Source organism: Paraburkholderia lycopersici (genome assembly GCF_900096975.1).
GTDB classification, from domain to species: Bacteria; Pseudomonadota; Gammaproteobacteria; order Burkholderiales; family Burkholderiaceae; genus Paraburkholderia; species Paraburkholderia lycopersici.
Genome location: NZ_FMYQ01000004.1, coordinates 226,495 through 281,588 on the forward strand (window position 1 = coordinate 226,495; position 55,094 = coordinate 281,588).

Annotated in this window: 55 protein-coding genes and 1 pseudogene (1 of these 56 running past the window's edge); 24 read left to right on the forward strand and 32 right to left on the reverse strand. The window is 66.5% G+C overall.

Annotated features, from left to right (window positions below):
• Positions 1-640 carry the 5' portion of a helix-turn-helix domain-containing protein gene (locus tag BLU17_RS07085; protein WP_091996004.1) on the reverse strand. Its footprint begins 191 nt before the window's first position, so only the first 640 of its 831 coding nucleotides appear in the window; the start codon lies at positions 638-640; its stop codon lies beyond the left edge, outside the window.
• A gap of 198 nt (positions 641-838) precedes the next feature.
• Between BLU17_RS07085 and BLU17_RS33035 the strand changes: the two genes are divergently transcribed.
• The 3 genes from BLU17_RS33035 to BLU17_RS07095 all read left to right on the forward strand — a co-directional run bounded on the left by BLU17_RS33035 (position 839) and on the right by BLU17_RS07095 (position 2,033).
• Positions 839-1,000, forward strand: coding sequence for a hypothetical protein (locus BLU17_RS33035; protein ID WP_176928946.1), 162 nt, complete (start codon positions 839-841; stop codon positions 998-1,000).
• Between the two features lie 254 nt (positions 1,001-1,254).
• On the forward strand, positions 1,255-1,692 hold the full coding sequence (locus BLU17_RS07090) for a DoxX family protein (protein ID WP_091996005.1): 438 nt from the start codon (positions 1,255-1,257) through the stop codon (positions 1,690-1,692).
• Positions 1,693-1,763: 71 nt separating this feature from the next.
• Positions 1,764-2,033, forward strand: a complete 270-nt coding sequence (locus tag BLU17_RS07095) for a hypothetical protein (RefSeq protein ID WP_091996078.1) — start codon at positions 1,764-1,766, stop codon at positions 2,031-2,033.
• A gap of 26 nt (positions 2,034-2,059) precedes the next feature.
• Here the strand turns inward: BLU17_RS07095 and BLU17_RS07100 are convergent, their stop codons facing one another.
• Positions 2,060-3,529, reverse strand: coding sequence for an MFS transporter (locus BLU17_RS07100; RefSeq protein ID WP_091996006.1), 1,470 nt, complete (start codon positions 3,527-3,529; stop codon positions 2,060-2,062).
• A 109-nt stretch (positions 3,530-3,638) separates the two neighbouring features.
• Positions 3,639-4,940 carry an MFS transporter gene (locus BLU17_RS07105; RefSeq protein ID WP_091996007.1) on the reverse strand — a complete coding sequence of 434 codons (1,302 nt, stop codon included), beginning with the start codon at positions 4,938-4,940 and terminating at the stop codon, positions 3,639-3,641.
• A gap of 372 nt (positions 4,941-5,312) precedes the next feature.
• Here BLU17_RS07105 and BLU17_RS07110 point away from each other — a divergent pair, with 372 nt between their 5' ends.
• Positions 5,313-6,026 carry a response regulator transcription factor gene (locus BLU17_RS07110; protein ID WP_091996008.1) on the forward strand — a complete coding sequence of 238 codons (714 nt, stop codon included), beginning with the start codon at positions 5,313-5,315 and terminating at the stop codon, positions 6,024-6,026.
• Between the two features lie 137 nt (positions 6,027-6,163).
• On the opposite strand, the gene BLU17_RS07115 is transcribed toward BLU17_RS07110, so the two are convergent.
• Together BLU17_RS07115 and BLU17_RS07120 are read right to left on the reverse strand one after the other, a co-directional pair.
• Entirely contained in the window at positions 6,164-6,433 is a 270-nt protein-coding gene (locus BLU17_RS07115; RefSeq protein ID WP_091996079.1) for a hypothetical protein, read from the reverse strand.
• 231 nt (positions 6,434-6,664) lie between these two features.
• Positions 6,665-6,997, reverse strand: a complete 333-nt coding sequence (locus BLU17_RS07120) for a hypothetical protein (RefSeq protein ID WP_091996009.1) — start codon at positions 6,995-6,997, stop codon at positions 6,665-6,667.
• Positions 6,998-7,211: 214 nt separating this feature from the next.
• Here BLU17_RS07120 and BLU17_RS07125 point away from each other — a divergent pair, with 214 nt between their 5' ends.
• Positions 7,212-10,382 carry a transglycosylase domain-containing protein gene (locus BLU17_RS07125; protein WP_091996010.1) on the forward strand — a complete coding sequence of 1,057 codons (3,171 nt, stop codon included), beginning with the start codon at positions 7,212-7,214 and terminating at the stop codon, positions 10,380-10,382.
• A gap of 75 nt (positions 10,383-10,457) precedes the next feature.
• On the opposite strand, the gene BLU17_RS07130 is transcribed toward BLU17_RS07125, so the two are convergent.
• The 3 genes from BLU17_RS07130 to BLU17_RS07145 all read right to left on the reverse strand — a co-directional run bounded on the left by BLU17_RS07130 (position 10,458) and on the right by BLU17_RS07145 (position 12,815).
• Positions 10,458-11,006, reverse strand: coding sequence for a YMGG-like glycine zipper-containing protein (locus BLU17_RS07130; protein WP_091996011.1), 549 nt, complete (start codon positions 11,004-11,006; stop codon positions 10,458-10,460).
• 24 nt (positions 11,007-11,030) lie between these two features.
• Positions 11,031-11,432 (reverse strand): hypothetical protein, encoded by a 402-nt coding sequence (locus BLU17_RS07135; protein ID WP_091996012.1) that lies wholly within the window; start codon positions 11,430-11,432, stop codon positions 11,031-11,033.
• 648 nt (positions 11,433-12,080) lie between these two features.
• Entirely contained in the window at positions 12,081-12,815 is a 735-nt protein-coding gene (locus BLU17_RS07145; protein WP_245746749.1) for a TetR/AcrR family transcriptional regulator, read from the reverse strand.
• 186 nt (positions 12,816-13,001) lie between these two features.
• Between BLU17_RS07145 and BLU17_RS07150 the strand changes: the two genes are divergently transcribed.
• The 6 genes from BLU17_RS07150 to katG all read left to right on the forward strand — a co-directional run bounded on the left by BLU17_RS07150 (position 13,002) and on the right by katG (position 22,518).
• A complete protein-coding gene (locus tag BLU17_RS07150; RefSeq protein WP_091996014.1) occupies positions 13,002-14,183 on the forward strand; it encodes an isovaleryl-CoA dehydrogenase in 1,182 nt (393 codons plus the stop codon).
• Positions 14,184-14,209: 26 nt separating this feature from the next.
• Positions 14,210-15,817 carry a carboxyl transferase domain-containing protein gene (locus BLU17_RS07155; protein WP_091996015.1) on the forward strand — a complete coding sequence of 536 codons (1,608 nt, stop codon included), beginning with the start codon at positions 14,210-14,212 and terminating at the stop codon, positions 15,815-15,817.
• A 12-nt stretch (positions 15,818-15,829) separates the two neighbouring features.
• A complete protein-coding gene (locus tag BLU17_RS07160) occupies positions 15,830-16,618 on the forward strand; it encodes an enoyl-CoA hydratase/isomerase family protein (RefSeq protein ID WP_091996016.1) in 789 nt (262 codons plus the stop codon).
• 30 nt (positions 16,619-16,648) lie between these two features.
• A complete protein-coding gene (locus BLU17_RS07165) occupies positions 16,649-18,670 on the forward strand; it encodes an acetyl/propionyl/methylcrotonyl-CoA carboxylase subunit alpha (protein ID WP_091996017.1) in 2,022 nt (673 codons plus the stop codon).
• 281 nt (positions 18,671-18,951) lie between these two features.
• The gene (gene galU / locus BLU17_RS07170) at positions 18,952-19,896 is read left to right on the forward strand and encodes a UTP--glucose-1-phosphate uridylyltransferase GalU (protein ID WP_091996018.1); all 945 of its coding nucleotides are present in this window, start codon (positions 18,952-18,954) and stop codon (positions 19,894-19,896) included.
• 363 nt (positions 19,897-20,259) lie between these two features.
• On the forward strand, positions 20,260-22,518 hold the full coding sequence (gene katG, locus BLU17_RS07175) for a catalase/peroxidase HPI (protein ID WP_091996019.1): 2,259 nt from the start codon (positions 20,260-20,262) through the stop codon (positions 22,516-22,518).
• Between the two features lie 204 nt (positions 22,519-22,722).
• Here the strand turns inward: katG and BLU17_RS07180 are convergent, their stop codons facing one another.
• The 10 genes from BLU17_RS07180 to BLU17_RS07225 form a co-directional block, all read right to left on the reverse strand.
• The gene (locus BLU17_RS07180) at positions 22,723-23,484 is read right to left on the reverse strand and encodes a CDP-diacylglycerol diphosphatase (protein ID WP_245746750.1); all 762 of its coding nucleotides are present in this window, start codon (positions 23,482-23,484) and stop codon (positions 22,723-22,725) included.
• Positions 23,485-23,623: 139 nt separating this feature from the next.
• Positions 23,624-23,929, reverse strand: a complete 306-nt coding sequence (locus BLU17_RS07185) for a DUF6587 family protein (RefSeq protein ID WP_091996021.1) — start codon at positions 23,927-23,929, stop codon at positions 23,624-23,626.
• Positions 23,926-25,779, reverse strand: coding sequence for a ferrous iron transporter B (feoB, locus tag BLU17_RS07190; protein ID WP_091996022.1), 1,854 nt, complete (start codon positions 25,777-25,779; stop codon positions 23,926-23,928). The genes BLU17_RS07185 and feoB overlap by 4 nt, the downstream gene beginning before the upstream one ends.
• A complete protein-coding gene (locus tag BLU17_RS07195) occupies positions 25,776-26,033 on the reverse strand; it encodes a FeoA family protein (RefSeq protein WP_091996023.1) in 258 nt (85 codons plus the stop codon). Before BLU17_RS07195 ends, feoB begins: the two co-directional genes overlap by 4 nt.
• 175 nt (positions 26,034-26,208) lie before the next feature.
• Positions 26,209-27,663, reverse strand: coding sequence for an indoleacetamide hydrolase (gene iaaH / locus BLU17_RS07200; protein ID WP_091996024.1), 1,455 nt, complete (start codon positions 27,661-27,663; stop codon positions 26,209-26,211).
• A gap of 56 nt (positions 27,664-27,719) precedes the next feature.
• Positions 27,720-28,640 (reverse strand): aminomethyltransferase, encoded by a 921-nt coding sequence (locus BLU17_RS07205; protein ID WP_091996025.1) that lies wholly within the window; start codon positions 28,638-28,640, stop codon positions 27,720-27,722.
• A gap of 64 nt (positions 28,641-28,704) precedes the next feature.
• A complete protein-coding gene (locus BLU17_RS07210; RefSeq protein WP_091996026.1) occupies positions 28,705-28,920 on the reverse strand; it encodes a transcriptional regulator in 216 nt (71 codons plus the stop codon).
• 353 nt (positions 28,921-29,273) lie between these two features.
• Entirely contained in the window at positions 29,274-29,945 is a 672-nt protein-coding gene (locus BLU17_RS07215; RefSeq protein ID WP_091996027.1) for an NADPH-dependent FMN reductase, read from the reverse strand.
• 343 nt (positions 29,946-30,288) lie between these two features.
• The gene (locus BLU17_RS07220; protein WP_245746751.1) at positions 30,289-30,684 is read right to left on the reverse strand and encodes a hypothetical protein; all 396 of its coding nucleotides are present in this window, start codon (positions 30,682-30,684) and stop codon (positions 30,289-30,291) included.
• A gap of 163 nt (positions 30,685-30,847) precedes the next feature.
• Positions 30,848-32,125: a cyanate transporter gene (locus BLU17_RS07225; RefSeq protein WP_425434072.1), complete on the reverse strand. Its 1,278-nt coding sequence runs from the start codon at positions 32,123-32,125 to the stop codon at positions 30,848-30,850.
• Between the two features lie 172 nt (positions 32,126-32,297).
• Here BLU17_RS07225 and BLU17_RS07230 point away from each other — a divergent pair, with 172 nt between their 5' ends.
• Entirely contained in the window at positions 32,298-33,023 is a 726-nt protein-coding gene (locus BLU17_RS07230; RefSeq protein ID WP_091996029.1) for a GntR family transcriptional regulator, read from the forward strand.
• Positions 33,024-33,050: 27 nt separating this feature from the next.
• Here BLU17_RS07230 and BLU17_RS07235 read toward each other — a convergent pair whose 3' ends face one another.
• The gene (locus tag BLU17_RS07235) at positions 33,051-33,263 is read right to left on the reverse strand and encodes a hypothetical protein (protein WP_091996030.1); all 213 of its coding nucleotides are present in this window, start codon (positions 33,261-33,263) and stop codon (positions 33,051-33,053) included.
• 374 nt (positions 33,264-33,637) lie between these two features.
• On the opposite strand from BLU17_RS07235, the gene BLU17_RS07245 reads away from it, so the two are divergent.
• The 4 genes from BLU17_RS07245 to BLU17_RS33040 all read left to right on the forward strand — a co-directional run bounded on the left by BLU17_RS07245 (position 33,638) and on the right by BLU17_RS33040 (position 34,915).
• On the forward strand, positions 33,638-33,925 hold the full coding sequence (locus BLU17_RS07245; protein WP_091996032.1) for a hypothetical protein: 288 nt from the start codon (positions 33,638-33,640) through the stop codon (positions 33,923-33,925).
• 90 nt (positions 33,926-34,015) lie between these two features.
• Positions 34,016-34,210, forward strand: coding sequence for a DUF1653 domain-containing protein (locus BLU17_RS07250; protein ID WP_091996033.1), 195 nt, complete (start codon positions 34,016-34,018; stop codon positions 34,208-34,210).
• A gap of 45 nt (positions 34,211-34,255) precedes the next feature.
• The gene (locus BLU17_RS07255) at positions 34,256-34,450 is read left to right on the forward strand and encodes a YqaE/Pmp3 family membrane protein (protein ID WP_091996034.1); all 195 of its coding nucleotides are present in this window, start codon (positions 34,256-34,258) and stop codon (positions 34,448-34,450) included.
• Between the two features lie 108 nt (positions 34,451-34,558).
• Positions 34,559-34,915 carry a hypothetical protein gene (locus BLU17_RS33040; RefSeq protein ID WP_176928948.1) on the forward strand — a complete coding sequence of 119 codons (357 nt, stop codon included), beginning with the start codon at positions 34,559-34,561 and terminating at the stop codon, positions 34,913-34,915.
• A gap of 164 nt (positions 34,916-35,079) precedes the next feature.
• Here BLU17_RS33040 and BLU17_RS07265 read toward each other — a convergent pair whose 3' ends face one another.
• Positions 35,080-35,346, reverse strand: a complete 267-nt coding sequence (locus BLU17_RS07265) for a DUF4148 domain-containing protein (RefSeq protein WP_091996036.1) — start codon at positions 35,344-35,346, stop codon at positions 35,080-35,082.
• A 378-nt stretch (positions 35,347-35,724) separates the two neighbouring features.
• Between BLU17_RS07265 and BLU17_RS07270 the strand changes: the two genes are divergently transcribed.
• The gene (locus BLU17_RS07270) at positions 35,725-36,015 is read left to right on the forward strand and encodes a DUF4148 domain-containing protein (RefSeq protein ID WP_091996037.1); all 291 of its coding nucleotides are present in this window, start codon (positions 35,725-35,727) and stop codon (positions 36,013-36,015) included.
• Positions 36,016-36,114: 99 nt separating this feature from the next.
• Here BLU17_RS07270 and BLU17_RS07275 read toward each other — a convergent pair whose 3' ends face one another.
• The 3 genes from BLU17_RS07275 to BLU17_RS07285 form a co-directional block, all read right to left on the reverse strand.
• Entirely contained in the window at positions 36,115-36,423 is a 309-nt protein-coding gene (locus BLU17_RS07275; RefSeq protein ID WP_091996038.1) for a 2Fe-2S iron-sulfur cluster-binding protein, read from the reverse strand.
• A complete protein-coding gene (locus BLU17_RS07280; protein WP_091996039.1) occupies positions 36,420-37,550 on the reverse strand; it encodes a VIT1/CCC1 transporter family protein in 1,131 nt (376 codons plus the stop codon). Before BLU17_RS07280 ends, BLU17_RS07275 begins: the two co-directional genes overlap by 4 nt.
• A gap of 82 nt (positions 37,551-37,632) precedes the next feature.
• The gene (locus tag BLU17_RS07285) at positions 37,633-39,549 is read right to left on the reverse strand and encodes a sigma-54-dependent Fis family transcriptional regulator (RefSeq protein WP_091996040.1); all 1,917 of its coding nucleotides are present in this window, start codon (positions 39,547-39,549) and stop codon (positions 37,633-37,635) included.
• A 284-nt stretch (positions 39,550-39,833) separates the two neighbouring features.
• On the opposite strand from BLU17_RS07285, the gene BLU17_RS07290 reads away from it, so the two are divergent.
• Positions 39,834-40,055 (forward strand): DUF2964 family protein, encoded by a 222-nt coding sequence (locus BLU17_RS07290; RefSeq protein ID WP_091996041.1) that lies wholly within the window; start codon positions 39,834-39,836, stop codon positions 40,053-40,055.
• Positions 40,056-40,414: 359 nt separating this feature from the next.
• Entirely contained in the window at positions 40,415-40,708 is a 294-nt protein-coding gene (locus tag BLU17_RS07295) for a DUF1488 family protein (protein WP_091996042.1), read from the forward strand.
• Positions 40,709-40,821: 113 nt separating this feature from the next.
• Here the strand turns inward: BLU17_RS07295 and BLU17_RS07300 are convergent, their stop codons facing one another.
• From BLU17_RS07300 to BLU17_RS07315, 4 genes are all read right to left on the reverse strand, one after another.
• Positions 40,822-41,355: a cytochrome b gene (locus BLU17_RS07300; protein ID WP_091996043.1), complete on the reverse strand. Its 534-nt coding sequence runs from the start codon at positions 41,353-41,355 to the stop codon at positions 40,822-40,824.
• Between the two features lie 185 nt (positions 41,356-41,540).
• Positions 41,541-42,842 (reverse strand): NCS2 family permease, encoded by a 1,302-nt coding sequence (locus tag BLU17_RS07305; RefSeq protein WP_091996044.1) that lies wholly within the window; start codon positions 42,840-42,842, stop codon positions 41,541-41,543.
• Positions 42,843-43,162: 320 nt separating this feature from the next.
• Positions 43,163-43,429, reverse strand: coding sequence for a DUF4148 domain-containing protein (locus tag BLU17_RS07310; protein WP_091996082.1), 267 nt, complete (start codon positions 43,427-43,429; stop codon positions 43,163-43,165).
• Positions 43,430-43,504: 75 nt separating this feature from the next.
• Positions 43,505-44,551 carry an AraC family transcriptional regulator gene (locus BLU17_RS07315; protein ID WP_091996045.1) on the reverse strand — a complete coding sequence of 349 codons (1,047 nt, stop codon included), beginning with the start codon at positions 44,549-44,551 and terminating at the stop codon, positions 43,505-43,507.
• Positions 44,552-44,763: 212 nt separating this feature from the next.
• Between BLU17_RS07315 and BLU17_RS07320 the strand changes: the two genes are divergently transcribed.
• The 4 genes from BLU17_RS07320 to BLU17_RS07335 all read left to right on the forward strand — a co-directional run bounded on the left by BLU17_RS07320 (position 44,764) and on the right by BLU17_RS07335 (position 49,642).
• Positions 44,764-45,897 (forward strand): acyl-CoA dehydrogenase family protein, encoded by a 1,134-nt coding sequence (locus BLU17_RS07320; protein WP_091996046.1) that lies wholly within the window; start codon positions 44,764-44,766, stop codon positions 45,895-45,897.
• 63 nt (positions 45,898-45,960) lie between these two features.
• On the forward strand, positions 45,961-47,685 hold the full coding sequence (locus BLU17_RS07325) for an AMP-binding protein (RefSeq protein WP_091996047.1): 1,725 nt from the start codon (positions 45,961-45,963) through the stop codon (positions 47,683-47,685).
• A gap of 19 nt (positions 47,686-47,704) precedes the next feature.
• Positions 47,705-48,490, forward strand: coding sequence for an enoyl-CoA hydratase (locus tag BLU17_RS07330; RefSeq protein WP_091996048.1), 786 nt, complete (start codon positions 47,705-47,707; stop codon positions 48,488-48,490).
• A 3-nt stretch (positions 48,491-48,493) separates the two neighbouring features.
• Entirely contained in the window at positions 48,494-49,642 is a 1,149-nt protein-coding gene (locus BLU17_RS07335) for an enoyl-CoA hydratase/isomerase family protein (RefSeq protein WP_091996049.1), read from the forward strand.
• Between the two features lie 153 nt (positions 49,643-49,795).
• Here BLU17_RS07335 and ppnP read toward each other — a convergent pair whose 3' ends face one another.
• The 3 genes from ppnP to BLU17_RS07350 form a co-directional block, all read right to left on the reverse strand.
• Positions 49,796-50,116, reverse strand: coding sequence for a pyrimidine/purine nucleoside phosphorylase (gene ppnP / locus BLU17_RS07340; RefSeq protein WP_091996050.1), 321 nt, complete (start codon positions 50,114-50,116; stop codon positions 49,796-49,798).
• Between the two features lie 232 nt (positions 50,117-50,348).
• A complete protein-coding gene (locus BLU17_RS07345; RefSeq protein ID WP_091996051.1) occupies positions 50,349-51,149 on the reverse strand; it encodes a family 1 encapsulin nanocompartment shell protein in 801 nt (266 codons plus the stop codon).
• On the reverse strand, positions 51,142-52,227 hold the full coding sequence (locus BLU17_RS07350) for a Dyp-type peroxidase (protein WP_091996052.1): 1,086 nt from the start codon (positions 52,225-52,227) through the stop codon (positions 51,142-51,144). Before BLU17_RS07350 ends, BLU17_RS07345 begins: the two co-directional genes overlap by 8 nt.
• Before the next feature lie 137 nt (positions 52,228-52,364).
• Here BLU17_RS07350 and BLU17_RS07355 point away from each other — a divergent pair, with 137 nt between their 5' ends.
• Positions 52,365-52,637, forward strand: a complete 273-nt coding sequence (locus BLU17_RS07355) for a hypothetical protein (RefSeq protein ID WP_091996053.1) — start codon at positions 52,365-52,367, stop codon at positions 52,635-52,637.
• A 4-nt stretch (positions 52,638-52,641) separates the two neighbouring features.
• On the opposite strand, the gene BLU17_RS07360 is transcribed toward BLU17_RS07355, so the two are convergent.
• Positions 52,642-54,699, reverse strand: a complete 2,058-nt coding sequence (locus tag BLU17_RS07360; protein WP_091996054.1) for a VTT domain-containing protein — start codon at positions 54,697-54,699, stop codon at positions 52,642-52,644.
• Positions 54,700-54,947: 248 nt separating this feature from the next.
• Positions 54,948-55,094, reverse strand: a pseudogene (locus tag BLU17_RS32220) (electron transfer flavoprotein subunit alpha/FixB family protein); the annotation flags it as partial.

Here is a 55,094-nt window from a genome sequence, read left to right on the forward strand (position 1 = left end):
TCGCAACGGCGGCTCCGGGCGGCGTCGGGTATGCAGCCAGTTCGTCGCGCAGCGCGGCAAGCACGGGGTCGCCGCTCGCCTCGATCTGGCGCTGCAGGCGCGTGAGCAGGTGATCGCGCCACGCATGCCAGTTGACGATGCGCGGCGCCATGCCCTCGGGATGCAGCGAGAGCCGCAGCGCATTGATGGGCGCGGCGAGCAGCGCAGGCGAAGCGTCGCCGATGAGCGGCGCAAGCGCGCCGTTCGTGGCGACGATATTCCAGTGGCGGTCCACGGCCACAGCGGGATAAGGCTCATGCCCGCGCAGCACGAGATCGACGGCTTCGCGCGCGGCGGCGAGCTGCGGATCATCGAGGGCGCGCTCGCGGTAAAGCGGCGCGTAGCCGGCCGCCACGAGCAGCGCGTTACGCTCGCGCAGCGGCACTTCGAGCTGTTCCGCAAGATGCATGACCATTTCGCGGCTCGGCAGCGCGCGGCCCGACTCGACGAAGCTCAAATGGCGCGTCGAAATCTCCGCCTCGGTGGCGAGCAGCAACTGGCTCATGCGCCGGCGCACGCGCCAGTCGCGCAGCATCTCGCCGACGCTGCGGCGCCCGGCGCCGGCCGGCGCGGCGAGGAGTGTGGAAGCGAGCGTGTTCATGCCGCCGATTCTAGCGAAACGCGTGCGTCCGTCGATTACGTCTGAGGTAAAGTCCGCGCCGCGCGCTGCCGATACCCCGGATATATGAAAACATGGGGAATACGCCCCTGCGGCAATTACGGCCGACGTTTACCACGGGCCGCCCGATCGCCTAAAATGAGATAACTCACGTACTGGCGTCGCACTGAGGAGACTGCCATGAGGGAAACCGTTGTTGCTTATCTGCTCGGACCGGCCGTGATGGTGCTGGTGTGCGTGGCTATGTGGGCCGTGTCGCGCCGCAGCAGAGGCACGCTGGAGGCGCGCTTCACCCGCTGGCTCGATGCGCATCGGCCGCATGGCATGCGCCACAAGCATTGAGCGTGCCAAAGGCGGCCGCTTGCGCGATCGAATCGCATCCGTCGCATCGCATTGCGAATGGATCGCCGCATGGCGGATCGCGAAAATTTTGTAGCATTCCGAATTAATTCCCCAACCATATCGCTTCGCCCCGCATAGCCGCTGCCGCGTTGGCATACGGCGCGTCGTCCCGCTTGCCTGCCGTTCCCGATTCAAGTCGAGGGAACTGGGCGTACGCCTGACGGTCATTCCGATATTGCATACCGGAGTCCCCCATGACCCGTCCCGCCGATTCCTTCATCATCTTCATTGCCCGTATCGCGCTCGCCATTCTTTTTCTCTGGGGCGGGGCCATGAAGCTGCTGGGATACGCGGGGTTTGTCGGTTATCTGCACTCGAAGGGTGTGCCGTACGCCTCGTACGGCGCGATCGTGGCGACGGTCATCGAACTGCTCGGCGGCATCGCGCTCGTGCTGGGCGTGCGCACGCGCTCCGTTGCCTTCGTGCTTGCCGTGTACGCCATCGTCACGGCGATCCTCGGCCACGACTTCTGGAACATGACCCAAGCTGCGGCGCAACAGGACGCCGTCGTCCACTTCTGGAAAAACGTCGCGATCGCGGGCGGTTTCCTGCTGCTGACCGTAACGGGCGCGGGACGTGCTTCCGTTGATGGCTTGCGCGCGCCGCGTGGCGGCGTCGGCCTGCGAGGCTGATGCGGCCGACGTTCACCGGCGCGAGCGACGTACCATATCCACCGGGCAACCGGGTGACGAGGGAGCAGGCCGTGATACAGAACTTCGACTTCAACGTGGCAGGCAAGACCGGGCAGTTCTGCGCGAGCCTTGCGGAAGACGGCACGCGGCGCGTGTTCATCAGCGACGCGGATTCCGCGAAGACCCTGGTGATCCTCGACGCCTCCGGGCTCCTCGGCGCGCTCAAGGCGGACCTCGAGGAGCCCGACCGGCTGATCGCCCACGCTATCCGCAAGGCGCAGAACGATGGCCTGATCGCGCGCGCGATCGACTCCGGCGCGATCCAGGAGGCGTCGCTGTAGCGCGCCGCGGCACATCGGAAGGCGTATCAGCGCGATTCGGATTCACTCATCCGCGCCGCCGCGGCCCGGCTCGCGCCGGCATGTGTCGGGCCGGTCCTCACGAACCACGCCAGGCCGGCCGCCGCGAGCAGCAGCGCCGTCGAAATCGCCGTTTCCGCGCGCAGGCCGGCCACCACCTGGGCCGCGCCGGCCCCGCCGGCGAGCGCGCCGAACGCCGCCACGCCCACCGCACCGCCCGCCTGACGCGCCGTGTTGAGCAGCGCGGAAGCCGTGCCCGCGCGCGCGGGCTCGACCGACGAGAGCACGGCGGTCGTCATCGCCGGCACGGCGAGACCCATGCCCGAGGGAATCAGCAGGAAGGCGAGCAGCACGAAGGCGAGCGGCGTCGCGGCTTCGACGGCCATCAGCAACGCGTAGCCTGCGCCCGCGACGAGCGCGCCGACGACCATCGGCCGGCGCGTGCCGTAGCGCGCGACCACATGGCCGCTCACGACGTTCGAGAGCAGGAACCCGCCGGTGAGCGGTATGAACGCGAGGCCCGCCTGCAAGGGCGTCTCGCCGCGCGCATGCTGCAGATACAGCGCGAGCACGAACACCGTGCCGTAATACGTGAGATTCACGCAGATGCCGAACAGCACCGCCGCGCTGAACGGGCGGTTGCGCAGCATGGCGAGGGGCAGCATGGGATCGCGCACGCGCGCTTCGAGCGATACGAACGCTATGCCGGCGGCGAGTGCGAGCGCGAAGCCGCCCGCCACGGCCCAGTGGGCGAAGCCGAGCGGACGCCATTCGATCACGGCGCCCGTGAACGCCGTGAGCGCCACGATGGCGAGGCATTGTCCGCGCACGTCGAGGCTGCGTACCGGGCGCGCGCGGGTGGCATCGAGCTCGCGCGCATGTCGGCGCGGCGCCGGAATCCACGCAAGCGTGGCCGCAAGGCCGGCTGCGCACAGCGGCAGATTGACGAGGAAGATGCCGCGCCAGCCGAACGTCGCGATCAGCAGGCCGCCCGCCACCGGCCCGGCGGCGATCGAAATGGCGCCGGCGGCGGTCCAGAAGCCCACGGCGCGCGCCCTCAGCGCGCGGTCATGGCGGCAGGCTTCGTTGAGGAGCGCGAGCGAGTTCGGCAGCATGGCCGCCGCGCCCGCGCCCTGCACGGCGCGCGCTGCGATCAGCATGGCCGGGCCGGTGGCGAGGCCGCAAGCGAGCGAGGCGAGCGCGAACACCACGAGCCCGGCGCCGTAGAGGCGGCGCGTGCCGTAGCGGTCGCCAAGCACGCCGCCCGAGAGCATTAGCACCGCGAAGGCGAGCGTGTAGGCATCGACGATCCATTGGAGGCCTGCGACGTTCGCGTGAAGATCGGTCGCGATGCGCGCGAGCGCGATGTTGACGATGGTGACGTCGAGCTGGGTGACGACGAACCCGACGCTGACGGTTGCGACGATGCGCGTCAGCGCGGGCGTGAAGTGGACGGGGGTGGGGTGTGAGCGATTCATGCGCCCATGTTAGGCCGGGCGGTGGCTTCGACGTTTCAGTGTGACGTGAATCGTCGAAGCCGGCGAAGCCGTGAAACGGTGCCGGATCAGTGGCGCCGCCCGGCAACGTTCATTCGGCGCGATGCGCGTCCTTGAAGAACAGCGTCGTCATCGCGCCGAGCACGCAGATCGCCGCCACGTAGTACGTGGGCGCGAGCGGCTCGGACTTCATCAGGAGCGCGACGACGATCGGCGTGAGGCCGCCGAACACGGCATAGGCGACGTTGTACGAGAACGAGATGCCCGAGAAGCGAACCACCGGCGGGAACGCATTCACCATCACGTAAGGCACCGCGCCGATCGTGCCGACCAGCAGCCCGGCCAGCGCGTAGAGCGGCATGAGCATCGAACTGTCCACGGCGATCCGGCGGAACAGCACGTAGTACGAGATGGCGAGCGCAATGCCGCCGATGGCCAGCACGCGGCGCGCGCCGAAGCGGTCTGCGAGCGCGCCCGCGCTCACGCAGCCCACCGTGAGGAAGAGCGTCGCGACGCAGTTCGCGAGGAGCGACGTGGTGGCGTCGAGGTGGAATTGCTTCTGCAGGAGCGGCGGCGTCATCAGAATGACGACGACGATGGCTGCCGAAAGCATCCACGTGAGCAGCATCGAGACGATCACGGCGCGGCCGTGGTCGCGCAGCACGGCCTTGAGCGGAATTTCGTCGGCGAGCGACTTGCGCGCCTGCATCTCCGCGAACACGGGCGTTTCGTGCAGCCACTGGCGCAGGTATACCGAAAACATGCCGAACAGGCCGCCGATCAGGAACGGAATGCGCCAGGCATAAGCGGCGATGTCGGCGGGCGCGTAATGGTGGTTGACCGCCGCGGCGATCAGCGAACCGAGCAGGATGCCGAACGTGAGCCCCGCCGTTAAGGTGCCGCACGCATAGCCGATGTGGCGGTGCGGCACATGCTCGGAGACGAACACCCAGGCGCCCGGCACCTCGCCGCCCACGGCCGCACCTTGCAGCACGCGCAGCGCGAGCAGCAGCACCGGCGCGAGCACGCCGATCGTCGCGTAGGTGGGCAGGCAGCCCATGGCGAGCGTGGGCAGCGCCATCAGCAGTACGGAGAGCGTGAACATGCGCTTGCGGCCGAGCAGGTCGCCGAAGTGCGCCATGACGATCCCACCGAGCGGCCGCGCGAGATAGCCGGCGGCGAAGATGCCGAAGGTCTGGAGCTGACGCAGCCAGTCGGGAATCGTTGCGGGGAAGAACAACTGGCCGATGGCCGGCGCGAAGAATACGAAGATGATGAAGTCGTAGAACTCCAGCGCGCCGCCGAGTGCGGCGAGTCCGAGCGTCTTGTAGTCGCTGCGGCCGAGCGCGCGCGCAGCGGCGGGCGTGCGCACGCCAATTTCTGTTGCTTGCATTTCCGAAAAACCAGGGTGTTTGTTATGTGCGAAGTCGTGCGGGACGCGAATGGACGTCCCTGATGGCCGAATTTGCCTGGTGCGCGCGTGGCGCGGGGAGCGGCGGTCGTCGGAAAGTGGGCGCGAGGGTGGGCACGGCAACAGCGCGTCCGTATGGGTGGGCGGACGCGCCGACGACTTCAGGCCAGCCCGCGATTCTACAGGAAGCCTGGTATCCGCTAGATGCGCGCCCCGAGCGGCGCTGTCAGGCCGGTTGCGCGCCATCGTGTGAAACGATGAAGCGCATTGGATTTCGGACTCCTCCGATGGGCAGTCTTTGCACATATCCACAGAATTGCGCGGCTTGATATTCGATCCAACAGAGGACTCACCATGCGCATTGCGATTTTTCAGCGCGACGCTGCCCACCGCCAGCAGATCGAGCGCGCGCTGACGCCATGCGGCCACGCGTGCATGCCGTTCAGCGACGCGCTCGCGCTTGCGAGGGCGCTCACCGCGTCGACCGTCGACATGCTCTTGCTCGACTGGCCGGGTTCGCGGGTCGCGGACACCGAACTGCTGAGGACGTTCCGGGCGGTGAACGGCAGCCAGGTCCCGGTGCTGTTCGTTTCGGAGGACGCGTCGGACGAGAGTGTGGTGCAGGCGTTTTCCGTCGGCGCCGACGACTACGTGAGCCTGCCTGTGTGCCCTTTGGTGTTGCGCGCGCGCGTGAATGCGCTCTTGCGCCGCGCCTTTCCCGACCGTTGCGGCGATATGACGATCGCGGCCGGCCCCTATCACTTCGACACGCGGCGTCAGGCCGTGAGCGTGCACGGCAAGCCCGTGCTGCTTTCGACCACGCAATACCGGCTCGCTTCGCTCTTTTTCTCGAGCATCGGGCGCGTGCTCTCGCGCGATCATATCTACGCGATGGTGTGGGGACGCGAGTTGCATACGCTCACTCGCACGATTGACAGTCACGTGTCGCGCCTGCGACTGCTGCTGGAAATCGACGAGCCCAACGGCTTCCGGTTGCAGCCGGTTTACAAGAGCGGCTACCGGCTGCTGCGCTTGCAGGATGAAGGCGAGGCGCTCGAACCGGCTTGAGGGGCGCCCGGTCCGCTAGCGGTCGGGGCAAAGATGAAAAAAAGGCGGCGGCACGTCGTGCGCGTGCCGCCGCCTTTTTTTGCGTAATTCGTAGGTAATATGCCTGGAGTGTGGTGCCTGGAGTGTGCGCCGTGTGCCTAGCGCGCGAGGCCGAGTCCCTGCAGGACGGCATTGCCCTCCGTCGTGAGGCGAATGCGCGGCGCGCCGGCGTCGTCCTGCATCTGCTCGACGAGTCCTGCCTCCTGGAGCATGGGGATCTCGGGCTTGGCGTGCGCGTCGATCGGCGCGTGCAGCAGCAAGAGGAGGGTCGCGAGCTCGTGGTGGCTCAGCAGCCGTCGCAGAAGTTTGCGGCGCCCGGGCCTGGCTGCGGGCGTTGCCTCGCTTTTTTCCCGGCCGTCATCCTGGATTTGCGGATCATGCGGGTTCACGGAACCTCCTGCTGCGTTCGTTTCTTTTCAGTGTGGGGATGATGCGGACGAAGTCTTAAGCGATTCTTAAAACGGCAGGCAAAAATGTGTCGCCGCGCTACAGTGCGTAACGTTGCGTAAGCGGATGTAATCGACGGGCGCAGGGTGGGGCGGCGCGGACGCGAAATGCTCGCTCGACGGCGGCGCCCGCGAAAGCCTACCCGCGAATCTTCAAGGCGCGCAGGTTTTGCTCGCCCCCTCGATCCACAGATTCGAGGCGTGGCGCTTGCCCGCGTAGTAGCGGTAGGTCGTCGTGCCGTTGTCGGCGCGGATCTTGACGACGTTCGAGTCGCCGAACTCGAGCATCTGGCCTTGCGGCAGCGGCGTTGTCGAGAAGCTTGCGCCATGGCGCGAAGCTTCCACGGTCAGGCACGAGATCACGTCCTGGACCGACCGGTTGGTTGTGGAATCGATGACTGGCTGGCCAGCATCCGGGTTGCTCTGAAACCACGCGCACGCGCCAAGCGTAAGCGAGAGGGCAAGGGGCACGGCAAGCTTCTTCATATTTCTCGGTATCCACGAAATAGCTGACCATTATATCGGGAGCATCTTTCGTGCCGCGCCGCCGCCGCAAAACTGTCACGCGACGGGCATGGGTGTTGCGGCGTCGCGACGTGCCCGCGAGGCCAGCACTACGGCCACACAATATCCTACAGAGCGAGATAGACTATCCGAGGGGTGCCGTCTGGAAATCTGACGTGACGTCAGGAGAATACGCATGAATCGCCCATCGGTACGCTTTCCTCTTCGCGCCGCTGGCGCTGGCTCGCTCTTCCGGTGGGTCAAGTGGGGATTCGTTGTCGCGTTTCTGGCTGCCCTCGTCATCATCGCGCGCATTGTCCAGATCGAAATCGACACCTCGCGTCTGCAGGCGCGCTATCTCTCCGAACTGACGCGCGACATCGGCTATACGGTCGAAAACGGGCCGAGCCACAGCATCCGCTTTCCCACGACGAACGGGCCGTATGACGTGCGGCTCGGTTACGCCCAGTTGCCCACGTTCGAGAGCCGGCTTGCCCAACGCGGCTTTACGATCGCCGCGCAGGCGCGCGATTCGGATCGCATGATCGCGGTGGCCGACGAGGGCCTCTTCCTGCCCTATGACGAAAAGGATCAGGCCGGGATCGTGCTGCGCGACGCTTCCGGCGCGATGCTCTTCCATACGCGTTACCCGCAGCGCGCCTACGAGAATTTCGACGCGGTGCCGCCCGTCGTGCGCGATTCGCTGCTTTTCATCGAAGACAAATATCTGCTCGCGCTCGACCAGCCGAACCGCAACCCCGCCATCGACTGGGGCCGCTTTAGCCGCGCGCTCGTCGACCAGGGCGCGCGGCTCGTGAACCGGCATCAGCAAACGCCGGGCGGCAGCACGCTCGCCACGCAGATCGAGAAGTTCCGGCACTCGTCGGGCGGCCGCACCGCCACGCCGCCCGAAAAGCTGCGCCAGATCGCATCCGCTTCGCTGCGCGCGTATCTGGACGGCCCGCAGACCATGCCCGCGCGCCAGCAGATTCTCGTGCACTATCTGAACTCCGTACCGCTTGCCGCGAAGCCGGGCGTGGGCGAAGTCAACGGTCTCGGCGACGGCCTCGCCGACTGGTACGGGCGCGACTTCCGCGAGGTCAACCGCATTCTGCGCGCGCCGCTTTCGACCGCGACGCTCGACGAGCAGGCACTCGCGTTCCGTCAGGTGCTCTCGCTGCTGATCGCGCAGCGCGCGCCCTCGTATTTCCTGCAGAAGAACACCGAGGCGCTCGCGAAGTTGACCGACAGCTATCTGCGCCTGCTCGGCGCCAACGGCGTGATTACGCCCGCGCTGCGCGACGCCGCGCTCGCTACGCATCTTGCCCTCGACCGTTCGAGGCCGGCCCAACGCGTGCCGGTCTCCTACGTGGAGCGCAAGGCGGTGCTGACGTTGCGCACGCAACTGATGCAGGCGCTGGGTCTGAAGACGCTCTACGACCTCGATCGCCTCGACCTCACCGCGACGGCCACGCTCGACGACAGCGTCCAGCAGGCCGTAAGCGACCGCCTTGCCGACGCCTCGACGAAGGACGGCGCGCGCCAGGCGGGGCTCGTCGGCTTCGAGATGCTGCGCCCATCCGACGATCCTTCGAAGATCGCGTATAGCTTCACGTTGTTCGAGCGCAGCAATGGCGAAAACCTCGTGCGCGTGCAGACGGACAGCGTGAACCAGCCGTTCGACATCAATTCGGGCGCGCGCCTGAACCTCGGGTCGACGGCGAAGCTGCGCACGCTCGTGACTTACCTGCAGATCGTGAGCGCGCTGCACGCGAAGTATGCCGCCGAAGATGCGAAGACGCTGCATGCCATGCTCAAGGACGTCGATCCGGGCGACGCGCTCACGCGCTGGGCGATCGACTATCTTTCGAAGACGTCTGACCGCTCGCTGCATTCGATGCTCGAAGCGGCCGTGGAGCGCAAGTATTCGGCCAGCCCCGGCGAGACCTTCTACACCGGCGGCGGCGCGCAGAGCTTCAACAATTTCGAGTCGAGCGACAACGCGCAGATTCTCACCGTGCATCGGGCATTCCAGCATTCGGTGAATCTCGTGTTCGTGCGGCTCATGCGCGACATCGTCCACTACAAGATGATCGAGACTTCGGGGCCGCCTGCGCAATGGCTCGACGATCCGGCCGTGCGCAACCGCTTCCTCACGCAGTTCGCCGACGGCGAAAGCCAGGTTTACATGAAGCGCTTCTATCGACGCTACGCGGGCAAAAGCGACGACGAAGCGCTCGCTATCTTGCTGCAGCACACGCGCAAGGGCCCGGCGCGCATTGCCACGGTGTTGCGCAGCGCGAATCCCGACGGCACGCTGCCGTGGTTCGACGCGCAAATGCGCGCACAACTCAAGAACACGAAGTTCCAGTGGCTGGACGACGAGGATCTCGCGCACTACTACGAGAAATACGCGATCGACAGATTCAACCTGAACGATCGCGGCTATATCGCGGGTATTCATCCGCTTGAACTGTGGCTGCTGAACTACCTGCGCGCGCACCCCGACGCGACGCTTGCGCAGGTCCAGCAGGAAAGCCGCGACACGCGCCTTTATACCTACAAGTGGCTCTTCAAGACGAAGTACCACGCCACGCAGGACCGGCGCATTCGGCACATGATCGAACTGCGCGCGTATGACTCGATTGGCAAGTCGTGGCGCGTGCTCGGCTATCCGTTCGACAGCATCACGCCTTCTTATGGCGCGGCGATCGGCGCATCGGGCGACCGGCCGGCGGCGCTCGCGCAGCTCATCGGCCTTATTTCCAGCAACGGGGAAAAGCTGCCGACGCATAGCTTCGAATCGCTCGACTTCGCGCGCGGCACGCCTTACGAAACGCGCTTCGTCCACGCCGCCACGCCGCCGCAACCGCTGATTTCGCCGCAAATCTCGCAGGTCGTGCGCGAGCTGTTGAACTCCGTGGTGGAAGGCGGCACGGCCAAGCGACTCGCCAACGGCATGACGTTCCCCGACGGCAAGACGCTGCCCGTCTACGGCAAGACAGGCACCGGCGACCAGCGCTTCAACGTGTACGCGCCGGGTGCGCGTCTCATCGAATCGCGCAAGGTGAACCGCAGCGCGACGTTCGTGTTCGTGATTGGCGACCGCTTCTACGGCACGCTCACGGCGTGGGTGCACGAGCCGTATGCGGCGCGCTATACGTTCACCAGCGCGTTGTCCGTGCAATTGCTGAAGTCGCTCGCGCCCGTGCTGCAGCCGTTGCTTGAGGCGAAGGGCAACGCTGGCGGCGATGCACAGCCCGATGCCGCACACGCGGCCCAGCAGATGACGCTGATCGATACGCAAACGGGCGAAATGCGCCGCGTGGTGTGGAACGGCGACAAGCTCGACGCTCCGGCGTATTGAGCCAGATAGTTCGGGATACAAAGTAAAACGCGAGGCTCGCGCATCTGCGCCGGCCTCGCGTTCTTCTTTATGCGATCAATATCCGCTCGGCGGGGGAGGCGGCGATCCCGGCGGGGGCGGCGGCAGATAACGCTGCTGGGGCGCGGGCTGGAACTGCTGCGGCGCGCTCTGGAACTGCGGTTGTTGCGGGGCCACCATGTTGCCGGGCGCCGGGATGCGGTTGCCCGTGGCGTACATGCACTGCAGATACGCGTAGTCGTAGCGGCGCTGCACGTCCCACGCGGAGCCTTGTGCGTTGCCCATGCCGACCGCGCTGCCCGCGAGCAGGCCCGCGCCGGCGCCAATGGCTGCGCCCTGGCCGCCGCCAAATGCGGCGCCGGCCGCCGCGCCGAGCGCCGTGCCGACCACGGCGCTGCCCACGCCGGCATTCGTCGCGGCCTGGTTCGTGGAGACGCCGCCCACCTGCTGGAAGGCGAACTGGCGGCAGTTTGCGTCGTCGGCGCGGAACTGGTCGAAGGTCTTGCCCGTGCCGGGCAGCGCCATCACGCTCGGCCCCGTGGGGACGACGGCGCACGCGCTCAGCAGCCCAGCCGTGGCGAGTAGCGTGAGATAGGTGTATTTCATGTGCGGCTCGATATCGTCAAGGTGTTAGTTCGAAGGCGCCGGCTGGGCGGGAACCGCGCGCCAGCCCGACGCGCATTGCTGCGCATACGGATAGTAGGTTTTCGACTCGTCGCAGTAATACCAGGTGTCGCTGTTTTCCTGCTGTCCGCCCGCGATGTCGCCAGGCGGCGCGTTGCCGGGGCCCTGCGGGCCCGCATCGGGGGCACCGGATTGCGGCTGTCCCTGCTCGATGTAGTCGGGCGCCTGTGGCGGAGGCGGCGCAACGATGACGGGCGGCGGCCCGTAGTAGTAAGGCACCGGCGCGACCGGGTAGTAATACGGCACGCCGCCGCCGATGAACACGCCGACATGCGCCGCATGTGCGACGCCACTCACGCCGACGAGCGCCGCCGCGACGGCTCCAGGTAGTAGCTTCAACCTTCTCACAAACGATCTCCAGTAATGGGAGGGCGTGGGCAACGGCGCACGCCAGCCAATTATGAAACGCTATGACATCGGCGACTTCAATGCAATTACGCGTGTTGCACCGTTTTTTCGAGTTGTTACAGGAGCGACTGCGCTGGCAGGCGCGTGAGAGATCCTCGGGGCGCGTACGGCATGCAACGGCGCGCTTCGGAGGCGATTTGGGGCGCAAACGCGCTGGGACTGCGCATTCCCGGCCCCGGCATGGGGCGGCGGCTGTAACAATCGGAGATCGACAGCGGGATTGGATCGCGGGCGGCGGGTAGTGAGTCGAGCGCCTGTGCAGCGTCATCAACGGTCGAACAGCTCCCATGCCGGATAGAGCGGCGTGCGTCCGACGTAATGCATGCCCCTTACGAAAATCTCGCGCACGTCAGGATGTCGTTCATCGAACAGCGCGTGAAAAGTACGGATTGCTATCGATTCAGTCGAGGACGTGACGCTTGTTGGCGCGGCGAAATTTGCCAAGCCGACGGCATCGGCTTGTGATGAGAGCGCACACAACGACTTGCGCGCAGCCGCCGACCTGCGCGTGCAAGGCGCGCCGATGATGCTGCGTGATCCGGCTTCGCGATGCGCGCGTGGCGAAGGAAGCGGCGGTCCGATGACCCGCTAGCGGGCCGGGCGCGCGCGCTCGAGCCGGCGCATGGCTTCGCCCACGTCCTGGCTGAACTGCGCAAGCGCGGCCAGTTCGAGATTGGGCGGCTGCAGTGCCGACCAGAGGGCGTCCACGAGCCGTTCGGCCGTGGCGTCGATATCGGTACGGCGGTTGGCGAGCGTTGCGTCCCACAGCACGTGCTCCATGGGGCCGAACACTAATGAGCGCAATAGCCGCAGCGGCAGATCGTTGCGGATCTGCCCGCTTTCCTGACCGCGCGCGAGCACGCGCATGAGCGGCGCCGTATAGCGGCGCTGCATTTCGGTGAGCGCTTCGCTCAGGTCGTGGTGGCGCGTGCGGCCTTCCGAAAGCACGAGCTCGCAAATGCCGGTGCCGCTCTCCAGCATCAACTGCAGATGCATGCGCACGATGAACGCAAACTGCTGGCGCACGGTGCCGTCACGCGGCAATCCGCCTTCGATCGCGGCAATGGATTCGTCGTACCAGTCGCCGATCACGCGTGCGCACAACTCACGCTTGCCGCGAAAGTAGCTGAACACCGTTGCCTCGGATACGCCAAGGCGCTGAGCGATTTCGGCCGTGGTGGCGCGAGCGTACCCTTTTTCGGAAAACACTTCGCGCCCCGCCTGCAGGATCTCGCGCACGCGCTGCTGCGACTTGCGGCCTGCCGGCTGGCGTCGCGACGCGGGCAGGACGGCTTTCTGAGCGGCGGCTTGCATCTTGAGCATGATTCAATTTACGTCTGGATGGATCGGATTATCCATGAAAGATTCGCCGTGATACAAGGAAATTTCGCGCATATTAGAACTTGAGCATCACTCAGAAATACCTATTGACGTTAACGTAAATGTGGCGTGAAATGTGCGTCCATGGGGCGAAGCACGGCCCGGTTCTATGAACACCTGGAGACACTGATGAGCAACGTACCCGGTTTGCAGTTCCCGCTCGGTGAAGAAGCCGAAATGCTGCGCGACAGCATTGCCGGCTTTGCGGCGAAGGAAATCGCGCCGCGCGCGGCCGAAATCGACCGCAGCGACCAGTTCCCGATGGAACTCTGGCGCAAGTTCGGCGATCTCGGCGTGCTCGGCATGACGGTTTCCGAGGAATACGGCGGCGCGAACATGGGCTATACGGCGCACATGGTCGCGATGGAGGAGATCTCGCGCGCGTCCGCGTCGGTCGGTCTTTCGTACGGAGCGCATTCGAATCTCTGCGTGAACCAGATCCACCGCAACGGCACCGAGGCGCAAAAGCGCAAGTACCTGCCGAAGCTTGTTTCGGGCGAGCACATCGGCGCGCTCGCCATGAGCGAGCCCAACGCGGGTTCGGACGTGGTCAGCATGAAGCTGCGCGCCGAAAAGAAGGGCGACCGCTATGTGCTCAACGGCACGAAAATGTGGATCACCAATGGCCCGGACTGCGACACCCTCGTCGTGTACGCGAAAACGGAGCCCGAAGCGGGGGCGCGCGGCATTACGGCGTTCATCGTCGAGAAGGGCATGAAGGGCTTTTCCGTTGCGCAGAAACTCGACAAGCTCGGCATGCGCGGTTCGCATACGGGCGAACTCGTGTTTCAGGACGTCGAAGTGCCCGAAGAAAACATCCTTGGCCAGCTCAACGGCGGCGTGAAGGTGCTGATGAGCGGGCTCGATTACGAACGCGCCGTGCTCGCCGGCGGGCCGACCGGCATCATGGCCGCGGTCATGGACGCCGTCGTGCCGTATATCCATGACCGCAAGCAGTTCGGCCAGGCCATCGGCGAGTTCCAGCTCATTCAAGGCAAGGTCGCTGACCTCTATACGACCTATCAGGCGTGCCGCGCGTATCTCTACGCGGTGGGGCGCCAGCTCGACACGCTCGGCAAGGACCACGTGCGCCAGGTGCGCAAGGACTGCGCGGGTGTGATTCTCTATACGGCCGAGAAGGCCACGTGGATGGCAGGCGAGGCAATCCAGATCCTCGGCGGCAATGGCTATATCAACGAGTATCCGGTGGGGCGTCTCTGGCGCGACGCGAAGCTCTACGAAATCGGTGCGGGCACGAGTGAGATTCGCCGCATGTTGATCGGCCGCGAACTGTTCGCGGAAACAATGTAATCCTAAGTCATTTGAGGGAGGACGGGATGCCGGTCATCGAATCGAAGCTCAATCCGCGCTCGGAAGACTTCAAGGCAAATACCGCGGCACTTGAGGCGCTCGTCGCGGACCTGCGCGAGAAAATCCGGAAGCTTTCGCTTGGCGGAGGCGAGGCCGCGCGCGACAAGCATCTCTCGCGCGGCAAGCTGCTGCCGCGCGACCGTATCGCGCAATTGCTCGATCCGGGTACGCCGTTTCTGGAGTTTTCGCAACTCGCCGCCTACGGCATGTACAACGACGACGCGCCGGGCGGAGGCATCATCACGGGCATCGGCCGCATTGCCGGGCAAGAGTGCGTGATCGTCTGCAACGACGCCACGGTGAAGGGCGGCACGTACTATCCGGTCACCGTGAAGAAGCATGTGCGCGCACAGGAAATCGCGCAGGAAAACAATCTGCCTTGCGTGTATCTCGTCGATTCGGGCGGCGCGAATCTGCCGAATCAGGACGAGGTGTTTCCGGACCGCGATCACTTCGGCCGCATTTTCTACAACCAGGCGAATCTCTCTTCGCAGGGCATTCCGCAAATCGCCGTGGTGATGGGCTCATGCACGGCCGGCGGCGCCTATGTGCCGGCCATGAGCGACGAGTCGATCATCGTGAAGAACCAGGGCACGATTTTCCTCGGCGGCCCGCCGCTCGTGAAGGCCGCGACGGGCGAGGAAGTGAGCGCCGAAGACTTGGGCGGAGGCGACGTGCACACGCGCCTTTCCGGCGTGGCCGATCATCTCGCGCAGAACGACGCGCATGCGCTCGCGATCGCGCGCTCGATCGTCGGCAATCTGAATCGCGCGAAAACGCCGCCCGTGGTGCTGCGCGACCCGCTGCCGCCGCGCTACGAAGCAAAGAGCCTGTACGGCGTGATTCCCGTCGACACGCGCAAGCCCTTCGACGTGCGCGAGGTGATCGCGCGCATCGTCGACGACTCGGCCTTCGACGAGTTCAAGGCGCGCTACGGCACCACGCTCGTTACCGGCTTCGCGCACATCTGGGGCCATCCGGTTGGCATCGTCGCGAACAACGGTATTCTGTTCTCCGAATCGGCGCTGAAGGGCACGCACTTCATCGAGCTTTGCTGCCAGCGCAAGATTCCGCTCGTGTTTCTGCAGAACATCACGGGTTTCATGGTGGGCCGCAAATACGAGAACGAGGGTATTGCGCGCAATGGCGCGAAGATGGTGACGGCGGTGGCGACCGCAAAAGTGCCGAAGTTCACGGTCATCATCGGCGGTTCGTTCGGCGCGGGCAATTACGGCATGTGCGGCCGAGCCTATTCGCCACGTTTTCTCTGGATGTGGCCGAACGCACGCATTTCCGTGATGGGCGGCGAGCAGGCCGCTTCCGTGCTCGCGACGGTGCGCCGCGATGGCATCGAAGCGAAAGGCGGCTCGTGGAGCGCCGAGGAAGAAGACGCATTCAAGCAGCCGATTCGCGATCAATACGAGCGCCAGGGTCATCCATACTACGCGAGCGCGCGTCTGTGGGACGACGGCGTGATCGACCCCGCACAAACGCGCGACGTGCTCGGCCTCGGCCTTTCGGCGACGATGAACGCGCCGATCGGGGACACGCGTTTCGGCGTGTTCCGTATGTGACGGGAGAGGACGATGCACTACGAAACGCTCATCGTGGAAGTCGCCGGACACGTGGCGACGCTCACGCTCAATCGCCCCGAGGTGCGTAACGCATTCAATGAAACGATGATCGCGGACGTGACGGCGGCCTTCACGGCGCTTGGCGCGCGCGACGACGTGCGCGCAATCGTGCTTGCGGGCAACGGCAAGGCCTTTTGCGCAGGCGCCGACCTGAACTGGATGCGCAAGATGGCCGGCTACTCGGACGAGGAGAATCGGGAGGACGCGCTGCGTCTCGCGCATATGCTTTCGGCCATCTATCGCTGCCCGAAGCCCGTGGTCGCGCGCGTGCATGGCGACGCCTACGCGGGCGGCATGGGCCTCTTGTGCGCCGCCGATATCGTGGTGGCCGCCGAAAGCGCACACTTCTGCCTTTCCGAAGCACGCCTCGGCCTGATGCCCGCCACGATCGCGCCATACGTGATTCGCGCGCTTGGCGAGCAGGCTTCGCGCCGCTACTTCGTCACGGCCGAAGCGTTCGATTGTGCGACCGCGTTGCGGCTGGGCCTCGTCAGCGAAGCCGTGAGCGCGGAAGAACTCGACGCGACCGTGCAACGTATCACCGAAACGCTTTGCGCGAACAGCCCGAACGCCGTGCGCGAGTGCAAGCAACTCGTGCAGGACGTGGCGGGCCAGACGATCGATGACGCCCTGATCGAAGACACCGCCGTTCGCATCGCGCGTATTCGCGCGAGCGAGGAAGGGCGCGACGGCGTGTCGTCGTTCCTTGAAAAGCGCACGCCGCGCTGGCGTACCGAATAAAGCCACGCAGCGATATAGCGAGGACACTACATGTTCAACAAGATCCTGATCGCCAACCGGGGCGAAATTGCTTGCCGGGTGGCGGCCACTTGCCGGCGGCTCGGCGTGAAGAGCGTGGCCGTGTATTCGGACGCCGACGCAAACGCCAAGCACGTCGCAGCCTGCGACGAGGCCGTGCACATCGGCGAGGCCGCCGCCGCGCAAAGCTATCTGCGCATCGAGCGCATCATCGAAGCCGCGCGCGCAACGGGTGCGCAGGCCATTCACCCGGGCTATGGCTTTCTTTCGGAGAACGAAGACTTCGCCCGCGCATGCGAAGCGGCCGGCATCGTGTTCATCGGGCCGCCGGTCGAGGCGATCGCCGCGATGGGTTCGAAGGCGGCCGCCAAGGCTCTGATGCACGCAGCAGCGGTGCCGCTCGTGCCCGGCTACCACGGCGACGACCAGGACCCGGCGCTCCTGCAACGCGAAGCCGATGCAATGGGCTACCCCGTGCTGCTCAAGGCGAGCGCGGGCGGCGGCGGCAAGGGCATGCGCGTGGTCGAGCGCAGCGAGGACTTTGCGGCGGCGCTCGCCTCATGCAAGCGCGAGGCAGCAAGCAGCTTCGGCAACGACCGCGTGCTGATCGAGAAGTACCTCATGCGGCCGCGCCACGTCGAGGTGCAGGTGTTCGCGGACAGGCACGGCGGCGCCGTCTACCTGTTCGATCGCGATTGCTCGGTGCAGCGCCGTCACCAGAAGGTACTCGAGGAAGCGCCCGCCCCCGGGCTGCAGGACCAGGTGCGCCACGCGATGGGCGAGGCGGCCGTGGCCGCGGCGCGTGCGGTGCACTACGTAGGCGCGGGCACCGTCGAATTCATCATGACGGGGGCCGATTTCTACTTCATGGAGATGAATACGCGCCTGCAGGTCGAGCATCCGGTGACGGAAATGGTCACCGGGCTCGATCTCGTCGAATGGCAGTTGCGCGTGGCAGCGGGCGAACCGTTGCCGCTCGACCAGTCGCAACTCCTGGTCACGGGGCACGCGCTCGAAGCGCGCATCTACGCGGAAAATCCGGCGCGCGGCTTCCTGCCGTCCACAGGCACGCTCAAGCATCTGCGCATGCCCGAGGGCGTCGAGTTCCGGCTGGGCGATGCGGGGCAACGCGCGGGCGTGCGCATCGACAGCGGCGTGCGCGAGGGCGACACCATCACGCCGTTCTACGACCCGATGATCGCGAAGCTGATCGTGCACGGCGCCACGCGCGAAGAAGCGCTGGCGCGCATGGAGCGCGCGCTCGAAGCGTGCGAGGTGGTGGGGCCGCATACGAATGTCGAGTTCCTGCACAGGCTCGTGACTTGTGAGCCGTTCGCGAACGCCGATCTCGACACGGGCTTGATCGAGCGGAACCACGACGCATTGTTCGCGCCGCATCAAAAGCCGGTTCGCGAGGCGCTCGCGCTTGCGTGCGCGGCGCTGCTTGGGCGGGAAGGTGGCGCGGTAGTGGATGCGTCAGCGGGGACCTCGCCGTGGCAGGCGCTTTCGCATTGGCGGTTGAACAGCGGCTTTGCACAATCGCTCGCATGGCGCGACGTGGAAAGCGATACGGCGTTCACGGTGGCGCATACGCACGATGGCGGCGAACAGACGCTGGCCTATGCGGGACATGGGGCGCGATATACGTGGTGGCGCGGGCAGGGCGCGGATGAATACGGCGCAACCCTTGACGAGCGGCGCGTGACAGGACGCGTCTTCATCGACGGCGATGTATTTCACGTGTTTTGCCTTGGCGCCGCAATGGCGTTCGAGTGGCAGAACCTGCTCGCGCACGCGGCCGACGCGGAGCACGGCGAAGGCCGTTTGACCGCGCCGATGCCGGGCAAGGTGATCGCCGTGCTGGTCGAGCCTGGCGCGATAGTCGAAAAGGGCGCCCCGCTCATCGTCATGGAGGCGATGAAAATGGAGCACACCATCGGTGCGCCAACGGCCGGTAAGGTAACCGAAGTATTGTACGGCGTCGGGGACCAGGTGGCGGATGGCGCGCAATTGCTGGTGCTGGAAGCCGCATGACGCATGGTTCAATACGCGCCTCGCAGCCTTCCTGAGGCTGGATCGCGATGTGAAGTTGTGCCCTGGGGCGCTTCGTTTGGCGGAGCGCCCTTTTTTTCGCAGGCAATTCGTCGGGGACCGGATCGAACAGCGCGCACTTCGCGGAGAAACAATGCCATCATGTAGGCGGTTTTTCGGGGCAGACTTTTCGGGTCGAACCTTGTGGCGCGCTGCCGCCCAAAGGATCGCCGCGTGGGAATCCGGGGTCGGATACACATCCCGTTCGTCAAGGTGAGGTCATCATGCTTGGTGTTCGTAAAGCCGTATTCCCGGTGGCGGGGATCGATACGAGTTTTCTTCCGGCAACGAAGGCGAGTCCGAAGGAAATGCTGCCGGTGATCGACAAGCCGCTCATTCAATACGCCGTTGAGGAAGCGATCGGCGCGGGCATTACCGAGCTGATTTTCGTAACGGGCCGGGGAAAGCGCGTCATCGAAGATCATTTCGACAAATCCTACGAAGTCGAACAAGTACTGAAGGCGCGGGGCAAACAGGATCTCGTCGGGCTCGTGCAGAGCATCAAGCCCTCCCACGTCGAGTGCATCTACGTTCGGCAAGCCGAGCCCCTTGGTCTTGGTCATGCGGTGCTCTGCGCGGAAAAGCTCATTGGCGACGAGCCGTTCGCGGTCGTGCTCGCTGACGATCTGCTCGATGGAACGCCGCCGATCCTCGCGCAGATGGTGCATATATTCAGCCATTACGATTCGTCGGTTCTTGCTGTCGAGGAATTCGAATCATGCGAATCGACGAGTCACGGCGTAATCGATGGCCGCCACTGGGACGAGCGCGTCATCAGCGTGAGCCGCATTGTCGAGAAGCCGTCGCCGGAACTCGCGCCGTCCCGTTTCGGCGTTGCCGGACGTTATGTGCTCATGCCCAGCATCTTCGGACATTTGCGCTCGCTGAAACCGGACTTGAATGGCGAGATTCAATTGACGTCCGCGATTCATTTGATGCGCATGGAGGAACAGGTGCTGGCGTACGAGTTCGTGGGGAAGCGCTATGACTGCGGCACCAAGCTGGGTTACGTACAGGCGACCGTCGATTTCGCGCTGCGGCATGCGGAACTGCACGAAACGTTCGATGCGTGGTTGCGCGAGCGTCTGGGCGGCGCGCAACCGGCTGTCTGGACCACGGGCGAGGCGCTCAATCAGCCTGCTACCCCCGTGACCGGGCTGGCGCACTAGCGTCCTCGCGTGTCCTGGCGCCGTCGCGCGGCTGGCTGCGCAAACTCGCCGGAAGTTATCTGGCTTGTCGGCGGGCCGCCGCCAAAGTGCCGCGTTGTGGTATAGAACTCGTCTATCGATGGCATTGGCACAATCTCATTCAATGTCTTCCCGGTCTGCCATATATTGACGATGCGTCGTTCGCGCCTGCCTGAATGACGCATGTCTGCAAACTCCCGGCGTCCCGCGCCTGCGCCATCAGGAATACGCATAAAACGCAAAAGATGTGATCGCCGGTTCGCGTGGTCGGCAATATGAACGCCTTTTGCCTGCAAGCTTTCCGCGCACGATGTTCGTTCGCCATGTTCTCTCCCGGAGGTGCCTATGTCGACTGAAGCGAAGTGTCCGTTCAACCATGCCGCAGGCGGTGGCACCACGAACCGCGACTGGTGGCCGAAGCAGTTGCGGGTCGATTTGCTGAGCCAGCATTCCAGCAAATCCAATCCGCTCGACAAGGAGTTCGATTACGCCGAGGCCTTCAAACGCCTCGACCTCGCCGCCGTGAAGAAGGATCTCGCGGCGCTCATGACCGACTCGCAGGACTGGTGGCCTGCGGACTTCGGCCATTACGGCCCGCTGTTCATCCGCATGGCGTGGCACAGCGCCGGCACCTACCGCATCGGCGACGGCCGCGGCGGTGGCGGGCGCGGTCAGCAGCGTTTTGCGCCGCTCAACAGCTGGCCCGACAACGTGAGTCTCGACAAGGCCCGCCGTCTGCTGTGGCCCGTCAAGCAGAAGTACGGCCAGAATATTTCATGGGCCGACCTGCTGATCCTCGCCGGGAACGTTGCGCTAGAAACGATGGGCTTCAAGACCTTCGGTTTCGCGGGCGGCCGTGAGGACACGTGGGAACCGGATCAGGACGTTTACTGGGGCAACGAGAAAACCTGGCTGGGCGGCGACCTGCGCTACGGCAAGGGTGCGGCCGGTAACGACGACGAAGGCGTGATCGTTGCCGACGAAGATCTGCACGGCAGCGAACAGAGTCGAACGGACAGCGGGCGCAACCTGGAGAATCCGCTTGGCGCGGTGCAAATGGGGCTGATCTACGTGAACCCGGAAGGGCCGGACGGCAATCCCGATCCGCTTGCGGCGGCGCACGATATTCGGGATACGTTCGGCCGCATGGCGATGAACGACGAGGAAACCGTCGCGCTGATCGCAGGCGGTCATACTTTCGGCAAGACGCACGGCGCCGGTCCGGCCGACAACGTAGGCCCCGAACCCGAAGCTGCGGGCCTCGAAAACATGGGCCTTGGCTGGAAGAGCAGTTTTGGTAGCGGCATGGGCGGGGACACAATCACGAGCGGCCTGGAAGTGACCTGGACGAGCACGCCCACGCAGTGGGGCATGGGCTTCTTCCAGAACCTGTTCGGCCACGAATGGGAGCTGACCAGGAGCCCCGCAGGGGCGCACCAGTGGGTCGCGAAAGATGGTGGCGAGACCATACCGCACGCCCACGATCCGTCGAAGAAGCTGCGCCCGACGATGTTGACCACGGACCTCTCGCTGCGCTTCGATCCGGATTACGAAAGAATTTCGCGCCGGTTCATGGAGCATCCCGCCGAGTTCGCCGATGCCTTCGCGCGCGCATGGTTCAAGCTCACGCATCGCGACATGGGCCCGCGTGCGCGCTACCTCGGGCCGGAGGTGCCGAAAGAAGAACTGATCTGGCAAGACCCGATTCCGGCCGTCGATCATCCGCTCGTCAACGAGCAGGACATGGTGTCGCTCAAGCAGAAAATCGCGGCTTCGGGCTTGTCCGTTGGCGAGTTGGTGTCGACGGCATGGGCTTCTGCATCGACGTTTCGCGGGTCCGATAAACGCGGCGGCGCCAATGGCGCACGCATTCGCCTCGCGCCGCAGAAGGACTGGGCCGTCAATCAGCCCGGGCAGCTTGCGAAGGTGCTCGCGGTGCTCGAAGGCATTCAGTCGGAGTTCAACGGCGCGCAATCGGGCGGCAAGAAGGTGTCGCTGGCCGACCTGATCGTGCTGGCCGGCGGCGTGGGCATCGAGCAGGCGGCGCAGGAGGCCGGCCACAAGATCAGCGTGCCGTTCACGCCGGGCCGCATGGATGCTTCGCAGGAGCAGACAGATGTGGTTTCGACGGCAGTGCTCGAACCGCGTGCCGATGGCTTTCGCAATTATCTCCAGCGCAAGTTCCCGGCGTCGGCCGAAGCGCTGCTGATCGACAAGGCGCAACTGCTTACGCTCACCGCGCCGGAGATGACAGTGCTGATCGGCGGGTTGCGCGTGTTGGGCGTCGCGGCGGGCAAGGACACTCACGGCGTCTTCACCGATCGTCCAGGCGTGCTCACCAACGACTTCTTCCGCAATCTGCTCGACATGAGCACGCAATGGAAGCCGCTTTCCGATGCGAACGACGTGTTTCAGGGTAGCGACCGCAAGACGGGTACGCCGAAATGGACAGGCACCCGCGTGGATCTCGTATTCGGTTCGCATTCCCAACTGCGTGCGCTGAGCGAGGTGTACGCGAGCGACGATGCGCAGGAGAAGTTCGTGCGCGACTTCGTTGGCGCCTGGGTCAAGGTGATGAACCTCGATCGCTTCGATCTTTCCTGAGCGACCGTCCCCGCCCCGTCCAGACCCGATCTCGATGGGGCGGGACTCGCCCGGCCCGCCGTTTTTCTGCGGTACGGCGCGAAGACGGCGCAGGCAAGGAAGCAATTGGCCGTGGATAACGGCGCTGACCTCGCCGGTCGTTTCCTCAACCTGGTTCGCCGCCGGCTCGTGAGCGTCGCGCGCGAGGACGAGACAGCCTGATTCCTATTGCGAGGCGTTCTTCGCCCGCGCAAGGCTGCACGCGTGGTCTAGCAGACCTTCGGCGGTGCCCGTGCCGCCGTCCACGTCGAGCCCGCTGTTGACGACGAGCCAGCCGTCGCGCTGTGTATCGGGGCCTGCACCCGTTACGAGTATCGTCTGCGCGGCCATGCTCTGCTTCGGGCCAAGATCGCGCTCGACTACGCGAAACGGATTGTCGCGGCTCGACAGGCTCGTCACGCGCGTGACGCGGTAGCGCGAGCCGTCGAGCGTGGTCCAGCGCCATGCGCCCGGCGCGACGTCGCTGAACGCGGTTAGCGCGTTCGTGATGTCGGGGCGCAGGCAATCGACGTGGATGTGTAACTGGTTCTGCGTGCGGCGCTGCGAGGAATTGATCTCGAGGCCGAGCTGATTGCCGGCGAGTGGCACGCCGAGTTTCGCTTCCACGAGGTGCCCCGCTCCCCATGCGCCAACCCAGTATTCGGGCGCGCCGCCGTAGAGAATCTCGGGGCTCTCGATACCGGAGACGCGATCGGTCGGAATCAGCAGATACTGAGCGCGGCCGGCGATGTCCTTGAGCACGGCATAGCGCTTCTGGAAGTCGACCGTGGTGCATGGGCCGGGCTGCCCCTTGTCCCGCATGTTGGGCACGCACTGGCCGCCGACGACTTTCCAGAGACCATCGGAGTCGACTGCGGAGAGGCGCACGCAGGCGCCGGTGGCGGCGAGCGCAACGAGTGCCGCCGTGGCCAGAACGAGCCGGGACATCCGCATGAAAGGGGCAACGCGCAAGGATCGCATCGGCGCAAAGTGTCTGAGTGGGTTCGATGAAACGCGCCGCAGCGCGACGTTGCGCGCAGTGTAGCGTACCGACCGTGACAGCCGCTTGCTCGACGCTGCGGCCGGGCTACTTGCTGCGGCGCGGATGAAACCTGACCGGCTGCGTGCTCGAAGCGCCGGTTGGCGCAGGCGGTGGCCCGCATGTGCCGCACGTGCCGCAACCGTCGCCGCAATCGCCGCTCGCGCCCCTGGGCTGCACGAAGCGCCCAAGGCGTTGCGCGAACCCCCCGCGCTGCGGGCGCAGCAGCGTGGCGGCCAGCGCGGCCTGGGCGCGCGTCGCCGTTTTCGGCGCGAGCTTGCGCAGCGCATGGACGAGGCTCGCGGCCACGACCGTCGCGATCACCGCATATTGCGCAACGAGTCCGGCGCTCATACGAAGTGCCTCGCGATCTGGTACGTGACGAACGACGCCGCGTAGGCCACGACGAACATGTAGCCGAATGAAATCACGACCGCGCGCCACGAGCGCGTTTCGCGGCGAATCACGGCAAGCGTGGACATGCATTGCGGCGCGAACGCGAACCACACCATCAGCGAGAGCGCGCTCGCGAGCGAGAAGTTCTGCGCGAGCGTGTGGCCGAGCGCGGCGATGTCGGTGTCGCCGCCCGCCACCGAGTAGACCGTTGCGAGCGCAGCGACCGCCGTTTCGCGCGCGGCGAATGCGGGGATCAGCGAAAGGCTCATCTGCCAGTTGAAGCCGAGAGGTGCGAATGGCACCTGCAGCGCGCGGCCGAGGTAGCCGGCGATGGAGTAGTCGATGGCGGGCAGCGTCGCGCCTTGCGGCGGCGACGGGAACGTGGAGATGAACCACATCAGCACCGTGAGCGCGAGGATGATGCCCGTGAGGCGCTTGAGGAAGATTGCGCCGCGCTCCCACAGCCCGATGGCGACGTCGCGTGCGCGCGGCAGGCGGTACGAGGGCAGTTCCATGAGCAACGCATGCTCGCGGCGGTCGCGACGCAGCTTCTTCATGACCCAGCCCACGGCCATCGCGCCCAGAATGCCGGCCGCGTAGAGCGCGAAAAGCACGAGCCCCTGCAGATTGAACACGCCGAAGATCGTCCGGTGCGGAATGAACGCGCCGATCAACAACGCATACACAGGCAGGCGCGCCGAGCACGTCATGAGTGGCGCGACGAGGATCGTGGCCAGCCGGTCGCGCGGATCGGAGATGCTGCGCGTGCCCATCACGCCCGGAATCGCGCACGCGAAGCTCGAGAGCAGCGGAATGAACGAGCGCCCCGTGAGGCCCACGGCCACCATCATGCGGTCGAGCAGGAAGGCCGCGCGCGGCAGATATCCCGACTCCTCCAGCACGAGGATGAAAAAGAACAGCACGAGAATCTCGGGCAAGAAGCCGAGCACCGTGCCTACGCCGCCGAACAGCGCGTCGGTGACGAGGCCGCGCAGCGGGCCGTCGGGCAGCGCCGCGCCGGCGAGCGCGCCAAGCCAGCCGAAGCCGTCGCCGATGGCGTCGGTGAGCGGCTTGCCGAGCGAGTACACGGCCTGGAACACGAGAAACATCACGAACGCAAGAATCAGCGGACCAATCACAGGGTGCAGCGCGAAGCGGTCGATGGCGTCGTCGCGCGCGTCGGTGGCGCGTGGCATCGTCACGGCGCTCGCCAGGATCTCGCGCACGGTGCCGTGCAGATCGCCGCCGGCCGCCGCGCGGCTCGTCCCCGCCCGCAGCGCTTCAGCGCTCGTGCGGTCGATCAGCTCGATGAGCGCCTGTGCGCCGCCGCGCCGCACGGCCACGGTCTCGACCACGGGCATGCCGAGCCGGCGCGAAAGCTCGGCGACGTTCACTTCGATGCCGCGGCGCTTCGCGGCGTCCATCATGTTGAGCGCGAGGACGATCGGCCGACCCATGCGCTGTACTTCGAGCACGAAGCGCAGGTGCAGCCGCAGATTCGTCGCGTCCGCCACGCAGACGATCAGATCCGGCGCGGCCTCGCCCGGATAGCGGCCGCGCAGCACGTCGTGCGTCACGCGCTCGTCGGGGCTCGTCGATTCGAGACTGTAGGCGCCGGGCAAATCGAGCAGCCGTACCCTGCGGCCCGAGGGCGTGGCGAAACGCCCTTCCTTGCGCTCGACAGTCACGCCCGCGTAGTTGGCGACCTTCTGGCGCGCGCCGGTCAGCAGGTTGAAGAGCGCAGTCTTGCCGCAGTTAGGATTGCCGACGAGTGCGACGCGAAGCGGGGCAACGGGAGTCTGGCTCATTGCACCGAATCTCCGGCCGCCGCCAGCTTGACGCTTACCCGCTGCGCTTCCGCGCGGCGCAATGCAAAGCGGGTCGAGCCGATTTGCACGAGCAGCGGGTCGGCGCTCCAGGGTGCGCGCGCAACCACGCGCACGGGCTCGCCGGGAACGAAGCCGAGATCGCGCAAGCGTTGCGCGATCGGGTCGGGCACATGAATATCCTCGACGCGCTCCACGAGGGCGGTCGTTCCTTTGGACAGGTCGGTCAGACGCATAGAGTGGGGACGGCTTGCAACAGATGAGAACTGTTCTCATTGTAGCGGCGCGTCAGGGCGCGTGGCGACAAATGTGCTTTCAGCGGCATGACGCAGGTCGGCAACCGGCCGCCGACAGGGGAACGCGGCGGAAAGTGCGCGTATTTGTCACAGACGGCAGCGCTTTTCCGTCCCCTCAAATTTCGGGCGCGGGCAGTGTGCCAAGAATCTCCTCGAACGCCAGCCCTATTGCGAGCAGTCTGCGGTCGCCGCCGGCCGGCCCGTCGATTTCCAGCCCGACAGGCAGCCGCCCGTCGATCAAACCCGCCGGCAGCGCGAGGCCCGGAATGCCGGCGTTGCTCGCGGGATCGGTGTTGCGCAGATACGCCTCCATCTCGTCGATCGGGGTCGCGCCGTCAATCGAGACGCGAGACGAGCCGTTCATCTCGTCGATCGGTACGGCGGCGAGCCGCGTCGTGGGAAAGATCAGCGCGTCGAGGCCGCCGGCCGAGAAGGTTTGTGCATACAGTTGTTGCAGACGCGGGCGCCACACCGTCATCGCGCTCTGGTAGTCGCCGCCGCGTGCGTCGGCGAGCACCGCGTCGTAGGCGGCGCGCACGTCGGGGCTCGCAATGCGCGTGGCGACGTCGGCCACGCTTTGCACGGGCGCGCGATTCGCGACGAGCCACGCTTGTAGATCGTCGATCGGCTCATGCAATGCGATCGCGTAGCTCACCCGGTCGTTGAGCGCGAGCAGTTCGCCCATCTCGACCGGCACGAGCGTCACGCCCGCGGCTTCGAGCTTCGCGAGCGCGGCGCGCGCCACGTCTTCGAGCGCCGCTTCGAGTCCTTCCCAGAGCGGCGCGGGCAGGCCGATGCGCAGATTCGTCACGGCGGCCTGCGCGAGCGGCCCGTGCCCGGTGATGACGGCGTCGAGCAGCGCGACATCGGCGACGGTGCGCGCCATCGGCCCGACCGTGTCGCGCGTGTGGCTGATCGGCACGACGGCGTGCGGGTCGTGATAGCGACGCTGCGTGCCGCCGTCGCCCACGCTCGGGCGCATGCCGACGATGCCGCTCAGCGCGGCGGGAATGCGCGTGGAGCCGCCGGTGTCGGTACCGAGTCCGGCGGGCGCGATGCGCGCCGCGATGGCGGCGGCCGTGCCGCCCGACGAGCCGCCGGGAATTCGTTCGGGATCCCAGGGATTACGCACCGGGCCCGCGTGCGGCGCGAGGTTCGTGCTCGTAATGCCGAATGCGAGTTCGTGCATGTTGGCTTTGCCGAGCAAGATCGCACCGGCGTCGACGAGGCGCTGCACCGAAGGCGCATGGCGCGCGGGAATGAAGCCTTCGAGCGCGGGCGTACCCGCGGAGGTCTGCAGTCCGCGCGTATTGATGTTGTCCTTCACGACGACGGGCAGCCCCGCGAGCGGCAGACGCGCTCGCTCGTTCGCGCCGAGCGCGTCGATGCGCTGCGCGGCGGCGAGCGCGCCTTCCACGTCGAGCACGGTGAGCGCATTGAGGTTGGACAGCGCCTGCGCACGCGCAAGCAGCGTGGCGACATAGTCGGCGGCTTCGAGCTGCCCCGTGCGGATGGCTTCGACGGCTTGCGTCGCGCTCAGTTCCAGTTGCTGGTCGACAGTCCAGGTCATGCAGCCTTCTCCTTGCGGCCGTGGGCGATGCGCGCGCCGCATTGCCGCCTGTTGCGCTACTTCTTCATGAAGCGCAGTGCGAAGCGCGCGAGCGCGGGCACGAGCGTGGGGCGCAGCAGGCGCGCGTCGTAGCCGCTCATGCGCTCCTCGTTCTCTTTGAGGCAGAGCTCGATCATCTCGCGCGGCTTGAGCGAATTGCCCAGCACCTCGCGGTTCGCGGGCAGGAAATTCGAGTCGTGGGCAACGCCGTTCGCGTCAATGCCGCGCGCGATCGCGAGCCGCTCCCACACCAGCATGAACCAGATGGCGGCAACGCGCACCGAGTGCCACGGTCTGCGCCACCACGGCATGGTCTTGCGATACCACGCGACCCAGTTGACGAAAAAGAGGATGTGGCGCGCCTCTTCCTGGATCACCGGCTCGAAGGTCTCGACGAGGTCCTGCGGAAAGAAACCCGAGCGCTGCGCCGAACGAAACAGCCCGAATGCGAAGAAGCTGTCGATGCACTCGCTATAGCCGGTGAACATCCACGCCCATTCCACTTTCCTGGGCGGCGGATACACGGGTTCAGGCGCAAGTTCGATGCCATAGGCGCGCACGAGATGCGAAAGCACGACCTTGTGGCGCGCTTCCTCGGCGGCATCCATTTCGATCGCCTCGCGCAGCAGCGGGTCGTTCACGGTTTGCGCGTAAGTCTGCACGCGGATCGATGCGCGGCCTTCGGTCTGCACGGCGATGTCCCAGATCGGCAGCGACGTGAGGCGCCTGAGCGCGTCGGGCTCGAGCCTCGGCCAGTCGAGCACGGCGGGGCGGTACGGATCGTGGGTGTCGAGCAGCATCCGGCAGAACATCTTGCGGTGTTCGTCCGATCCGATGCTGATGGGCCCTGGCGTGTCGTGAGTCCAGCGGCGCAGCGCGGCATCCTGGTCGGAGACGAAGGCTGCGCCTTCGTCCGGATGCGTCAGGGTTTCGGACATGGAGCGTAGGAGGCGAAGAGGGTATGACTCCTATTCTGTCACAGTCGTAAGGAAGTCTGCGCCGTCACGCGCAGCGGCGCTGCTGGCCGATCCACATGCGCGCCCAGCGGCAGGCGTAGGCGAGCGCGTGCCTTTCCTCGAAGAAATAATCGAGCTCGTCGAACGAATGCTGCGCGCCCGGCTGCGTGCCGATCGTCAGATTGGCGGCAAAGAGGCCGTTGGGGAGCCGCTGTGCGCTGGGTGCGACGAAGTAGCCCTTGTAGCGTAATGGTGTGTTCATGGCCGCATTTCCTGCTGACTACCGCTGATTTCCTGCCGGGTTTGCGTTCTGGGCACTCCGCTCCGGCATGTGGCGCGTTTGCCGGCACCGATCAGCGTATGGGCCGCCGTGTGCCGACGGAACCGATGACTCGTCGCAAGCAAATCACGTGCGGCCTGGAACGGCCAGCAGGATGATCCGGATGAGGCGGGCTGGAATCCGGCTTCAATGTGGACTGGGCCGCGCGCGGCGTCTGTGGGATGGCGCACGTGGCACGCGCCGCGCGGCGCGTTCAATGTGGGCTGGGGAACGTTTGCCGCACCGCATTCGCTCGGCGGCGCGCGCGGTGGGCAAGGGGGAGATGAGGCAGCGGGTCAGACGGTGAGGCTCAGGTGCTTTTCGGTGAGTGATGCATTCGCGGTCTGCGTGCCGTTCACGGCGCTCTCCGACGGCGCAGCGTGCTGGCCGCCGAAGGCGAGTGCGAACTGCGCCGCCTGGCGGCCGACCGTGGCGAGCTGTTCGGCGACTTTCGCGTCGGAGCACTGCTGCGCGCTTTCGAAGCGCGTTTCGAGCGTGTTGATGCCCGCGCCAAACGGCGTCGGCCAGCCGCGCAGCGCATGCACGATCGAGCGCAGCGAAGTCAGCACCGAGCCCGCGGCCTGCCAGCCGTAGGCCGTGACGATGCAGCCCACGGCGCGGCCGTCCAGATACGGGCGGTCGTCGGCGCGCAGTTCTTCGAGCGTGTCGAGCGCGTTCTTCACGAGCCCGGAAACGCCGCCGTGATAGCCGGGCGTCGCGATGATGACGGCATCGGCCGCGCGCACGGCTTCGATCAGTTCGAGCTGGGCATCGGTGCGCGTGGATGCTTCGGGGGCGTAGTGCGGCAGCGTGTGCAGGAACGTGCCGCCGAACAGTTGCGTGCGCGCGCCGGCTTGCTCGGCGCCGCGCAGCGCGAAGCCGAGCGCGCGCTCGGTCGACGAAGCGGCGCGCGTCGTGCCGCCGATGCCGACCACCAGCGGGCGGCGTTGCGAATCGGAAATGCTCAAAGGTGCTCCCTGAAAAGCGAAGGGACGCCGTGCGGGCGCCCTCGAAAACGTAGCCTGGAAGCCGTCATATTAGAGAGCGCGCCGAGCCGCGCGAAACGACTTTTTGTTCTAACGATATACCGGCGACGCGACGTTAAGCCGCGTCATGCACCCCGATATGGATATGCGAAACCGTTGGTTGGATACGCGGCGGGGCATGGATAAGATGAACCCGTCTCCTCTATGACATCTCCTTGACATGGGATTCGGCCCCGCACCTCTCCGGTGACGGGGCTGTTTTTTTTGGGGAGGCGGGATGAGACGGGGGCGCGCTCCTGGCGCCGAGGCGGCATGTGGGCGCCGCTTAGTGCGCGAGCGGTTGTATTTGCGCGCGCGCGGCCGGTACGCGGTAGCTCACCTGGAGCACGTTGCCATCGGGGCCGATTTGCGGCGGGATGACGGGCGTGCGGCCCGTGCCTGGCGCGGCGCGCGCGGGCGAACCCGCGCCGCCCGGCGCGGCGGGCAGGGTGGGGGTGGGCGCGCGCACTGCCGGTTCGGCGATCTTGCGTGGCGTGAGGCGGTCGGCGGAAGCTAGCTTGTGCTTCGCGCCATGATGCGTCTGCGCCTTCTTTGCGGCGCTGTTCGCGCGAGTGCCCGGCGTTCGTGCCTCGGGCGGATTCCAGATCTCGATGTAGTGTTCCCCGGCGAGCGCGGTGGACGCGAGGACGCACAGCAAGGTCCCCGTGATGAAGAATCGCACGTCGTGTTCTCCGTTTCGATGTACAGGCCCGGGTGGCGCACGCTGCGCGGCGCGAAGCCGGCAGGCACGCCTGAACGGCGGCTCAAGCCCGGCGCGGCGGCCGGGCGGCACGGATGGCCGGCTGCACGCACTGTACATTCATACAGGCACTTATGCAAACGTTTCACGACCCGCCGTGGGCAATGTGTTGCATGTGCGCGCCGAGCCAGCGCCCGTAGCTGCGCGGCGAGAACGCGAGGGAAAGCACGATCATCGCGCTGATCGAAACGGCGAGCATGATCCACGCGCCCGAGAAGCCGCCGGTCAGGTCGCGCACGCGTCCGGCCACGACCGGCGCAAGCGCCGCGATCACGAAACCCAGGCCCTGCACGAAGGCGACGAGGCGCGCGGCCACGCCATGGTCCGCCGAATGGTCGAGCGCCGTGACGAGCGTGACCGAGAACGTGCCGCCGAGTCCCGCGCCCGCTGCCGCGACCCACAGGAGCGGCGCGGCTTCGGGCCGCGCGGCGAGGCCGATCACGCCCACGAGCTGGGCGCACAGGCCAAGGACGAGCCACGGGCGCCGATCGGAGAAGGACGCCGCCGCGAGCGGCAGAAGCAGGGCGGCGGTGGCCTGAAACGCGGTCATCGCCGCGAGCAGCGAGCCGCTCGCTTCGACGCTCGCGCCATGCTGCTGATAGTAGGCGGGCAGCCAGGCGACGAGGCTTGTATAGCCGCCGTTGACGAGTCCGAAATGCAGACCGAGCGTCCATGCCCGGCGCTTGCGCCAGACCGGCACGGCTGCCGCTTTGGCGTGACGGTCGGCGAGCGCGGTGGAGGACTGCGGCGCGCCTTGGCTTTTCGAGCTGCCGAATATGCCGTTCAATGCGCCCCAGATGCCGAGCGCCGCAAGCGCGGGCAGCGTCCAGACCGCAAGCCCCGCATGCCATGACCCGCCGATGCGCGCGATCCACGGACTCAGGCTCGCACCGAGTCCGCCGCCGCCCATGATCGATGCCGAGAACAGGCCCATGGCGAGCGGCACACGCGCGGCGAAGCGCTGCTTCATGACCGCGGGCAGCAGCGCCTGAATGGCCGCGACGCCTGCGCCGGCCGCAGCCGCCGTGAGCATGAGCGCGCCGCCGCTGGCGGCGAACGCGCGGGCCGCGCATGCGGCGGCGATCGCGACGAGCCCGAGCGCGACGCCGCGCGTTTCGCCGAGCCTGCGCGCGAGCAGGCCGGTGCCGAATGCGCCGAGGCCCATCGCGAGGACAGGGAGACTCGTGAGCATCGAAGCGCCGTAGAAGCTGAGGCCGGTGGCGCCGCGAATCGTCGTCATGAGCGGGCTGATCGAGGTGAGCAGCGGGCGCAGGTTCAGGCCGATCACGACAATGGCCGCGTACCACGCGAGCACGCTGGCCGTCTCGCCTGTGGAGAGGATGGTGGTGTTTTGAGGGTTCAATCCGGTCAACCTTTACTGGTCGATATAGTTGACCACTATACGCTTATATTGTTAACAATTTATCCTTGGGCAGCTATGTCCGGCATGGTTGATCGAGCATGGTCGCGGATGGGTATCACCCGGCGATGCCGCTCGCTACAATGCGACCTGAACCCAGCTAGCGCGCTTTCCCATGGCTCGATCCTCCCGTTCCGCCCCGCTCCGCGACGCCGACGAACCGTCCGACGTCGAAGCGCATCTCTATGCATCGATTTCTTCCGCGCTGCTGGCGGGCAAGCTCGCGCCGGGGCAGCAGCTCGTCGAGCGCGAGCTAGCTGCCGCGTTCGGCTGCACGCGCGGCGCGTTGCGCAAGGTGCTGGCGCGGCTGGGCTTCGAAGGCAAGCTCGTGCTCGAGCCCAATCGCGGCGCGTTCGTGCCGTCGCCTTCCGAGGACGACATACGCGCGGTGTATCGCGCGCGTCAGGTGGCCGAAGCGGGTGTGATGGCGAGCCTCTGCGGCACGCTCGACGCCACCATGCGGCGCAGGCTTTCAGCGCACGTGCGCAGCGAGAAAAAAGCCCTGCGTGAAGGTCGCGTGGACGAGGCCGTGCGCCTCGCTGGGCAGTTCCATTTGCTGCTGACCGGGCAGGCGGGTGGCGCGGCGCTGGTGGAAGCGCTCGCGCAACTGGTCGCGAAAACGGAGCTCTACAAGGCGTTGTTCGATCCGTCGAAGGCGTCGATGTGCGCGCCCGACGAACACGCGCAGATCATCGAGGCGCTCGAGGCCGGCGACCTGGCAGCGGCGCTTTCCACAATGCGCGCGCATCTGGCCGAGCTCGAGGAGCGGGTGGTGCAGCAGGCGCGTTTGCGCGCAGGCAGCGATCTCAAGACGGTGTTCGCGGATCTCGCGAACGGCTGAATGCGTACCGTGAGCCGGATGGACGCGTCAGTGCTGCTCGACGCGCCGGCGCAGTTCCTTCGAAGCCGCGAGCGGAATACGTGCATCGTCCCACGTGGCGAGCCATTCGATCTCTTTCGAGGCGAACACCTGGCCATGATTGCGCAGCGCGTACTGCAATGAATCGATGACGTGATTGCGAATGATTTCGGGCGTATGCGGGTCGTCGAGGACGATGCGCAAGGCTTCGAGCGTGGCCATTGCGTGGCTCCGGCGAGTGTGGCGACTGAACGGTTATCGCACGACAAAAAAGCGTCTGCCACGCGAGAAAAAATCCGCCGCGATTGCGCGGCTCAGCGGTGCGTGCGTTTGAAGATTGCGTACTGGGCGATGGCCTTCGCGAGCGGCGCGCCGCTCGCGCACGCGTTGCGCGTACGCTGCAACCGCCGGCCATTGCGAAACATCGATGCGGCACACTCGCGAGATAGGCGTCCGCCACGCTGAATTCGTCGAGCAGGAATCTGCGCGACTCGAGGTGCTGCGCGTATTCGATGGGGCGCTCCGCTGGTATTTGCCCGCGCACGACACGGCGCGCGGCTGCCTGCCGATCGGCACAGCGGCGGTGGCGGCCGTGAATGACGAGGCCGTGCGCGAGTGCTTCGCTTGCAGGCCTGCGCGCATTTGACAAGGCGTTCGAGCAGCGTCTGCGTGCGGCTGTCGCGCGGGGCGAACTGCCGGCGCAAGCCAATGCGTCGACGCTGGCGCGCCTCGCCTCCGCGCTCTTGCACAGCATGGCGTTGCGGGCGAGGGCCGGCGATTCGCGCGCCTCGCTGCGCGCCATGGCGGCCGCGGGCATTGCGCTGATCTGCGGCGAAGCGCCGGCTCAAAGCGCGCCAGGCGCCCTGCGGCGGCGCGCGAAGTGACGCGAATCCTGAAGGAGCCGGCGCACCTATCCCTTGTTACACTGGCGCGGTCGCGCAACGAAGGCTTGCGCACTCGAAGAGGGGAACACGATGGTGCGCTATCGGCACTACAAAGGCGGCATCTACGAACTGATATGCGAGGCGACGCTCGAGGCGGATCCCTCTGTCACGATGATCGTGTATCGTGCCGCGAACGGCACGATATGGACGCGACCCTCGACGGTGTTCTTCGAGCTCGTCGAGCATGAAGGCGCGCTCGTGCCGCGCTTTGCGCCCGTCAACTGATCTTGATCCACGCTCCTTTTTCACGCTTTAGAGGTCTCGCTGAAGATGCGTCTACTGATTGCGCTCGTCTTGCCCTGGCTGCTGTTCTTCACCATCGGGCGGCCCATTGCGGGCATCGTCTGCCTGATCTTGCAGGTCACGCTGATTGGCTGGATTCCGGCTGCGATCTGGGCGGTTTATTCGCTGAGCCAGTACAAGACCGATCGCAAAATCGAAGAAGCGATGGGGCGACGCGGCTAAAAGCGCGCGAGCGCGCGTGTTTTACCGTTACAGCCGTAATCCAGGCTCACACTTCAACAAGAACTTAACGCCGATTCTTCTTTCTTACATTTGGAAGGGAGGTCTGCAATGATCAAGTTCATTCTCACGGTGGGCGTCATCGCGCTCCTCGCCGGGTGTGCGGTGGCCCCCGGTTATGGCTACGGCTACGGCTACGGCGGCTATGACCAGCCATATTCCACCGGTTACTACGGCTACGGGCCCGCCTATGGGCCGGCCTACGGAAGCGTCAACATCGGCGTCTGGGGTGGTGGCGGCGACCATCATGGCGGCGACTGGCACGGGGGCGGCCACGATCAGCATGGCGGCAACTGGCACGGTGGCGGCCATGGCGGGCCGTGGGGTCCGCCCGGCGGCGGACATGGCGGCGGGCATGGCGGGGGCCATGGCGGCGGAGGCCACGGTGGAGGTCACGGCGGCCGCTGATGCCGCCGCGTCGACCGCCGTCCGCGCGACTACCGGGGTGCGGTAATGACCTGCCGCGCGTCGGAAAACGAGGTTCCAGAATGCATCAGGCCCGCCACTCTTTCGAGGGCGGGCCTGATGCTTTGCAACGAGAACCCGGCTTCCAGGCCGGGGTGTCGCGCAACTTACTGGCTCGACTGCGACGTTCCGTTCGTCGAGGGGCCGTAGGCCGTGGCGGCCTTCTGCGCTTCGACCTTGGCTTCAGCGGCCTGAATGTTTTCCGGGTAGTGCATCCAGTCGTTCGGGTCGTAGCCGGCGGCGCGCAGTTGCGCGAGTTCCGCGCGGACCTCGGCGCGCGTCACCGGTTGTTGCTGGGTTTGTACCTGGGCAAACGACGCAGCCGGCACGGCGACGATGGCGGCAACGACGGCAGCCTTGAGAAGCGACTTCATGACTTAACCTCCGACTTATTTTGTGAAGGGCCGTCGCATCTGCGCAGCCCATTTTACAAATCTATGCCATCGGAAGATAAGGGTAAATACTTAGAGAACGAATTCAGTATTCTCCTGGCGACAACAATCGGATTCGAAATCGTCTGAAGTATTGCGGCGCCTGAACGGAGGCGGGGCTGAATCCGGCCCTACAAAATTGCCCGATTATTGCGAAATCTGTAACTCGAAATCATCGGAATCAGCCTGTATCCGCTTGACCCACTTGCCTAAAATCCACTCACTGCCAGCCGTTGCGGCAAATCGCAGCGAGCGGGCCGGGCATAAAAGGGCGCGGACGGTCGTTGCGCGTCGAGCCGAATAATTCCGGAGGTTGTCATCATGAAGTCGCTTGTCAAGGCTGTCGCTCTTACCGTTGCTCTGGCCGCCCCGCTGGCCGCTTTTGCTCAAGCCGATCAGGGCTTGACGCGCGAGCAGGTGCGCGAGCAGCTCGTCGAATTCCAGCAAACCAGCCGCAACCAGGCGGCCGGCGGCGCCCACGCGAATGCGCCCGTCGTACAGACCGATGGCTCGTTCGGCGGCGTGAGCAGTTCGTCGTCGGCTTCGGGTGGCCGTTATGTGTCGGAAGCGGCCCGCACAGGCCCGCAATCGGTGTACTTCGGCGGCCAGTAAGCCCCGGTTGACGTCATTGACGCAAAACGGCCCGCGACGCGAAGTCGCGGGCCGTTTTGCGTGTTCAGGGTATTCGGACTTACAAGCCTCGACTGAGCGTCACATCTCTTCCGCATCCGGCACGTCAAGCACGAGATCGGTGCGCGCGACGGCCACGCAGGTCAGCACATAGCCCTCGGCTTTTTCCTCGCGGCTCAATCCGGGCCATTCGATCGTGAAGCTCACCTCGCCGCTCGTCACGCGGCACAGGCACGTCCGGCACGTGCCGTTGCGGCACATGCGCGGCAGGCGGATGCCCGCGAAGGCCGCCGCTTCGAGCAAGGTCAGTTCGGGCGGCGATTCGAAGCTGCGTCCAAGCGGCTCCACGCGCACGAGCGGCACATGGCCCTTCGTGGATTCGTCGCTCATGAAATCGAAACCCCCAGCAGCCGCCCCGCGCCCGCAGTGAACGCGGCGGCGGCGAGCCCGATCACGATCTGCCGGAACGCCGAGAACGTTGCGCTGCGCCCGTTGAAGAGCGACGTGAATACGCCCACCAGGGCGAGTCCGAAGGCGCTCAGCGCGACCGACTGCACGATCGCGGATAGACCCTGCGCCCACAGGAACGCGGCCGTCGGAAACGCCGCGCCGAGCGAGAACAGGCAGAACGACACCGCGGCCGCCGACCACGGACTGCCGCCGAGTGCCTTCGGATCGATGCCGAGTTCCTCGCGCGCGAGCGTGTCGAGCGCCTCGTTCTTGTTGTCCATGATCTGGGCGGCGACCCGGCGCGCTTCGTCGGCTTCGATGCCCTTTGCCTGATAGATGAGCGCGAGTTCGTGGCGCTCGGCGTCGGGCGTGTGCTCGAGTTCGTCGGCTTCTTTCGCCAGCTGCGTGCGCGCAAGCTCGCGCGCGTTGGTCACCGAGAGCCATTCGCCCAGCGCCATCGAGCATGCGCCTGCCACGAGGCCCGCAAGCCCGGTGAGCAAGATCGCGCGATTGGCGCTGCCCGCACCGGCCACGCCCATGATCAGGCAGAAGTTCGACACGAGCCCGTCGTTCGCGCCGAGCACGGCCGCGCGCAAGTCGTTGCCCGCGGTCGCGCCCCTGTGCCACGATTCGGCGGCGGCGATCTGCTCGCCGCGGCTCTTCCCGGTCTCGCGCCTGTTCGCGGCGATCTCCTGCACGATGGCCGCGTGCTGCTGCTCCTGCGCGGAGAGCCGTTCCGCGCCGGGTTCGCGCGCGTAGCGGTCGCGGTCGGCGTACTCGGCGGCGGCGACCGTGGGCAGCACGAGCGAAGGGCCGAAGGTGCGCGTGAGCGTTTGCAGAAGGCGCGTCTTCGCGCTGCGCCGGTGCCGCCGCACCTCGACGCCGTTGGCTGCGAGCTTGTCGCGCCAAACCTCGGCGTGCTCGCGCTCGGACGCCGCGAGTTCAGCGAAGATGCGGCGGCGCTCGTCGTCCTTTTCGGCGGCGGAGAGCGTGTCGTAGACGGCGGCGCTGTCGAGTTCGTCTGCGAGGTTGCGGCGGAAGCGTTTTATTTCCTGGACTGAGGCCATGGCGCGTGGATGGAAAGCGTTCCGCCAAGCTTACCCTGGCGCCGTCCCGGTCTGAACGCGCCTTGACCGTTCGCCGATGCGCTCAGCCGCGCCGGCGCAGATGACGGTAGACCGTGTTGCGGGCGAGTCCCAGTTCGCGTGCGGCCGCAGAGACGTTGCCTCGATGGCGCGCGAGCGTGTCTTCGATGAGCCGCGACTGCAATACGGCCAGGGGCGCGGGTTCGCGCTGCGCCTTGCTGTCGCCCGGGGGGGCGCAATCGTGCACGAGGTCTTCGGGCAGATGTGCGACGTCGATGGCGTCCTCGCCTTCGGCCATGATCGCCGCGGTGCGCAACGTGCTCGCGAGTTGACGCAGATTGCCCGGCCAGCGGCAGCGCGCGAAGCACGCCTCGACGGCCGGCGTGAGGCGCGCGGGCGCGCCCGGCACCTCGCGCCGCACGATATCGAGCATGCGGGCGACGAGCGCCGCGAGATCGGTGCGCTCGGCCAGCGCCGGCAGCGTGACGACGAGGCCGTTGATGCGGTAGTAAAGATCCTCGCGGAACGTGCCTTCGGCGATCATCGCGCGCAAGTCTCGGTGCGTGGCGCAGACGATGCGCAGATCCACCGGCACCGCGCGCGTGCCGCCGAGCGGCACCACGGCGCGTTCCTGTAGCACACGCATGAGCCGCACCTGCTGCGCGAGCGGCATGTCGCCGATCTCGTCGAGAAAGAGCGTGCCGCCATGCGCCTGAGCGATCTTGCCCGTGCTGCCGCGGCGCTTCGCGCCCGTGAACGCGCCGTCCTCATAGCCGAAGAGTTCGGCTTCGATCAGCGTGTCGGGCAATGCGGCGCAGTTGAGCGCGACGAACGGTCCGTCGCTACGCGGCGAGTCGTGATGAAGCGCCCGCGCGAGCCATTCCTTGCCGGTGCCGGTGCGGCCGAGCACGAGCACGGGAATGTCGCGGCCGCGTACGCGCGCCACGCGCTGCAGGGCGGCGGCGAGGCGCGCGTCGCCGGTGTCGAGATCGGCGAGCGTGGGTTGCGGCGCGGTGTCCGCGGCGGCGTTGGGCGCTTTCGCCTGGCTGGCCGCATGCGCGGACACCGCGCGGGACGTTGCGGGCGGCGCGGATCGCGCGAGCGGCGCCGCACCGGGCGTGGCGCGCGCGATTACGCGCACGCCGCTCGGCAGCGCGAGCGTGAGCGGCTCGCCGGGGGCGTGCATGAGCCGCTGCATGAACGTCGCGAACGGTTGGCCGAAGAGCGCGGCGAAGTCGCGCTGCTGCAGGTCCGCGAGCGGCGCGCCGAACTGGAACAGGGCGCTGCGGTTCGCGCAAAGCAGCGTACCGTCGGCTGCGAAGGCCGCCAATCCTTCGTACAACGTACCGATGAACTCCGCGCGCGCATGAAACTGGAGCCGGATGGCTTCCGCGAATTCGGTGCCGAACAGATGGTTCTCGATCATCTGCGCCGACATGCGCACGAGCGCGAGCGTGTGCTTGTGAAAGCCGCGCGACTCGCCGCTCACGTCGAGTGCGCCGAGCGTGCGTCCGTACGGGTCGGCGATCGGCGCGCACGAGCAGGTGAGGATGTGATTGGCGCGCAGAAAGTGCTCGCCGGCGTGCACCGTGGTCGGCTGGTGGTCGACGAGCGCCGTACCGATCGCGTTCGTGCCGCGATGCTGCTCGGCCCACGAAACGCCGGGCCGCAGCGCCACGCGCTGCGCTTTCTCGACGAAGTCGCTGTCGCCGAGGCTGTGGAGGATCACGCCGTTGCGGTCGGTGAGCAGCACCATGCTCTGGGTGTCGACGATCTGCGCGTGCAGCGCGTCCATCACGGGCCTCGCCTGGTGGTAGAGCGTGCGGTTCGCGTCGATGAGCTCGCGCAGGTCCACGGCGGCCAGGGCGCCGAATTCGGGTGTCTCGGTGGTGCGCAGTCCGAGTGCGCGCGAGCGCGCGTGCGCGTGCGCAATCATGTCCGCGCGGGCCGCGTCGTGCGGCGTAACGGGGCGTCGGGTCACTCGTGTCTCCAGTCATTATGGGCACTATGCTGCGGCGCAACACGACGGTGCGCGGACTGTGCCTTGAATGGTCCATGGTACAGGATATGCCGCCGCTGCCAATCGGAACGAAGCAGGTGCGCTGAAGCCAGGCTCGAATGAGGGCGGCATACGACGCTGGCGATGCGTATCAAATGCGCCTTGCATTTGTTCGCGCCGGTGCCAGGATGAAAGCGAGGGCGCATTCGCGTCGCGCCCTCCGGCGGCGGCAGGCGCGCCGCCCGCTCCGAAACGGAGAGTGCCTCATGGTGCAAGGCGAATTGAGGATCGTGGTGGCGGTGCTCGCCACGTTCGTCGCGCTCTTTGGCCTCGGGGATGCCATTGATGGATTGATCTTCGACGAGAACAACGTCGTGCTGTCCGGAATGGTGACCGCGGCCATCGGGATCGTCGCGTTCGTGGTGATGCTGACCCTGCACCCCAAAGACCTCGAACACCTCGATCAGCACCGGCATCGCGAATCCTGACGCGCCCTTGCGGCGCGCGTGTTGCGATGCGGCATCCGGCGCAGCGCGTCGGCGCACGGCCGGGAGGGCGTTCGTGTGCGCAACGGCACACGTGCCTGCTGCATCCGCGAGAAAAACGGGCGAGGTCGGAAGCGCCGGAAAAAAACCGCTCCCGAGCGCTATTTCAGTCGTGTGACAACGCGGAGCTTGCGGGCCGCGCGAAGTCGTCTAAAGTGAATCCAATCAACCGCCGAAAACATATCGTTCCTGGCGGCTGACCTTGATCCGCGCAAGCCGGCCCGGAGGTTCTCTGCCCTATGCCGGGGCAGCCCGGGGCGGGCGGAGCGCGGCCCTTTCACCATCCACCCAAGGCGACTCCCATGCAGATCATGTTTCCGAACGAGGCGCCCGAATATTCGGGCCCCGACCTGACCTTGGCGTTTCCGGCGATGATCGATGGAGAGAGGGTGGAATGTACGATCACGGCGGCAGCGCTGGAAGACCACTTCGGCGCGGCCTCGCCGCGCGCCGAAGACATGCTGAACGCCTTCGACCACCACCGCGACCGCATCGAAGCCTGTGCGCGCCGGTTGCTTTCCGAAACGCGTGCGCAGTGTCTCGTGCTCCGCAGCGGCTACGTGCGCTTCGTGCAGGCCCACGGCAACGCGTCGTAGCGTCGTAGATGCAAGGCGCCCGCGCGTCGCGGGCGCCTTTCTGTTTCGTCAGATCCGCTTCTTGCCGCGCCTTTGGGCGCGGCTTTCGTTTAGCGCGCAGGCGAGGGCTGTGCTCAGACCATGCGGCGCAGCGTGTTGTCGCGAAACACGACGTGATGCCCGATTGCCGCGAGCGCATGCAGCCCGATGACCCAATAGAACAGGTTGCCGATCAACTCATGCGCGTCCTTGATGAACTTGCGCGCGACCGGATCCGGGCCCACCAGCGTGATCTGCAGATCGATTCCCGTGAGCGTGACCGGATGCCCGCCCGTGTTGACCGTCAGAATGCCGAGGAGCGGCTGCACGAAGATGAACAGGTAAAGCGCGAGATGCACGAGGCGCGAGAGAAACGAGAGCAACGCGTTCGAGTCGATGTCCGCGGGCGCGCCATGCCAGAGACGCCATAGCAGCCGCGGCACGGCCAGCGTGAGTACCAGCGAGCCCGCCCAGAAGTGCACGTTGCTCCAGAATACGCGGCTGTCCGTGCCCTTGGGGCCGCGCACTTCAATGGCGAGATAGGCGAGCGCGACGAGCAGAAAAATCGCCCAGTGAAAGAAGATCGCGGGCTTCGCGTAGCGTTCGGTTGCGGCGGGATAAGTTGCCACGAGGCGGCTCCTTGGTGCGGGGATCCTGGAAAATTTTCCTATGATAAGGAGGGCGCGCGAAGCCGTGCAGCAATGCGGCCGCGGAGTTTGATCTGCACCGGAACCCGCGCCTGCCGATGGCGCGGATTGCCACATGTGATGCCGCTATGCGTGCTGGCGGCACGAGACGAGGTTCACCTGTTTCCCTACGCGTTGCCGAGATAGAAGAACCGGAACAGGAACACGGCCGCGATGATCCACACGATCAGCTTCACGTCGCGCAGCCGGCCCGTGAGCAGCTTCAGCCCCGCATACGAGATGAAGCCGAACGCGACGCCGTTGGCGATCGAGTAAGTGAACGGCATGGCGAGCGCCGTGAGCGCGGCCGGCACGACTTCGGTGGCGTCGTCCCAGGGCAGATCGGCGAGTTCGCGCAGCATCAGGCACGAGACGTAGAGCAGCGCGGGCGCCGTGGCGTAGCCCGGCACCACGCCCGCGAGCGGTGCGACGAACAGGCACGCGAGGAACAGCACGGCCACGGTGAGCGCGGTCATGCCGGTGCGGCCGCCGGCCTGCACGCCCGAGGCGCTTTCGATGTACGCCGTCGTCGACGACGTGCCGAGAATCGAGCCGGCGAGAATCGCGCTGCTGTCGGCGAGCAGCGCGCGGTTCAGGCGGTGCATCTTGCCGTGCACGAGCAGGCCCGCGCGGTTCGCCACGCCCATCAACGTGCCGGTCGCGTCGAACAGTTCGACGAGGAAGAACACCAGCACCACGTTGAGCACGCCCGTCGAGAGCGCCGCCTTGATGTCGAGTTGCGCGAACGTCGGCGCGATCGAGGGCGGCGCGGAGAACACGCCGTGGAACTGGTTGCCGCCGAAGAAGAACGAGAGAATCGTGACGCCCACGATGCCGATCAGGATCGCGCCGCGGACTTTCAGCACGTCGAGCGTGACGATCGCGAAGAAGCCGACGATGGCGAGGATCGTATGCGGATCGTGCAGGTTGCCGAGTTCGACGAGCGTGGCCGGGCTGCCGACGATCACGCCCGAAGTCTTGAGCGAGATGATGGCGAGAAAGAGGCCGATACCCGCGGTGATCGACACGCGGATCGAATGCGGAATGCCGTTGACGATGGCCTCGCGCACGCGCAGCAGCGTGACGACGAAGAACAGGCACCCGGAGATGAACACCGCGCCGAGCGCGGCTTGCCATGTAAAGCCCATGCCCTTCACGACGGTGTAGGCGAAGTACGCGTTCAGGCCCATGCCGGGCGCGAGCGCGATCGGATAGTTCGCGTAGAGGCCCATGACGAGCGAGGCGAGCGCCGCGACGAGGCAGGTGGCGACGAACACGCTTTCTTTCGGCATGCCGGCGTCGCCGAGAATGGCCGGGTTCACGAAGATGATGTAGGCCATCGTGAGGAAAGTGGTGAAGCCGGCGAGCAGTTCGGTGCGCAGGTTGGTGCCTGCTTCTTCGAAACCGAAATAGCGTTTGATGGCGTCCATGAGGATCGGGCCCTTGAGAGTCGAGCGGGTTGTTCGCTGCTTGTTTGTTGTGCGGAATCGGCGCAGGCAGGCCCGCGACGCTGCGCGCGCGGACGCCGTAGCGCGGGGCTACGGGCGCGATTGTAAACAATTGTCCGGCGAGCGCTGAAAAGCTGTCGTGAGCGTGGAACGGGTACAACAGCGCCCGCGCCGGCCGCGAGCGGGCAGGCGGCGCGCGCCGCGAATGGCGGTCTTCGTCTGGACGCACGGGGTACAGCACGGGGCGGGCGCCGGGCCTGCGTTGCACGGCGCCGCGCGAAAGGAGGGTTGTGTTGGGACGGTTACTGGGTCATCTGGGCGCCGGAAGCGCCAACCCCGGCGCGCGCCGCGCGCCGTTGCGCGACGATTGCGCCTGCACGTTGAGCGTTTTCGGGGTAGTCGATCCAGTCGAGCGGATCGTAGCCCGCCTGGCGCCATTCGATCAGGTCGGCGCGGACCTGGGCTCGCGTGAGCGGCGTGGAGGCGGTGTACGGTTGGGCCAGCGCCGCAGCCGACGCGAAGCAGCACGCTGCGGCGACGCCGAGCGCTACACGCGGAAGGGGGTTCATGGCAAGGCCTTTCATATCAGGGATATCCCTGAAAGTATAGGCGCTATCCCGATAACCGAAAGATGTGGATCGAAGTCATCCGTCGCTGCCGCGCCCAGGTGGGGCGCGGAAGTCGGTCGGGCGCTGACCGGTCCATTTGCGGAACGCGCGATGGAACGCGCTAGGCTCTGCGAACCCGACAGCCGCCGCGACATCGGCGACCGGGCGGCCGGGATCGCGCAGCGCGGCGATGGCGAGGTCGCGCCGCAATTCGTCCTTGATCGACTGGCAACTGTGGCCTTCCTGGCTCAGGCGCCGGCGCAGCGTGGCCGGCGCGACGTTGAGCTGATGCGCGATGGCGTCGGCGTCGGGCCACGCGGTGGCGGGGAGCGCGCGCAGCGCCCTTCGCACGCGCGCCGCGAACGAGCCAGGGTTACGGTACTTCACGACGAAGTTGCCCGGCGCGTTGCGCAGGAACGTCCGCGCCGAGCTGGCGGTCTGCATCACGGGCAGATCGAGGAAGCCGGGCGCGACTTCGAAGTACGTGGCGGGCTGCTCGAACATCATGTCGTCGCAGAACATCAACTGGTATTCGTGCGCGGCCCCCGGTTGCGGACAGCGAAAGCGCGCCGCCAGAAGCGGAATGCGCCGCCCCACGAGCCAGCAGACGAGCCCGTAGACGAGGATGAACCAGGTGGCGTAAGCGAACATCGTGGGCGTGGGCTTGCCCGCGCGGTGCGTGAGCGTGACGCGCACGCGCAGGGCGTCGATGTCGACGTCCCCGGCCAGATCGTCGAGCACGAGCCGCATGAAATGGACGGCGCGCTGCAACGCCTGACGCCCCGTGCTTGCGCCGAGCGCCGAGTGCGTCATGGCGATGAAGCTGCCGGTTTTCATCGCGTGCGAGTCCTGGCCGAAGAATTCGTCGTCGAGCGCACGCGCGATACCTGACCACAAAACGCCATATTGCGCCGCGCTCACGCGGGCGTGCGGTGCGAGCAGCGTGGCCGGCGCGATGCCTGCGGCTGCGGCGAGCGGCGCGATTTCCAGCCCGCCCGCGCGCGCGCGAGCGAGCGTCTCGTTGACGAGGCTCATCGAGATCGTGCCTTTTTCGCTCAGTGCATGGGTTCGGGTCGATTGCATGATGTTGCTTCTCTGTGGAGGGGTGGCGACCGATATGGTAAATCCGATCAGAGACTTTGAGCGTGGCGGGCATCGAATACGCCCGCCCGCATGCCTACACTTTTCGCAAGCCTTGCAGCCGGGGCCGCATCGCGCCACAGTGGATGAATGCAGCGCCGTGCGCATGAACCGTTGCCGTGCTGCGGCGCAAGAGACACAGGAAGGAGACACACATGGACGAGTTCTACACCGACGACCAGCGCATGATTCGCGACGCCGCACGCGACTTCTCGAGCGAGCGCCTTGCGCCGAACGCGGCCCAATGGGACCGCGACGGCAAGCTGCCCGACGAGGTCGTCAAGCAGTTGGGCGAACTGGGCTTTCTCGGCATGATCGTGCCGCAGGAGCTGGGCGGCTCGTACACCGACTACGTGGCCTACGCGCTCGCGATGGAGGAAATCGCGGCTGGCTGCGCTTCGTGCGCGACGCTCGTGAGCGTGCACAACTCGGTGGGCTGCGGGCCGATCCTGAAGTTCGGCACCGACGCGCAAAAGGACCGTTGGCTCGGCAAGCTGGCAAGCGGCGAGATGATCGGCGCGTTTTGCCTGACGGAGCCGCAGGCCGGCTCCGAGGCGAACAACCTGCGCACGCGCGCCGAGCTGCGCGACGGCAAGTGGGTGCTCAACGGCAACAAGCAGTTCGTGACCAACGGCTCGCGCGCGAACGTCGCCATCGTGTTCGCCGTGACCGATGCCGACGCGGGCAAGCGCGGCATTTCCGCCTTCATCGTGCCGACCGACACGCCGGGTTTCAACGTCGGACCGCCAGAGAAGAAGATGGGCATTCGCGCGTCGGACACCTGCCCGATCTCGCTCGTCGATTGCGCGATTCCCGAAGCGAACCTGCTCGGCCAGCGCGGCGAAGGGCTCAAGATCGCGCTCGCGAATCTCGAAGGCGGCCGCATCGGCATTGCGGCGCAGGCGCTCGGCATCGCGCGCGCGGCCTTCGATGCGGCGCGCGCCTATGCGCACGAGCGCGTGCAGTTCGGCGAGCCCATCATCAAGCATCAGAGCGTGGCCAACTTGCTCGCCGACATGCATACGCGCATCAACGCGGCGCGCCATCTCGTGCATCACGCGGCGCGGCTGCGCACGCTCGGCAAGCCCTGTCTTTCGGAAGCCTCGCAGGCGAAGCTGTACGCGTCCGAGATGGCGGAGGAAGTGTGCTCGCACGCGATCCAGATTCATGGCGGCTATGGCTTCCTCAACGATTATCCGGTGGAGCGCCATTACCGCGATGCGCGCATCACGCAGATTTACGAAGGCACGAGCGAAGTGCAGCGCATGGTGATCGCACGGCAGCTTTGAAGAATGGAAAGGATGGCGAAGCAATAATAAAGACGAGCGCGAACGCGCACTTTGGAGACGACGATGACCGGGTTCACCCCTTCCGCGCAGGCTTTCATCGACGCACGCGAGCTGCTGCTGCGTCACCGCACCGACTACTCACGCGCCTACGATGAATTCGCATGGCCGAAGCTCGATACGTTCAACTGGGCGCTCGACTACTTCGACGTGATGGCGCGCGGGAACGACAACCCGGCGCTGTGGATCGTCGACGATCTCGCGAATGGCGGCACGCGCTATTCGTTCGCGCAGATGTCCGAGCGCTCTTCGCGCATGGCGAACTTTCTGCGCGAGCAGGGCGTCGCGCGCGGCGACCGTCTGCTTTTGATGCTGCCGAACCGCGTCGAACTCTGGGACGTCATGCTCGCGGCGATGAAGCTGGGCGCGGTGGTGCTGCCCGCCACGACGCAACTCTCGCCCGACGACGTGCGCGAGCGCGTGGAAACGGGCGGCGCGCGCTACGTCGTCGTGGACGCCGCCGAACTCGTCAAATTCGACGCGCTCGATGCCGGCGTGAAGCGCATCGCGGTGGGTGCGCCGCCGCATGCGGGCGAGGCGTGGATCGACCTTTCGCGCGCGTACGAGGCGAGCCCCGCATTCGAGCCCGACGGACCCACGCGCGCCACCGACCCGCTCCTGCTCTACTTCACCTCGGGCACGACCTCGAAGCCCAAGCTCGTCGAGCACACGCACGAAAGCTACCCCGTGGGCCATCTTTCGACGATGTACTGGATCGGCCTCATGCCTGGCGACGTCCACTGGAACATCAGTTCGCCGGGCTGGGCCAAGCATGCGTGGAGCTGCTTCTTCGCGCCGTGGAACGCGCAGGCCTGCGTGTTCGTCTACAACTATGCGCGCTTCGTGCCGAAAGACACGCTCGCCGCGCTCGTGCAATGCGGCGTGACCACGCTGTGCGCGCCGCCCACGGTGTGGCGCATGCTCGTGCAGGAGCCGCTCGCGTCGTATGCCGTCAAGCTGCGCGAGATCGTGGGCGCGGGCGAACCGCTCAATCCCGAGATCATCGAACGCGTGCGCCACGCGTGGGGCATCACGATCCGCGACGGCTACGGACAGACCGAAACGACCTGCCAGATCGGCAACTCGCCGGGCCAGCCCGTGGTGCCGGGATCGATGGGGCGGCCACTGCCCGGCTACCGCGTGGAACTCGTCGACCCCGACGATCAGCCGGTGGGCGAAGGCGAAATTGCGCTGCCGCTTGGGCGTAATTCGGCGCTTCGCCCGCTCGGCCTGATGACGGGCTATGCGAACAACGCGAAGGCGACCGAATACGCAATGCGCAACGGCTACTATCACACGTCCGACGTCGCCATGCGCCGAGACGACGGTTACTACGTCTACGTGGGCCGCGCCGACGACGTATTCAAGTCGTCGGACTACCGTCTGAGTCCATTCGAACTGGAAAGCGTGTTGATCGAGCACGAAGCGATCGCCGAAGCGGCGGTCGTGCCGAGCCCGGACAACCTGCGTCTCTCGGTGCCGAAGGCGTTCGTCATCGTGCGTCAAGGTTATGAAGCCGGGCCCGATCTCGCGCGGGAGGTGTTCCGCTTCTCTCGCGAAAAGCTCGCGCCGTACAAGCGCATTCGCCGCCTGCAGTTCAGCGATCTGCCGAAGACGATCTCGGGAAAAATCCGCCGCGTCGAGCTGCGCCGCCGTGAAATGGAACGCGACGCCGGCATTGCACGCCAGCCCGACGAGTACTGGGAAGAGGATTTTCCCGAGCTTCGCTAATATCTCAACGGAGTCCGAAATGATTGAATTCGAATACGCGCATGATGGCGCGGTGGCTGTGCTCACGCTATCGCGGCCGCCCGCGAACGCCTTTACCGTCGATGGGTTGCGCCAGCTCCAGCAGGTGGTCGAGGCGTTCGACCGCGAGCCCCAGGTGCGCGCCGTCGTGATTACGGGCAGCGGACCGAAGTTCTTCAGCGCGGGCGCAGACCTCAATGCTTTCGCCGAAGGCGACCGCGAGGTCGCGCGTACAGCGGCGGGCGCGTTCGGCGCGGCTTTCGAAGCGCTGCAGAACGCGCGGCCCGTGGTGATCGCCGCGATCAACGGCTACGCGATGGGTGGTGGCCTCGAGTGCGCGCTCTCATGCGACATCCGCATTGCCGAGGAACACGCGCAGCTCGCGCTGCCCGAGCCCGCCGTGGGGCTGCTGCCTTCCGGCTGCGGCACGCAGACCTTGCCCTGGCTCGTAGGCGAAGGCTGGGCCAAGCGCATTATCCTCACGGGCGAGCGCGTGAATGCGCAAACGGCGCTGCGCATCGGGCTCGTGGAGGAAGTCGTCGCGACGGGCGGCGCGCGCGAGGCCGCGCTCGCGATGGCGGCGCGCGTTGCTGGCCTGAGCCCGCAGGCCGTGACGGCCAGCAAGGCGCTTATCCATCAGGCGCGCAACGGCGTGCCGCGCGGCGCGGCGCTCGCGGTCGAGCGCGAGCGCTTTGTCGATCTGTTCGACTCGCCCAACCAGCGCGAGGGCGTCAACGCGTTTCTGGAGAAACGCAAGCCGCGCTGGCACATTGAAACGGAGAGCTAAGTCATGAATGCAACACCCGCTTCCGTCTCGGCCGCACCGGAAGCCGAACACGACGTGCTGTTTCGCGTGGTCAATCGCGTGGCGATCGTCACGCTCAATCGTCCGGCGGCGCTCAATGCGCTCTCTCACGCCATGGTGCGCGAACTGGCGGTGCTGCTGGAGCGCGTGCGCTCGGACGACGATATCGTTGCGCTGGTGCTGGAGGGCGCGGGCCCGAAAGGCTTTTGCGCGGGCGGCGACGTGCGCGCGCTCTATCAGCTTGCGCGCGACAAAGCGCGTGACGGCGCAAACGGCTGGCAACAATTCTTCGTCGACGAATATCGGCTCGACTACCGGTTGCACACTTTTTCCAGGCCCATCGTCGCGCTGCTCGACGGCGTGACGATGGGCGGCGGCATGGGGCTCGGCCAGGCGGCGGCGCTGCGCGTGGCGACCTCGCGCACGAAGATCGCGATGCCGGAAACGCGCATCGGTCTGTTGCCCGATGTGGGCGCGACGCATTTCCTCGCGAAGATGCCGGTGGAGATGGAACTTTACGTCGGCTTGACCGGCGCGACGCTCGGCGGTGCGGACGCGGTGCATTGCCGTCTCGCGGATGCCTGCGTGCCCGCCGAGTGGCTCGACGGCTACGAGGCGCGCCTCGCGGCCGCGCAATGGACAGGCGACGTGCACGCCGCGCTGCGCGAGATTTTCGTCGCGCCGTGCCACGAAGCCGGCGACGGCACGCTGGCCTCGTTCGCGCCGCTCATCGTGCGTCACTTCGACCGCCGCGCGCGTGTCGAGCAGATCGTGGCCTCGCTGCGCGCCGACCTCGAACGCGAGCACACGCAACCCGAGCGTGCCTGGCTCGAAGCCACGCTCGACGCGCTCACGCACCATTCGCCCACGATGCTCGAAGTCACGCGCGAGGCGCTGCTGCGCGGTCGCCAGATGACGCTCGCCGAGAGCTTTCGCATGGAGCTTGGCATCGTAGGCCGCGCGATCGGGGAGGGCGACTTCTGCGAAGGCGTGCGTGCGCATCTCGTCGACAAGGATCGCAAGCCGCGCTGGGCGCCTGCAACGCTCGTCGAAGTACGGCCCGAGCGCGTGCAGCATTTTCTGGCTTCGCCATGGCGCGGCGAGGCGCATCCGCTGGCGGATCTCGGCGCCTGAACAACGGCCAGGCGTTCGTGCGCGAGACCTTCAGTCGGAGGACTCGCGCGCAGCCGGCTCGCGTTCGCTCACGGCGGCACGCGCGCCGCGTCTGCAATGACGCTGGCGAGCAGCGCGCCGTTCGCGAGGCGGGCGTATGAAACGGCGCGGCGCTTACAGGTAGCTGCAAACGTAGTCGAGCGTCTCGATCACGTCGATGTCGAAGCGGCTCTTGCCCGGCACGGAGAACGACTCTCCGGCGCTGTAAGTCTTCCACTCGTCGGCGCCATCCAGGCGGATGCGGCACTTGCCGGCCTGCACTTCCATGAGTTCGGCGGCGTCGGTGCCGAAGTTGAGCGTGCCCGGAAGGATCACGCCGAGCGTCTTGCGGGAGCCGTCGGCGAACAGCACCGTGTGCGAGACGCACTTGCCGTCGAAGTAGACGTTGGCGCGTTTGATTACGGAAACCTGGTCGAATTGCGTTGCTGCCGTCATGGGATCTTCTCTTCCTCTGGTCGTCGGGGGTCGTCGTGAATGGAGTCGTACGCCGCGGCGGCACGGTCGTCCGCGGCGAGCCCGTCATCATACCGGCAGTTAGGTCAGGCGGGGGCGTCGACTCCATGCCGCTGCCTGTTGTCGCGCGTACCGTGCGGCGCTCCGGGTTCCGCAAAAAAAGGGGCGCTCGAAAAAGCGCCCCTTTTTTGCCGCCCGCCAATCGGCGCGACGCTTATTCCGGCTTCACCGCCACCGAAGCCTCGGCGGTCAGCAGCATGAACGTGAAGCTCTCCTGCAGGTAGAGCTTCACGCTGTTCTCGTCGTGCGACGAATAGCCGATCGACACATCCTGCCCGAGGTGGAACGCGAAATCGCCGCCACGGGTGCTCAGGATCGCGCCGCCCTCGATGGCCGGTGCCCAGATGATCTCGCCGTTCACGAGGCGGCGAATGTGCTCGAGAATCGGGTAGCTCTGATCGCTCGCTTCGCTCACGGCGGTGTACGCATCGGAGCCGAGCAGCACCGTGTACGGACCGTCCACGCCTTGCAGCCGCAATTGCTCGAGCGCCTTGGCGATCACCTCCGGATATTCGCCGATATCGGCCGGCATCGGCAGCACGGGGTTCGACGTGCCTTCGCGAATGCCCGTGATCTGCGCGGCGCGGTAGCCGTCGAAGATCGCGCGGTCTTCCGCGAACGCGAGGCGCGTGGCCGCGTCCTTGGCCGGCTGCCAGTCGGAGTCCTCGGCGCCGCGCTCCACGTCGTCGATCGCTTCGCGCGAGAGCTCGAACGGCACGCGCAGTTCGACGATCGCCTTCACTTCGCGCTGACGCGCGCGCATGCCTTCGAGCGGCGCCTCGATGCCGTTCTGGTGGCCCGTGCCGACGGCGGCGAGTGCGGGGCCGCCCGGGCCCTCGACGTCCACGACGCGGCGGCCCGCAAGGGAGCGCTTGAAGGTGCGCGCGACTTCTTCTTCGATTTGCGACCACGCGGCCGTGGAAATCGGCGCCAGCTCGCGATGGAGGTTATTCATACCGGGGTGCTCCTTTGAGGGATCCGATGGCGAGCGAGCCGTCCGCGGAGGGCGCGGCGGCAGGCTCGGTTTCTGTTGGTGCCGGGTTGGCGGTGTCCACCTCCACGGTGGGCGCGGTGCCTGGTTCGACTTCGGCAAGCGCTTCGAGCAGCGGCTGCGACGGTACGAAGAACAGGCCGCCCGTCACGGCGCGGCTGAAGTCGAGCAGGCGGTCGTAGTTGCCCGGCGGCACGCCGACGAACATGTTTTCGAGCATCTGTTCGATCGGCTGCGGCGAGCGCGCGTAGCCGATGAAGTAGGTGCCGAATTCGCCCGAGCCGGGCCGGCCGAACGGCATGTTGTCGCGCAGGATCTTGATCTCGTTGCCTGCGTTGTCTTCGAGCGTCGTGAGGGAGCTGTGCGACCAGCTCGGCTTCACGGCCTCGTCGAGTTCGATGTCCTGGAGCTTGGTGCGGCCGATGATGTGTTCCTGCGCCTCCACGGAAAGCGCGTTCCAGCCCTTCATGTCGTGCAGGTACTTCTGTACGAGCACGTAGCTGCCGCCGCAGAACTCGGGGTCCTCGTTTTCGCCGATCACCGTGAAATGAACCGCTTCGTTGCCGGTGGGATTCTCGGTGCCGTCGACGAAGCCGATCATCGCGCGCATGTCGAAGTTGCGAAAGCCGTGCACTTCGTCGACGGTCGTGACCGCGCCTTCGAGGCGCTTCATGAGCTGCGTGGCGAGTTCGAAGCACAGGTCGGTTTCGTCGGCTCGAATGTGCAGCAAAATGTCGCCGGGCGTGGCAATGGCCTTGCGCTCGCCCGTGCCGAATTCACGGAACGCGTGCAGCCCGGCCGGGCGCGGCTCGCCGAACAGCTTGTCCCACGCGTCGGACGAAAAGCCCACCACGCATGAGAGATTGCCGGCCGGCACGCGCTTGCCGACCGCGCGCACGAGGTTGGCGACGTCGGCGCACCAGGCGCGCACGGTGGCGCGGCTCGCGGCGTCTTCGTTGACGGTCGCAACGATGAAGAAGGCATTGCGCGTGACGGCGCTGGAGACGGACTGCGGTTCCTGCGTGAGTGAGGCCGGCGTCATGATGTGGGTATCGCTGGAGTCGGTGTGAAATCTGCTGTGCCGCATAGTTTAGCCAAAGTCGCGAAAACGGGCGGTTTGCAGGCGAGCGGCTGGTCGTGCGAGGATAGTCGGCGTCATCGCCATCGTGGAGACACGCCATGTGGGACCACACCGAGCACGAAGGCTTCGAGATCTGGGTGCTGCCGATTCCGGCGTTCGGGCCGCGCTCGCCCGAGCCGCTGTTTCACTACAGCGGCTACATCTGCCGGCACGGCGCGGACGCCCATCTCGAAGGAAGCAGCGTGCGCTTTCACGACATGATGCGCAACTACACCGGCCCCGACGCCGCGCTCGACGCCGCCTACGCGGAAGCGCGCAAGCGCATCGACCGCTTTCGCGATACCGGCAGCTGGGCCGCAAGCGCGGCGTAAGCCCTCAGCGGCCGCCCTGCACGATCAGCTTCACGGGCCGCCCTTCGCAGCCCACCTCGCCCGGCAGCGTGAGCATGCGCCACCCGGCCGGCTGGTCGGGCGCGGTGAGGTCGGAGGCGTCGTCGGGGTAGGTGGTCAGCACGTTGAACGGCCAGGACCCGCGGCGCAGCCGCTCATGCACGAGCGAGCCGATCCAGACGGGGGTAGGCTCGGCGCCGTTTCCATTGCCGTTGCTGCGCGGCGCGAGCGCATAGCCCGAAGGCCAGAAGCGCAGCACGTCGCGGCGGCTGCCCGGCTCGCCGGTGTCGCCCGTGAGGCGCGCGCGGGCGAACACCAGCGGCGAGGGCAGGCCGTTGTTCAGCTTCGGCAAGAGCGGCAGCGTCATGACGTCCACACGCGGCGCGACGAGCGAAAGCACGCTCCTCACCGAGATCTGCGGGCCCTCGCTCCAGCCGGCGTCGCGCAGCGCCGCGCGCAGATTCTCGCGGCTCGCGGCCCACTGGATCGTCATCGGCTCGCGCCGCGCGCCCTTCATGTCGAAGCGATAGCACGCCAGCGTCTTCCATAGCGAATCGCTCCACTGCATCTGCGTGACGACGACGGGCGCCCGCGGCGCCGCGGCGGCACCCGAAGGCGGCGTGGGACGGCGCCCCGGCGGGACTGTCTGCAGGAGAACCGCGGCGACCAGCACGAAGAGCACAACGGGAGGCACGAAAGCGCGCTGCGGCGGCCGCTTCGGGTAGCGCCAGAGCGACGTGAGCACCACGACCGCCACCCAGATCGAGGCGAAGGCCGCGCCGCCGATGGCGTCGGAGAACAGGAAGCGGTCGAAATAGAGCCCCGCGAACGCCACGGCCACCACGATGCCATTGCCGAGCGCGGCGACGAGCGCGGCCTCCAGCATGCTCGCGCGCCGCACGAGCAGGAACATCACGAAGCCGTAGACGATCACCATCGAGGCCACGCGGTCGCTCGGAAACACGTAGGCTTCGACGCTCTCGCCGCCGCCCGCCGAGTGGTGGATCACGAAGCGCAGGACGAGGATGAGCAGTTGCGAAACACCGGCCGCGAGCATCCAGTAAGCGATGGTGCGCCAGCGCCGCTCGAGCACCATCCATACGCTCACGGTCGCGATGAGCGCCGTGAGCGTCCACGTGCTGCCGAGCGTTTCGACGCGCGCGAGCGCTTCGTCGGCCCAGGTGGTGCGGATCGACTGGAGGAACTGGCGCACGGACTGGTCGAGCTGCACGAGCGGCGCGCCGCGCAGCACGTTGCCGAGCACATACGAGAACACGGCCGCGCACACGGGCACGAGGCCCGTAATCACGATGATGGGACCCAGCGCGGGCTGTGCCGGGTCGAGCAGACGCGCGAGGCGCCGCGATACGCGTCCCGGATGCTGCGCTGCCCACTGTGCGGCGCTGCGCCGCGACGCGCCGGCCCAGTTGTCGATGTGCAGCAGCAGCATGCGCACGAAACGCCAGATGAGCCAGACCGCGAGCGCGACGATGCCGATGATGACGACGAGCCGGAACGACACCGCGCCCGCGAGCTGGAGCGAGGCGCCGAACACCACGCCGGGCACGATGTGCGCGGGCGCCCAGATGAGCGCGGAAAGCACGTTCATCACGAAAAAGCGCATGGGCGCCATGCCGGCCATGCCCGCGACGATCGGCACGACGGCGCGCAGCGGCGCGATGAAGCGCGCGAGGATCACGCTGCGCGTGCCGTGGCTCGCGAAATAGGCCTGCGCGCGCTCGAGAATGCCGGGGTGGCGGCTGAACGGCCACATCTGGGCCAGCGAGCCGCGGTGGCGGTGGCCGACCCAGAAGCTCACGCCGTCGCCGGCCACGGCGCCCGCGATGGCGCAGACGAAGAGCCAGCCGAGGTTGATCGCGCCCGTGGCCGCGAACGCACCCGCGATGAACATGGCCGTGCTGCCGGGGATGAAGGTGCCGATGAGCGCCAGCGACTCGAGGAAGGCGGCGAGCACGACGACCGCGAGCGTCCACGCGGCATGCGCGGCGAGCAGGTGCAGCAGGTGATCGTAGGCGTGCTCCATCGACGGGGCGGGTTCGTTCTGGGCGCTCGCGCGGGGTGCGCAACGAGCGGACGGGCGTCGGCCCGCATCTTGCCTGACGCGGCGCGCGCGGCCTTCAGGCGCAATATAACCGGGCGCGCGCAAGTGCGTGCGGCGGGGCGCAGTGCCGCTGGGGGGGATGGGCGAGGGGATGCGGCGCGCATTGGCGCCGCTTGAGGAGGCGGGGCCGCGTCGCGCGACGGCGACGCGGTCGGCTGGCTGGCGGCGCGTTAGCCGGGTTCCTTCACGAGTTCCGGCACGACCGTGAACAGGTCGCCGACGAGGCCATAGTCGGCCACGCTGAAGATCGGCGCCTCTTCGTCCTTGTTGATCGCGACGATCACCTTCGAGTCCTTCATGCCGGCCAGATGCTGGAT

Excerpts from the sequence above, each read along its gene's own strand:
- BLU17_RS33035 (WP_176928946.1), top strand. The coding sequence starts at position 839 with ATGAGGGAAACCGTTGTTGCTTATCTGCTCGGACCGGCCGTGATGGTG.
- BLU17_RS07090 (WP_091996005.1), top strand. The coding sequence starts at position 1,255 with ATGACCCGTCCCGCCGATTCCTTCATCATCTTCATTGCCCGTATCGCG.
- BLU17_RS07100 (WP_091996006.1), bottom strand. The coding sequence starts at position 3,529 with ATGAATCGCTCACACCCCACCCCCGTCCACTTCACGCCCGCGCTGACG.
- BLU17_RS07105 (WP_091996007.1), bottom strand. The coding sequence starts at position 4,940 with ATGCAAGCAACAGAAATTGGCGTGCGCACGCCCGCCGCTGCGCGCGCG.
- BLU17_RS07110 (WP_091996008.1), top strand. The coding sequence starts at position 5,313 with ATGCGCATTGCGATTTTTCAGCGCGACGCTGCCCACCGCCAGCAGATC.
- BLU17_RS07120 (WP_091996009.1), bottom strand. The coding sequence starts at position 6,997 with ATGAAGAAGCTTGCCGTGCCCCTTGCCCTCTCGCTTACGCTTGGCGCG.
- BLU17_RS07125 (WP_091996010.1), top strand. The coding sequence starts at position 7,212 with ATGAATCGCCCATCGGTACGCTTTCCTCTTCGCGCCGCTGGCGCTGGC.
- BLU17_RS07130 (WP_091996011.1), bottom strand. The coding sequence starts at position 11,006 with ATGAAATACACCTATCTCACGCTACTCGCCACGGCTGGGCTGCTGAGC.
- BLU17_RS07145 (WP_245746749.1), bottom strand. The coding sequence starts at position 12,815 with ATGCTCAAGATGCAAGCCGCCGCTCAGAAAGCCGTCCTGCCCGCGTCG.
- BLU17_RS07150 (WP_091996014.1), top strand. The coding sequence starts at position 13,002 with ATGAGCAACGTACCCGGTTTGCAGTTCCCGCTCGGTGAAGAAGCCGAA.
- BLU17_RS07155 (WP_091996015.1), top strand. The coding sequence starts at position 14,210 with ATGCCGGTCATCGAATCGAAGCTCAATCCGCGCTCGGAAGACTTCAAG.
- BLU17_RS07160 (WP_091996016.1), top strand. The coding sequence starts at position 15,830 with ATGCACTACGAAACGCTCATCGTGGAAGTCGCCGGACACGTGGCGACG.
- BLU17_RS07165 (WP_091996017.1), top strand. The coding sequence starts at position 16,649 with ATGTTCAACAAGATCCTGATCGCCAACCGGGGCGAAATTGCTTGCCGG.
- galU (WP_091996018.1), top strand. The coding sequence starts at position 18,952 with ATGCTTGGTGTTCGTAAAGCCGTATTCCCGGTGGCGGGGATCGATACG.
- katG (WP_091996019.1), top strand. The coding sequence starts at position 20,260 with ATGTCGACTGAAGCGAAGTGTCCGTTCAACCATGCCGCAGGCGGTGGC.
- BLU17_RS07180 (WP_245746750.1), bottom strand. The coding sequence starts at position 23,484 with ATGTCCCGGCTCGTTCTGGCCACGGCGGCACTCGTTGCGCTCGCCGCC.
- BLU17_RS07185 (WP_091996021.1), bottom strand. The coding sequence starts at position 23,929 with ATGAGCGCCGGACTCGTTGCGCAATATGCGGTGATCGCGACGGTCGTG.
- feoB (WP_091996022.1), bottom strand. The coding sequence starts at position 25,779 with ATGAGCCAGACTCCCGTTGCCCCGCTTCGCGTCGCACTCGTCGGCAAT.
- BLU17_RS07195 (WP_091996023.1), bottom strand. The coding sequence starts at position 26,033 with ATGCGTCTGACCGACCTGTCCAAAGGAACGACCGCCCTCGTGGAGCGC.
- iaaH (WP_091996024.1), bottom strand. The coding sequence starts at position 27,663 with ATGACCTGGACTGTCGACCAGCAACTGGAACTGAGCGCGACGCAAGCC.
- BLU17_RS07205 (WP_091996025.1), bottom strand. The coding sequence starts at position 28,640 with ATGTCCGAAACCCTGACGCATCCGGACGAAGGCGCAGCCTTCGTCTCC.
- BLU17_RS07210 (WP_091996026.1), bottom strand. The coding sequence starts at position 28,920 with ATGAACACACCATTACGCTACAAGGGCTACTTCGTCGCACCCAGCGCA.
- BLU17_RS07230 (WP_091996029.1), top strand. The coding sequence starts at position 32,298 with ATGGCTCGATCCTCCCGTTCCGCCCCGCTCCGCGACGCCGACGAACCG.
- BLU17_RS07235 (WP_091996030.1), bottom strand. The coding sequence starts at position 33,263 with ATGGCCACGCTCGAAGCCTTGCGCATCGTCCTCGACGACCCGCATACG.
- BLU17_RS07245 (WP_091996032.1), top strand. The coding sequence starts at position 33,638 with ATGACGAGGCCGTGCGCGAGTGCTTCGCTTGCAGGCCTGCGCGCATTT.
- BLU17_RS07250 (WP_091996033.1), top strand. The coding sequence starts at position 34,016 with ATGGTGCGCTATCGGCACTACAAAGGCGGCATCTACGAACTGATATGC.
- BLU17_RS07255 (WP_091996034.1), top strand. The coding sequence starts at position 34,256 with ATGCGTCTACTGATTGCGCTCGTCTTGCCCTGGCTGCTGTTCTTCACC.
- BLU17_RS33040 (WP_176928948.1), top strand. The coding sequence starts at position 34,559 with ATGATCAAGTTCATTCTCACGGTGGGCGTCATCGCGCTCCTCGCCGGG.
- BLU17_RS07265 (WP_091996036.1), bottom strand. The coding sequence starts at position 35,346 with ATGAAGTCGCTTCTCAAGGCTGCCGTCGTTGCCGCCATCGTCGCCGTG.
- BLU17_RS07270 (WP_091996037.1), top strand. The coding sequence starts at position 35,725 with ATGAAGTCGCTTGTCAAGGCTGTCGCTCTTACCGTTGCTCTGGCCGCC.
- BLU17_RS07275 (WP_091996038.1), bottom strand. The coding sequence starts at position 36,423 with ATGAGCGACGAATCCACGAAGGGCCATGTGCCGCTCGTGCGCGTGGAG.
- BLU17_RS07280 (WP_091996039.1), bottom strand. The coding sequence starts at position 37,550 with ATGGCCTCAGTCCAGGAAATAAAACGCTTCCGCCGCAACCTCGCAGAC.
- BLU17_RS07290 (WP_091996041.1), top strand. The coding sequence starts at position 39,834 with ATGGTGCAAGGCGAATTGAGGATCGTGGTGGCGGTGCTCGCCACGTTC.
- BLU17_RS07295 (WP_091996042.1), top strand. The coding sequence starts at position 40,415 with ATGCAGATCATGTTTCCGAACGAGGCGCCCGAATATTCGGGCCCCGAC.
- BLU17_RS07305 (WP_091996044.1), bottom strand. The coding sequence starts at position 42,842 with ATGGACGCCATCAAACGCTATTTCGGTTTCGAAGAAGCAGGCACCAAC.
- BLU17_RS07310 (WP_091996082.1), bottom strand. The coding sequence starts at position 43,429 with ATGAACCCCCTTCCGCGTGTAGCGCTCGGCGTCGCCGCAGCGTGCTGC.
- BLU17_RS07315 (WP_091996045.1), bottom strand. The coding sequence starts at position 44,551 with ATGCAATCGACCCGAACCCATGCACTGAGCGAAAAAGGCACGATCTCG.
- BLU17_RS07320 (WP_091996046.1), top strand. The coding sequence starts at position 44,764 with ATGGACGAGTTCTACACCGACGACCAGCGCATGATTCGCGACGCCGCA.
- BLU17_RS07325 (WP_091996047.1), top strand. The coding sequence starts at position 45,961 with ATGACCGGGTTCACCCCTTCCGCGCAGGCTTTCATCGACGCACGCGAG.
- BLU17_RS07330 (WP_091996048.1), top strand. The coding sequence starts at position 47,705 with ATGATTGAATTCGAATACGCGCATGATGGCGCGGTGGCTGTGCTCACG.
- BLU17_RS07335 (WP_091996049.1), top strand. The coding sequence starts at position 48,494 with ATGAATGCAACACCCGCTTCCGTCTCGGCCGCACCGGAAGCCGAACAC.
- ppnP (WP_091996050.1), bottom strand. The coding sequence starts at position 50,116 with ATGACGGCAGCAACGCAATTCGACCAGGTTTCCGTAATCAAACGCGCC.
- BLU17_RS07345 (WP_091996051.1), bottom strand. The coding sequence starts at position 51,149 with ATGAATAACCTCCATCGCGAGCTGGCGCCGATTTCCACGGCCGCGTGG.
- BLU17_RS07350 (WP_091996052.1), bottom strand. The coding sequence starts at position 52,227 with ATGACGCCGGCCTCACTCACGCAGGAACCGCAGTCCGTCTCCAGCGCC.
- BLU17_RS07355 (WP_091996053.1), top strand. The coding sequence starts at position 52,365 with ATGTGGGACCACACCGAGCACGAAGGCTTCGAGATCTGGGTGCTGCCG.
- BLU17_RS07360 (WP_091996054.1), bottom strand. The coding sequence starts at position 54,699 with ATGGAGCACGCCTACGATCACCTGCTGCACCTGCTCGCCGCGCATGCC.